Raw genomic sequence first — 57,671 nt, 5'->3', positions numbered from 1 at the left:
GTCAGCGGGATTACGATAACGCGGCTGAACCGCGCCTGGCTTACCACCCTTCGCTTTCTTCTGGGTAGTGCCGAGCAGCTCTTCCACCGACAGACTTAAGCCCTGTGCAATCGAAAGGATTTGGTCGCGCGCCCTTCCCAGCTCCTGCTGGTGACGCACGGTGATTTCATTTTCGACATCGGCCCCCAATCTCCTGAGTTCGTTCAGGCCATAGGCCGACAGATCGAACTTTGCCATTTTCATTTCCTTTTCAGTATGGACGGTAAGCTTGCGTGAAATGTGAATTTTACTACCTGCTCTCGTGCCGGAGGTGGCCCATCTTGATCTGAGACATCATCCGTGCGGTGACTGCCTGCTCACCCCCAACATCACCGGTCTCCTGATCCACACGAATCAATGAATGCACTTCCTGCAGGAAATTTCTTTCCATATTCTTAACATTGGAATCGTACAGATCTATGGCGCTCCCGGTTCATGGCGCGACGCGATCCGGGTCGTCGAACAAGTTACCGCACTAAAAGCGGAAACATTTTTTCAGTTGACTTGAAAACATCCCGTAGCTACAATCGGTCACAAATATTGGTAACGATTCCAATTTTGAGTGATGCAATCGACAAAGTTGCACGCAAGGAGACACAATGTTTTGCGACACCCTGGCTATCGCGACTGCCTTCGCACAGGCGGTCTTTGTCGCTACCGCTCACGACGACGGTGGGCGCCCTCGGATGTCGCGGGCGGAGCGAAGTCAGTGATACGTGTCGAGCCAACCTGCGCTTCCAAGCAATGATCGCCTTGGGCGCCGCGTTGACTGATGCTGCGGCGCCGGGACTGCGCAAGCAAATGCCCAAGGAGCAGCGTGCCGCTCTCCTCTAAGAGCTGTTCAGCCCGTCGCGGGTAACGCGAAATCCTTAGTTCCTTATTGACAATAGAATCGCGATGTAAACATGCTTTTTGCGACAAAATTGGAATGCATTCCAATTTTTTATTTCTTGCTTAAACCGATACACATACATGGAATCGGTTCCAATTCAACGACGGAGACAAGACATGGATCAACAATGGTTCCCGCGACGCGCTGCCGGCCGCATGGCGCGCTATGCGCGTGCCACCCTGCTGGGTAGCCTGATTGGTGTGGCCTTGCTGGGTGGCTGTAGCGGTGGCGGTGGCTCGAGCGGTGCCGCAGCAGCATCGCCCAGCGCCCCCACCCCGACGCCCACCCCGGACGCCCAGGCGATACTGAAAGCCGACGGCACCCAATGGGTGGATGGCACCGGTAAGCAGGTGTTACTCAAGGGAACGAACCTCGGCAACTGGCTGGTGCAGGAGTTTTGGATGATGGGCCAGGGCGGCAACGGCGTGACCGACCAGTGCACACTGGAGGCCAAGCTGACCGAACGCTTCGGATACCAGGAGAAGGAGCGGCTCATCAAGCTCTACCGCGACAGCTGGATCACCGAGCGCGACTGGGATCAGATGAAGGCGTTCGGCTTGAACCTCGTGCGCCTGCCCATCCTGTGGAGCGTCATCGAAGACGAGAAGAACCCCAAGACCCTGCGCGCCGATGCCTGGACTTACCTGGACTGGGCCATTGCCCAGGCCAAGAAGCGCGGCATGTACGTCATCCTCGACCTGCACGGCGCCGTGGGCGGCCAGACGCTATATAACCCCACTGGCTGCGCCGGTCAGAACAAGTACTGGACGGATACGGTTGCCCGGGACCGCACCCGCTGGCTGTGGCAGCAAATTGCCAGCAGGTACAAGGACGAGCCCGTCGTGGCCGCCTACGGCCCGCTCAACGAGCCCTGGGGCTCCACCGCGGCCGACATGGTCACCCGCGTGCAAGAGCTTTACCAGACCATCCGCGGGGTGGACACCAAGCATATCGTGCTGTTCCCCAGCTATGCCGACGGCAGCATCGATGCCTACGGCAACCCGACCGCCAAGGGCTTCACCAACGTCGCGTTCGAGATCCACCCCTATCCGGGAATTTTTGGCGACCGCCCCGGCGACACGCCCTACATGATCCACCGCGACTGGCTGCGCTGCGGCCAAACCGGCACCACCGGCGTGTGCGCCTACAACAAGCAGGTGAGCGACCTCAAGATTCCTCTGTTCGTGGGCGAATTCCAGCCCTGGCAGGGCGCCGGCCTGGACCTGGGCGGCCAGATCGCCCGTGCCACCTACGACACCTATACCAGCTACGGCTGGGCGGCCACCTCGTGGGCCTACAAGTTCGTCAGCGCGCGGGGCGGCTCGGGCAAGGGCACCTGGGGCATGGTCACCAACGCCGAGAACGACAACCTCGACACTGGCGCCCGCCTGGTCGCGAAGGCAAGCACGTGGGACTGCGCCGGCTGGGACTCCAGCTTCGCCAACGCCTGCGCCGTCAAGGCGGCCACCTTCAAGGTTGGTGGCACCGGCCCAAAGACCTACTACTTCGTCATTAAAACCGGCGCCAACAGCGACAGCAACCCCGACGTCACTTTCGACAAGATCAGCATCGTCGACACAGCCACCAACGCCGAGCTCATCACCAACGGCAACTTCGGCTCCAACACCGGCTGGACGACCCTCGCCATCAGCGGCAGCCTGAACCTCGACTTCAACTACGCCAGCGCCGGCAAGACCCCCACCGGCAGCGACGGCAGCGTGCTGCGTGTGACGCGCCCGAACGGCGCCATTGGCGCAATCAACGGCGGCGTCTACCAGGCCATCACCCTCCAGGGCGGCAAGACCTACACGCTCAGTGGCGTGTTCAAGGACAACGGCAGCGCCAACACCTGGGCCGAGATTTATCTCGTCGACAAGGCTCCCGTGGCAGGTCAAGACATCGTCGACACGACCGGCATGGTCGACTTCACCACCGCCTCCGAGGCCGCCATCGAGAATCTATTCAAGGGCTATGCCACCCAGGCCTACGAAGTCCACTCCGGCCTCGCCCAGTGGCTGGTGAGCACCACCGCGCCTGAAGTCTTCCAGTTGCCGGCAGTGCCGACCGGCCTCAAGCTCGTCGAGGGCGCCAGCGGCAATGCGCTGACCTGGACGGCCAGCACCGACGCCAAGGTCACGGGCTACAAGGTCTACCGTGCCAGCGGCGCCGCGGGCAACTACACGCTGCTTGCCGACAAGGTGGCCACCGCCAGCTACACCGACACCACGGCCGCGTCGGGCACCACCTACTTCTACGTGGTCTCCGCCATCACCGCAGTGAACGAGAGCTACTACAGCGACTCGGTCGCCACCACGCTCAAGTACGTGCCGGTGCCCGGTCTCATCGAGGCCGAAAACCTCACCTCCATGAGCGGCGTGCAACTCGAAGCCTGCTCCGACGTCGGCGGCGGACAGGACGTCGGCTATTTCGATCCCGACGACTACATCGAGTTCAAGATTAGCGTCGCCACCGCCGGAAACTTCACCATCGACTACCGCCTGGCGAGCGCCAACGGCAGCACCGGCTTCGAAGTCTGGCTGGACGGCGCGAAGGCCCTTGACGTGATGGCCGTGCCCAATACCGGCGGCTGGCAGACCTGGGCCACCCTAACCAGCGCGCCCTTCGCCATGACGGCCGGCAATCACACGCTCCGCTTCAAGTCCATCGGCAACGGGTGGAACATAAACTGGTTCAAGGTGAACGCGCGATAGCCCATTCGACCCGTCGTCCGGCGAGTCGACCCGGCGCCTCTGGCAACAGGGGCGACCGATATCGCGACGAAGCAAGGCTCAAGAGGCCTTGCAGGCGTCACGGGAGTTGGCAGTGTCGAGCTCCACCTTGGCGACTTTCCACGGCGCCTGAAGGCCCAGTGCGGCGGTGAACAGGGACTCGACGTGAAGGGACATGGGAGAGGCTTCTAAGTCACACGCCACGCACAGCGAGGCTCAGGAACACACACGCCCCGTGGATTTGTGGACAGGCCCGCTGGCGCGGGCTTCCCGACTGAGCGCCTGCGGCGCTCACCTGTGGACGGCCGGATGCACAACCCTGCGGGTTGCCCACTCGCCCGACCACAGGCCGTCGGCTGCCCACATGCTCCACCGGGCTCGACGACGCCCTTGTCATAAGCAGTCAAATTCCACACGAAACGACGAGGGGCCTGTTCTACGATCTTTTCGCGATCGGCCGTGGCGGTGGGAACGGGTTTACGGCTGCGGTATCGGAGCACGAGGAAATGGAGCGGCTTGGTCTGTGTGAGTTGAGCACCAGGTGCGCTCGGCCTCCAGCAGGTCTGGATGCCACAGCAATCAGGACGTCACCCCGGCCTTGAGGTCCTTGCGAATCGCCTGCGGAGTCTGGCCGTACAGCGGCTCCTTTCGTTGCTTGCAGCACATGCGAGCCGCTGAAAGTGGACGCGCCGCTACGGCGGCATCACCACGGAAGCCTTTCGTCGCCCAGGTCGATGTCCAAGACGTCGCCCTCATGGAGGCGGAGCTTGTACCCTTGCGCCGCGGTGCCCTCGAAGAAATCCACCGAAGAGATCGTCTTGTCGTCCCAAAGGTTGCCCTTTGCGGCGAGGTCCGCATTGTGCTTAGTGTCGACGTCCTTGCCAGCACTGTGCCGCCAAAGGATCCGTCCCAACTGCGTTCGCAGTCCTTGGCGATGCTGCGGTTAAAGCTGGGGGATATGCGGGTCGCGGTCTTACGCTAGCAGAAATATGAACAAAAAAAGGGAGAACTTTACAGTTCCCCCGTCTCTTCTTTTCCTTGTATTCTCAAGCGAAAGCCTCTACAAACCTACCAAAAACTTTACACTTTCGAACACCCGCTCGCTAGAACGGAATATCGTCATCCATGTCCGAGAAGTTCGGCGCCGGTTTCGGCTGCGGACGTGCGGCCGGTGCCGGCGGGGCCTGGCGCGGGGCCGGGCGGCTCGGCGCGGCGTCGTAGCCGCCCATGTCGTCGCCGCCACCGTAGCTGTCGCCGCCACCCATGCCCTGGCGGCCGCCCAGCATCTGCATGTTTTCAGCGATGATGTCGGTGGCGTAGCGCTCGATGCCGTCCTTGTCCGTGTATTTGCGGGTCTGCAGACGACCTTCCACGTAGACCGACGAACCCTTCTTCAGGTACTGGCCCACGATCTCGGCCAGGCGGCCGAAGAACGAGATGCGGTGCCACTCGGTCAGCTCTTTCTGCTCGCCCGTGTTGCGGTCCTTCGATTTGTAGGACGTCGCCACGGCGATGTTGGCGATGGCGTCGCCGCTCGGCATGTAGCGGATTTCCGGATCGCGGCCGAGGTTGCCGACGATGATGACCTTGTTGACTGATGCCATTTTGTAAAGCTCCTTTGGATAATCCCTGACTCTGCGTACTGACTAAGCGTGAGGGAACAGTTGAAAATTCATCCGCTATTATGCTGGCCAGTTGCACCAGAAAGCAACTGATTCCGCACCGAGCGGACAGTCGGTTTTACTGCACCCGATCAGACCTCGAAGATGAGGGCGAAGTGCCCGGATTGGAAGAGATACGCATCAATACGGCCGACAAAAAATTTCGGGTTTCTGGTACGTCTGCCATTGAATTGCCCCGTCCGCGGACCACATACGGAACACACGCGGCATCGTGCGCGCGGCACGTCTTGACAAGTCGTCATATCATGCTGCCAAGCCCCGCAGACTTTTTCGAGCACCGGCATACCACTGTAAATAAAAACAGGTAAACTAGTGCGCTTTCCCGTTCGGCCCGCTCATGAGCATCCCGTGCGCCGGCCCCGCAACCATTCGAAAGCCTTCAAACAACAATGGAAGAAATCCGTATCCGCGGCGCCCGCACGCACAACCTCAAGAACATCAATCTTGACCTGCCGCGCAACAAGCTGATCGTCATCACCGGCCTGTCGGGTTCCGGCAAGTCGTCGCTCGCTTTCGACACCCTGTACGCCGAAGGCCAGCGCCGCTACGTCGAATCGCTGTCCGCGTACGCGCGCCAGTTCCTGCAGCTGATGGAAAAGCCGGACGTCGACATGATCGAGGGCCTGTCGCCCGCCATCTCCATCGAGCAGAAGGCCACGTCGCACAACCCGCGCTCGACCGTCGGCACCGTCACCGAGATCCACGACTACCTGCGTCTGCTGTACGCGCGCGTCGGCACGCCGTACTGCCCGGACCACCCGGAAGAGCCGCTCGCGGCGCAGACCGTGTCGCAGATGGTCGATGCCGTGCTGGGCATGCCGGAAGGGACGAAGCTGATGATCCTGGCGCCCGTCGTGGCGAACCGCAAGGGCGAGCACAGCGACCTGTTCGAGGCGATGCAGGCGCAGGGCTTCGTGCGCTTCCGCATCCAGAGCGGCACGCACGCGGCCAAGATCTACGACGTGGACGACCTGCCGAAGCTGAAGAAGACGGAAAAGCACACGATCGACGTCGTCATCGACCGCGTGAAGGTGAATGCCGAGATCAAGCAGCGTCTCGCCGAGAGCTTCGAGACGGCGCTGCGCATCGCGGACGGCCGCGCCGTCGCGTACGAGATGGACACGGAGAAGGAGCACATCTACTCGAACAAGTTCGCGTGCAACGTCTGCGGCTATTCGCTGCAAGAGCTGGAGCCGCGGCTGTTCTCCTTCAATAACCCGATGGGCGCCTGCCAGGAATGCGATGGCCTGGGCCACATCGAGTTCTTCGATCCGAAGCGCATCGTCGCGTTCCCGAACCTGTCGCTGGCGTCCGGCGCCGTGAAAGGGTGGGACCGCCGCAACCAGTTCTACTACCAGATGCTGACGAGCCTCGCGGCCCACTACGGCTTCGACCTCGACAAGCCGTTCGAGCAGCTGCCGAAGTCCGCGCAGGACGTCGTCATGTTCGGCTCCGGCAAGACGTCGGTGCCGTTCGCGTACGTGAACGAGCGTGGCCGCACGGTGATCCGCGAGCACACGTTCGAAGGCGTCGTGAACAACCTGCAGCGCCGCTACCGCGAGACGGATTCGATGGCCGTGAAGGAAGAGCTGGCGAAGTTCATCAACGAGAAGGAGTGCCCGTCGTGTGGCGGCGCGCGCCTGCGCACGGAAGCACGCTACGTCAAGATCGGCAACGGACCGCAGCAACGCGCCATCTATGAAGTGGCGAAGACGCCGCTGCGCGACTGCCTGAGCTACTTCGACGGCCTGGAACTGACGGGCGCCAAGCGCGACATCGCGGAACGCGTCATCAAGGAGATCGTCGCGCGCCTGAAATTCCTGAACGACGTGGGTCTCGACTACCTGTCGCTGGACCGCAGCGCCGACACCTTGTCCGGCGGCGAAGCGCAGCGCATCCGCCTCGCGTCGCAGATCGGCTCGGGCCTGACGGGCGTGATGTACGTGCTGGACGAGCCGTCGATCGGCCTGCACCAGCGCGACAACGACCGCCTGATCGGGACGCTGAAGCACCTGCGCGACATCGGCAACAGCGTGCTCGTGGTCGAGCACGACGAGGATGCGATCCGCACGGCGGACTACATCGTCGACATGGGTCCGGGCGCGGGCGTGCACGGCGGCGCCGTGATCGCCGAAGGCTCGCTGAAGGACATCATGAAGAGCAAGGAGTCGCTGACCGCGGCCTACCTCTCGGGCAAGAAGAAGATCCACGTGCCGAAGAAGCGCACGCAGGCCGACCCGGACCGCCAGCTCGTCATCACGGGCGCGACCGGCAACAACCTGAAAAACGTGTCGCTGGAGCTGCCGGTGGGCCTGCTCACGTGCGTGACGGGCGTGTCCGGTTCCGGTAAATCGACGTTGGTCAACGACACGCTGTACCCGGCGCTGTCGCGCCACCTGTACGGTTCGCAGACGGAGCCGGCGCCGCACGACGCCATCCACGGCCTGGAACACTTCGACAAGGTGATCTCCGTCGACCAGGCCCCGATCGGCCGCACGCCGCGTTCGAACCCGGCCACGTACACGGGCGTGTTCACGCCGATCCGCGACCTGTTCTCGACCGTGCCGACGGCGAAGGAACGGGGTTATTCCGCGGGCCGCTTCTCGTTCAACGTGAAGGGCGGCCGCTGCGAGGCGTGCCAGGGCGACGGCGTCATCAAGGTCGAGATGCACTTCCTGCCGGACGTGTACGTGCCCTGCGACGTCTGTCACGGCAAGCGCTACAACCGCGAGACCCTGGAAGTCGAGTACAAGGGCAAGAACATCACGCAAGTGCTGGAGATGACGGTCGAGGATGCGCACGAGTTCTTCAAGGCCGTGCCGGTCATCGCGCGCAAGCTCCACACCTTGCTGGACGTGGGCCTCGGCTACATCAAGCTGGGGCAAAGCGCGACCACGTTGTCGGGCGGCGAGGCGCAGCGCGTGAAGCTGTCGCTGGAACTGTCCAAGCGCGACACGGGCCGGACACTCTATATCCTCGACGAGCCGACGACGGGCCTGCACTTCGCCGACATCGACCTGCTGCTGAAAGTGATCCACCGCCTGCGCGACCAGGGCAATACGCTCGTCATCATCGAGCACAACCTGGACGTCATCAAGACGGCGGACTGGATCGTCGACCTCGGTCCGGAAGGCGGCGCGGGCGGCGGCACGATCGTCGCGCACGGCACGCCGGAAGACGTGGCCAACAATCCGGCCAGCGTCACCGGCAAGTACCTCAAGCCGCTGCTGAAACAGTAGGGTGGACACCACGTGCCCACGTGCCCACGCGGACGCCGGCGCACTGCAAACATTCGCGTGGGCACAGGGGTGCCCACCCTACGGCGTATAAAACGGCTGGTGCACCCGCACCGGCCGTACATCCATCCGGATCCGGTAGACCGAATACGCATCCTCGCGGTTCGTCACGTATTCGGCGCTATCGGACACACGCGTAAACGTGAACTCGAAGCCGCGGTCCGGCGTTGCGCTGTCCGGTCCTTCGAACGCGACGCCGACGGCGCGCTGCAAATCGCTGTCCGCCAGTTTTTCCAGCAAATCCGCCACCGCCGTATTGCCGAGGATGTCCGTGTAAAAAATCGGCGCACGGTGCTCCACGTACCGCCTGTCCACGGGCTCCTTGCCGGGGCCGGGCACGTACTGGCGGCTGGCGAGGTTGAACCGGTCGCCGCTGTCCACGTAGCTGATGCGCGCATTCGACACGTTGAAGCGCGGCTGCGTCTTGTCCGTCGTGGCCTCCGCAAGGTCGAGCACGAGCGCGCCCCGATAACCGATCACGCTCACGTCGCGCCCCGGCCCCACGATGGCCGCGGTGACGACCGCCGCCGTGTTCTCGTCGATCCCCAGTCCCAGCGTATAACCCTTGGCCAGCATCGCGGGCAGCATGCGCGCGAAACGCCCGCGCGCGAGCAGGTGCTGGTCGACGAAGACGTCGGTGCCGATGAAGCCCAGGCCCGGCGCGATGTCCTTGCCGTCCACCACGCCGTTCTTCAGCACAGGCATCACTTCGAGCGGCGGATCGTAGAACATCGTCGCGCTCATGACGGCGGCGCCCGCGCTCGTGCCCGCGATGACGCCGCCGCGCCGGTACAGCGTCCACACGGCGTCCAGCACGGCCGTGTTGCTGCCATCCGCGCGCCGCAGCGATGCCGTGATGCGGGCTTGATCTCCGCCCGTGAAGAACACGCCGCCGGCCTTGCGCACGGCATCGGCCAGTGCGGGATCGTCCGCGGCCTTGCGGGCGGACGCCACGTCGTCCTTGCCGGCCAGCCGCGGCGCGACGGGGACGACGAACGCGCGCGCGCCGTAGCGCTTCAACGCGGCGACGGTGAGCTCCGCTTCCTTCGCGGGATTCTCCGCCGCCGTCGGCAGCACAGCAATGCGCGCGCCCTTGCCGCCCGCCAGCACGACGATGCGTTCCCACACTTCCGCGTTGTTCACGCGCAGGCCGCCGCCGATGATGACGAGCGAGCCTCGCGGCGCGTCGCCCGCCGCGAGCGCGCAGGCACACGCGACGGCCAGCGCCAGCGCGACGCACACGCGTTTCAGCATGTCAGCGGAACGAGTAGTTCACGCTCACGAACGCGCTGCGGCCGCGCGGGTCCGTGTAGCTCGGGTCGTACCCGGCCAGGAAGAACCAGGCCTGGTTCGAGAACGGCGGATCCGCGTTGAACAGGTTCAGGACGCCGGCGCGCACCTTGAGCTGCTTGCTGACCGTCCAGCTGCCCGTCAGGTCCCACAGCGAGTAGTACTTCACGTGGTTCGGCGGCAGCAGGGTGTCCGTGTACGGGTCGTAGGTCGTGTTCTGGTCCGTGTAGCCCATCGAGTACTGGTTCGCCAGCGTGAGGGCGACGGGGCCATTGTCCCATTCGAAGTTCACGCGGTGGCGCCACTTCTGGATCGCCTGGTCGTTCAGGAACACGCCCAGGTTCGTGCGGAACGGCTCCTGCGGACCGAACTGGCGGTCGTAGTGCAGGATCAGCGTGCCGGACAGGTTCACGCCGAAGCGGCCCCACGGTCCGCGCTCCGAGCGCCAGTCGCCGGCGATGTCGAAGCCGGACGTCCTGAGCTTGCCCTGGTTTTCCTTCATCAGCAGGATGTTCGAGATGAAGCCGTCTTCGTCGCGCTGGATGTACTTGCCGTTGTAGGCGGCCGGGTTTTCGATGATGACCTGTTCGCCCAGGGTGCTGATCACGTCGCGCTTCTCGATGTTCCAGTAGTCGATCGAGAGGCTCGTGCGCTTGACCGGTTCGAACACGACGCCCAGCGAGAACTCGCGCGATTTTTCCGGCTTCAGGTTCGGGTTCGAGCGGCGCTCGACGTTCCACTGGTCGGTACACGTGTCGATGCTGCCTTCCTGCGCCACGCATTGCGGATCGGTGAGGATGCCGGCCGTCGTGCCGAAGATCGTCGGGCGCTTCAGGTCCGACAGCGACGGCGCGCGGAAGCCCGTGCCGGCCGATGCGCGCAGCAGCATCGACTGCATCGGCTGCCAGCGCAGGCCGAGCTTCGGATTGGTCGTGTTGCCCACTTCGCTGTAGTGGTCGTAGCGCACCGCGAACTGCATCTCGAGTTCCTTGGTGAACGGCGCGACCACCTCGGTGAACACGGAAGCCACCTTCCTCGTGTTGTCCGCGGTCTCCACGTCGGCCAGCTCGCCGGCCGGGATCGTGCTGTCGCGGTCACCCTGGATGTTATTCGAGCGCAGCAGGTCCGACGGCCTGAACGTCTGGTGCTCGTGGCGCAATTCGCCGCCGACGGCCAGCGCCAGGTCGCCGCCGGCCAGCGTCGTCAAGGAGCGCGACATCTTGCCGTCGAGGGAGGTCGACACGCCCTTGGCATTGCGTGCGTCGTCGTTGATCCGGATGCTGTTGACGAGGTCCCGGCCGGCCTGCGACGACGGTCCGAACGGATTGATCAAGCCCGAGCGCACGCCGGCCTCGAACTTGTCGTACAAGAAGTAGCCGTCGACGTACGAGTCGATGGCCTTGTTCTCGGCGCGGCCCAGCGCCACGTCGTAGTCCCAGCCTTTGATCGTGCCCGTGGCACCCAGCAGCAGGCGCTGGCCGGTACTCGTCACGTCGTTGGAGCGGTTGCCCGCTTCCGCCATCCGGTAGCGGAGCCGGCTGACCGTGGCGGGCAAGCCGGGCGCCGACAGCGCGTTGCGGTACGCGTCCGGCAGGATGCTGACGGGCAGGTTGCGCAGGCTGGACACCGGGTTCGGCGACAGCACGTATTTGGTCTTGGCCTGCGTTTGCACCAGCTCCACGAACAGCTGGTTGTCCGGATCGAGCTGGAAGGTCGCGCGGCCGATGAAGCCGATCTTGCGCGAGTCCGGGTAGATCTCCGTGTCTTCCATGTAGTCGTAGCTGCAGCCGGCCACGCCGCCCGGGCCTTTCGGCGCATACACGGTTGCCGGTGGATTGCAGTTCGGCGCGCTCGGATTGACGCGCCGCGCGGTGGTACCCGCAGGCAGCAGGCCCGCGCCGATCAGGGCGTCACGCTGCGCGGCCGAGATGTCGATATTCGCCGGGAAGGTATTGCTGGACATCTGCGCCGGCAGGGTCGTCGCCAGCGGATGGTCGCGGATGAAGCGGCGCTGGCCCGAGCGGAGGCGGTCGAGCTGCTGGATGTCCAGCACGCCGAACACGTTGAAGCGGTCGGTATTCAGATCGCCCGTGCCGCCGCTGAGGCTCAGCGTCTTCTTGCCCGCCCCGCCCTGCTGCGTGCCCGCTGCCGACGCGGCCAGGTCGATGCCCGTGTAATCCTTGCGCGTGATGAAGTTGATCACGCCGCCGATGGCATCCGTGCCGTAGATCGCGGACGCGCCGTCCTTCAGCACCTCGACGCGCTGGATCGCGCCGGCCGGGATGTTATTGAGGTCGACGCCCGAGTTGTCGCCCGGCGACGCGAAGTTGGCGAGCCGGCGGCCGTTCAGCAGGATCAGCGTGGACGACACGCCGAGGCCGCGCAGGTTGGCGCCATTGAGGCCCCGCTGGCCGGACGTGCCGTCCGAGATGCTGGGGCCATCCGTCAGCGGCGCCGTGTTCGCGCTGATGTTCTTCACGAGTTCCGCGGCCGTCGTCGCGCCCATCTTCTCGATGTCCTCGCGCGCGATCAGCTGCACGGGCAGCGCCGTCTCCGTGTCGATGCGCTTGATCGACGAGCCGGTGATCTCCACGCGGTGCATCTTGGGCTCGTCCGCCTGCGCCTGCGCCTGCGCGTGCTGCGCCATCAGGGCCAGCGCCGCGGCGACGCCTGACGCCAGGACGGCGGGCCGCAACGTACTCGATATGTGCTTGGTCATGCAGTGCTCTCCCTTGGGTATCTTGGTGGGTGACTCAGGATGTCTTCGCGATGGGGCGCTTTTTTGCGCCCTCTTTTTTCTGCGTGCTGCGGACTTGGTGTTCGCCGTACAGGTAGGCGGCGATGGCTTCGGTGTGGCGCGCCGCCTTCGCGACGTTGGCCTTGTTGGACGTCATCAGCGACACGGCCAGCGCTTCGATGACGGCCAGCGCCGCGCTCGAACTGCTGGGCAGCACGGGATGCGCGCTGTGCGCGTACAGCACGTGGTGTCCCAGCTCGGCGAGCGGCGACGCGGGCGAATCGGTGATGGAGACGATGGCCGCGCCGGCGTCGCGCGCGAACCGCGTCAACGGGACGACGTCGAGCGTGTAGCGCGGCAGCGAGATCACGACCAGCACGTCCTTCGCGCCGACCGTCGCGAGGTGGCCGGCCGCGACCTCCGTGCCGCCGCTCGCCGCGACTTCCACGACGTGGCGGCAGAACGGCTGCAAATGCATCGCGAGCGCGCCCGCGAGGAACGACGACAGGCCGAACCCCAGCACGTACACGGTGCGGGCCTTCGTGAGCACCGTGCCCACGCGGTCGATCTGCGTGCCGGCCAGGGCGCCGCGCGTGGCCGTCAGCGCGGCCTCCGCATACCCCAGGCTTTCCAGCGCTGGCGACGCCTTCGCGCTGCGCCGCGCGATCGTGCTGCGCAGCTTTTCGACGGGCTGCAGCAGCGATTGCAGCGTCTCCGCCACCGCGCCGCGCATCGCCGCGTAATTCCTGAAACCGAGATCGCGCGCGAAGCGGCTGATGGTCGCCGTCGACACGGCGCACGCTTCCGCCAGTTCCTCGATGCCCAGCGCCGTCACACGCACCTGGTTGCGCAGCAGGTAGTCGGCGATCGCCCGGTTCGACGCCGAGCCCTCGGCCAGCACGCGCAGAAGGGACTGGCCGAGCGACGACTCGGCGAAACCGACGTCGGGCGAAGCGCTGGGCGGAGGACGAAGAGGCATCGCGTATGCATGTCAATAGATCAATATTTTTAAATGTAAAACAGGTCGGCGGCACAACTCAACAAGATTTTGAAAATTTTCTTTCATCGATTTACGTTGTGTAAAAATTCATACATAATCGGCCGCAGCCAGCGACGCCAGGAGACACGGCACATGCATACGACGACCCATCCGATCGCCACCGAAACCGGCAGCGCCAACTACCGGCTCACGTCGCACCACTACGGCGTCGCCGGCAGCGGCAAGAAGGTCTACATCCAGGCTTCGCTGCACGCGGACGAGGTGCCCGCGATGCTCGTGGCGCACGTGCTGCGGCGCGAACTCGAACGGCTCGACGCCGAGGGCCGCATCCACGGCGAAGTGATCCTCGTGCCGGCCGCGAATCCCATCGGGCTGTCGCAGCTCGTGCACGGCACGCCGCTCGGCCGCTTCGACCTGGCGACGGGCATCAATTTCAACCGGGGCTTCCGCCACGTCGCCGACGAATTGAAGAACGCACTGGCGGGCCGGCTCGGGCCGGACGCCGCAGCGAACGTCGCGACGATCCGCGAGGAAGCGCGCGCCGCGGTCGCGCGGTGGGAACCGGCCGGCCACATGGACACGCTGAAGAAGACGCTGCTGGCGCTGGCGATCGACGCCGACATCGTGCTCGATCTGCATAGCGACAACGAAGCGCTGCTGCACGTGTACACGGGCCCCGCGCTGGCGGAGCGCGTCGCACCGCTGGCGGCGCTGCTGGGCGCGCGCGCCTACTTGGTATCCGCCGGCTCCGGCGGCGAGCCGTTCGACGAGGCGTGCAGCCGGCTGTGGTGGGACCTGGCCGAACACGCCGGTGCGGCGACACCGATCCCGCCGGCCTGCGTGGCCGTCACCGTGGAACTGCGCGGCGAGATGGACGTGCGCTACGACTACGCCCAACAGGATGCGCACGCGCTGCTGCAATGGCTCGCGCGCGAAGGCATCGTCGACGTCCCGCAAACCGCGGTGCCCGCGCCGCTGTGCGCGGCGTCGCCGCTGGAGGCCGTCGAGCCGCTGCATGCGCCGCAATCCGGGGTGCTCGTTTTCCTGAAGGCGCTGGGCGATGCGGTGAAGGCCGGCGACGCCGTCGCCGACGTCGTCAACCCGGTGACGGGAGCAACGGCCACCGTGCGCGCCAGCCGCGACGGCCTGCTGTTCGCCAGCACCGCGCACCGCTACCTGCAGCGCGGCATGCACATCTGTAAAATCGCGGGCACGACGCCCTTCCGTTCCGGTTCCCTGCTGAGTCAATGAGGTCGATGCCCATGCGCCTGCGTATGCCCAACACCTTCGTGCTGCTGTTCGCGATCCTCGCGCTGATCGCGCTCGCCACGTGGCTCGTCCCCGGCGGGAAGTACGACACCCATCTCGTGAACGGCAAGCAGCTCGTCGACCCGGCCTCGTTCCACTACGTCGCCAGCAGCCCGCAAGGCCTCGTCGCGTTGATGAAGGCGCCCATCAACGGCTTCGTGGAGGCGGCGAAGGTCATCGGCTTCGTGCTCGTCGTCGGCGGCGCGTTCGCCGTCGTGCAGAGGACGGAAGCAATCGACACGGCGATCCGCTCCATCGCGCGCGCGCACGAGACGTCGAGCGTCGTGCGCGCCGCGCTGATCCCCGTGTTCGTCACCCTGTTCTCGCTGAGCGGTGCCACGTTCGGCATGAACGAGGAAGTGATTCCGTTCATCCTGATTTTCGTGCCGCTCGCGCTGGCACTGGGCTACGACACCATCGTCGGCGTGGCTATCCCCTTCCTCGGTTCGCAGGTGGGCTTCGGCGCCGCGTTCCTGAATCCGTTCAACGTCGGCATCGCGCAAGGCATCGCGGGCGTGGACGTGTTTTCGGGCATCGGCTACCGGCTGATCGTGTGGGCGACGGCGACCGTCGTCACGATCCTGTTCCTCATGTGGTACGCGGCGCGCGTCAAGCACAACCCGGCGCTGAGCCCGACCTATGTGCTGGACCAGGCGAGGCGCAAGGAACATCCGCCCGTCATGCACGGCGACCGCATGACGGGGCGTCACACGGCGGTGCTGGCGATCTTCGCGCTGGCGCTCGGCTCGATGGTGATCGGTGTCGTGAAATTCGAGTGGTACATCGACGAGATCGCGGCGCTGTTCCTGTCGATGGCGATCGTCGTGGGCATCGTCGGCAGGCTCGGGGCCGACGACTGGGTGGGCGCGTTCATGCAGGGGGCAAAAGACCTCGCGCCGACGGCGCTCGTGATCGCGGTCGCCCGCGGCACGATGATCCTCGCGCGCGATGCCCACATCATCGACACGATGCTGCACGGCCTGATGCCATTCGTGCAGTCGAGTCACCCCGTGTTCTCGGCGCAGAAGATGTATCTGATCCAGTCTGTGATCAACTTCTTCATCCACTCGGGCACGGGCCAGGCCGCGCTGACGATGCCGATCATGGCACCGCTCGCGGACCTCGTGGGCGTGACGCGCCAGACGGCGATCCTCGCGTTCCAGCTCGGCGAGCTGTCCACGCCGATGATCCCCACGTCCGGCATCACGGTGGGCGTGCTCGCGCTCGCGCGCGTGCCGTGGATCACGTGGGCCAGGTGGATGATCCCGCTGCAGCTGATCTATCTCGCGCTGGCCCTCGTGCTGCTGGTGCCGCCTTGCCTGATGCAGTGGGGCTGAGCGCCCCCTGAAGGTTCCAGAAGTCGTTCCGCGTGCGCGCGGAACGACATCCGTCGTACATCACTGCGCGATCTTCACCAGCACGACGTCGTTGGCGCGCATCGGCACCTGCACGCTCGCCGCGCCGTTCGCGCCGACCTTCACCGACTTCGTCTCCGGCTTGTCGACGGTCAGCGCCTGCAACTGCGCCAGCTGCTCGCTGGTCAGCGTCTTCGGCTTGCCCATCTCGATGTAGGCCGTGTGCGCATCGTTGGCCTTGAAGCCCGTGCGGCAGATCTGCACTGCGTACGTGCCGGGCTTCATGCCCTTCAGCTGGATCTTCAGCGGCGTGGCCTTCTTCGTCGGCTGGACGGCGCCGAAGAACGGACGGTTCGTCTGTTTGCCCATGTTCGGCGTCTGGAAGTCCCAGGCCAGCACTTGCACGCCGTTCGCGTCCTTCGTCACCCAGCTTTGCTTGTCGGCGGTCTGCACCTGCTGGTCGCCCAGCTCGTGCATGTACTTGTACGCGAACCACGCCGCCTTGCGGATGCCTTGCGGGTTCATCAGGCCGAAGCCGCCTTCGAACGGCGCCGTCGGCGGACCCGGTTCCTCGAACAGGTCCGTGTACGTCCAGTAGCTCATGCCTTGGGCGACGCCCTCGGTCGCCTTCAGCTTCGACAGGATGTACGCGGCGCTCATGTACGAATCGTGCACGTTGTCGCGCGGGTTGTAGCTCGTGCTCCACTCCGTGAAATACAGCGGCAGCTTGGGCAAATACGATGCCTCGATCTCCTTGCGGACCTTGACCACGTCGCCGACGATGCCGTCCGGCTTCGGCGACAGCTTCTGGTCGCCCTTGCCGTTCTCGTCCAGGAAGCCGCCGTCCACGCCATACGTGTGCGTCGTGATGAAATCGACCGCCGCACCGCTCTGCTTCGTGTGCGCGAGGAATTCCGGCACCCAGGCCGCGCCCGCCGTCGACGGACCGCCCACGCGCAGGTCCGGGTCGATCGCCTTCAGCGTCTTGGACGTCAGGTCGAACAATTCAAAGTAGGCCTTCTGGTCGGCCTTTTCCCAGAAGCCGTCCAGGTTCGGCTCGTTCCACACTTCGAAGAACCAGCTGCGCACTTCTTCCTTGCCGTAGCGCTGCTGCATGTGGCGCACGAAAGCATCGACGAGGCCCGCCCACTGGTCCGGTTTCGGGTGCGACGTGTTGCCCTTCCAGTAGAAAATCGTCAGGTCCGACGTCTTCATCGCGTCCGGCGTGAAGCCCAGCTCGACGAACGGCTTGATGCCCATGCCCAGCAGCTTGTCGTACAGGTAGTCGATCTTCGTCCAGTCGTACACGGGCTTGCCGTCCACGACTTTATAAGTGCCGAGGATGTCGTGGAAGATCGCGTGGAAGCGGATGTAGCGGAAGCCCAGTTCGTCTTTCGCGATCTTCAGCTGGGCCAGGCTGTCGTCGCGGATCAAGGTGCCCGGGTAGTCGGAACCCACCGACAAGTCGGCGAAATGGTCTCGTGCGACGGTCGGCGCGTTTGCGTCGACGACGATCTGGCGCGTGGCGCCCGCGGCCGATGCGGTCGCGGGCAGGGCGAATGGGGAAGCGAATGCCAGCGCCAGGGCGGCGCGCAGCACGGTGCGGCGGTGTCTCATGCTTGTTGTCCTTATCACGTCGGGACTCGCTGACGAAAAAATGTTTGCGCTAACAGTGCGAGTTGACGACAGGATAAATGATTACCTTATTTTAGTAAAATCAAAAAACCAAATGATTTCGCGCAACTCGATGCGGGAAATCATCAGCCATCGATGCGCACGGCAACGCTCGTGTTGCTGTAGACGACCGTAGCCTTGTAGCCATCCGCGACGACGTTCGCGAACACGCCCTTGCGGCTGCCGGCCGAGAGCACCGGGTACGTGGTGCCGACGGTGGGCTTGAAGCCGCCGGCGAACGTCACGTGCAGGGTGCCGCCGACGATCGTGGCCGTCCCCTTCACCGCCACCGTGCCCGCATTGTTGGCGCCGAGGGCGATGTTCAGCGTGCCCTTGTCCAGCTGGACGTAAGCGCCGCCGATGGCCAGCCGGCCCGGCGCCGCGCTCGCGAGCGTGCCCGCGCTGCCGACGTACACGTCGCCTGTGCCGAGCGCGTCGTTCGAATCCGCTTCCAGCGTGCCGCCGGCGATCTCGGTGCCGCCCGTCCAGCTGTTCTTGCCGGTCAGGACCAGACGACCCGTGCCTTTCAACGTCAGCTTGCCGCTGCCCGAGATGTCGTTGCGCCACGCATCCATCGCCCAGAAGCCGCCGCGCGACGCATCCATCGTCACGACGACGCTGCCGTTGAACGCGCCATAGCCGTCCGCCGCGGCGAACAGGTTCAAGCGGCCCCAGCCTTCCGCGTCGTCCAGCAGCGGGTACCCGGACGGCAGCGCCGTGCTGCGCAGGACGGCGCGGCGCTGCATGGCATCGAGATAAGGCAGCCGGGTCTCCAGGATCGCTTCCGCGCCCTTCGGCACGACGGCCGGAGCATCCGTCGCCTTGATCGGCGCGAAACCGAACGTCAGGCGGCGCAGGTAGTTGGCCTTGTTCGTATCGTGGTCGGCGAAGCGGTCGGTGTCCGTCATCCCGCCGTGGGCGTACGCGTACAGGGTGCCCACCGTCGTGCCCGTCTGTGCCTGCACGTACGCGTGCGCGTCGGCGTACGCCTTCTGCTTCAGGGCCGCGTTGGCGGGGGCGTTGATGTTGCCCGTAAAGATGGCCTGCGCCAGCATGCGGCCGCCCATCACGTCCAGCGGCGAATGCATGCCGGCGAGGATGCGGTTCTCGCCCAGCTCCAGGCCGCGCGAGATCATTTCCTGGAAACGCTCCGGCATCGCGTACGCCATCGCCAGCGAATTCAGCATGGCGGCATTCGTGTGACCGCTGGGGAAGCCGCCGTCCGTCGCCGGCGTCGGGCTCTTGGCCGGCTCCAGCGCCGGCACGACCTTGACGGCGCTGCTCCAGCGCCAGGGCCGCGGGTATTTGTAGAAGCGCTTCGAGGGTTCCGTCGAACCGTTGCTGCGCATCGCGTTGATGAATGACACGACAGACCCGAACTCGGCCGTGGTCGCATCGCCGGCGCCGTTGCCGCCGTCGTCGTATTTGACGGTCGTCGCATCGGGCGCCACCGCGGTGATCGTCGTCGTCGCCTTCGAGCCCGCACGCCACGCGGCCGTCAGCGGCCCCATGCCGTCGACGATGCTGTAGGCCTGGTTCTGGCGGTCGTCCAGGTAGGCGTTCGTGGCCTGCGCGGCCGTCCGCTGCGTGGTCGCATCGACGACGTACTGGATGTTCTTGTCGTGGACGGCCTGGTTCAGCACGGTGCCCTGCAGCCCGTCCCACGTGCTGACGTCGATCGTCTGCTTGACGGGCCGCCACAGGTCCATGAACGGCGCCAGCACGCGCACGCCCGCGTTGACGTCGACCGTCGTCTGGCTCTGCTGGTTCGTGGCGGCGTTGTCGACGAAGGCGGCGATCGCCGGCGCCGGCACGTTGTCGACGAAGGCCGGATCGGCCGGCGCGGCGGGGGCGGTCGAGACCGGTGCGACATCGACGTAGTCGCTGCTGCCGCAAGCGGCCAGCAGGGCGAGGATGGCGGTGGCCATCGCGTGGCGGGACAGGACGGCGTGGGTACGTGGCATGCTTGCTCCAAAGACAATGTGGAGCCGCGGATTATTCCCTTGCAATATGACGGGCCCGTGAAGCGTGCGAGGCGTGCACGGGCTTCATGAAAAAAGGGACAGGCGCAGCCTGTCCCTTCTCTCGTCTCGCGGCGGCCTCCTGGGACCGCCGTCGTCTCCTCGCTTGTCCTTCTCCAGCCGTGCTTACTCGGCCAGGCGCTTCTCCAGCTGGGCCTTGGTAGCCACCAGTTCCTGCGGCAGGCGGTAGGCCAGCTTGTCGAACAGCTCGCTGTGCAGCTTCAGTTCCTCGCGCCACGCATCCTTGTCGATCGATGTGATCTGGGTGAATTGCTCGGTCGTGAACTCGATGCCGGTCCAGTTCAGGTCGCCATACGTCGGCGTGGTGCCGAACATGTGTTCGACGCCGCCGGCCTGGCCCTGCGTGCGGTCGAGGATCCACTTCAGCACGCGCATGTTGTCGCCGTAGCCCGGCCATACGAACTTGCCGTTGTCATCGGTGCGGAACCAGTTGACGCAGAAGATCTGCGGCAGCGCCTGCGGGTTCTTCTCGGCCACTTTGCGGCCCAGGTCGAGCCAGTGCTGGAAGTAATCGCTCATGTTGTAGCCGATGAACGGCAGCATGGCGTAAGGGTCGCGGCGCACGACGCCCATCTGGCCGGCGGCAGCCGCCGTCGTTTCCGAGCCCATCGTGGCGGCCATGTACACGCCTTCCGTCCAGTTGCGGGCTTCCGTCACCAGCGGCACCGTCGTCGAACGGCGGCCGCCGAAGATGAACGCGGAGATCGGCACGCCGGCCGGATCGTCCCAGGCCGGGTCGATGACGGGGTTCTGCGTGGCGGCCACGGTGAAGCGTGCGTTCGGGTGCGCGGCCTTCGTGCCGGATGCCGGGGTCCAGTCCTTGCCCTGCCAGTCGATCAGGTGTGCAGGCGCTTCCTTCGTCATGCCTTCCCACCACACGTCGCCGTCGTCCGTCAGCGCCACGTTCGTGAAGATGACGTTTTCGCGCAGCGACGCCATGCAGTTCGGATTCGTCTTGTCGTTCGTGCCCGGGGCGACGCCGAAATAGCCCGCTTCCGGGTTGATGGCGTACAGCTTGCCGTCCGCACCCGGCTTGATCCAGGCGATGTCGTCGCCGATCGTGGTGACCTTCCAGCCTTCGAAGCCGGCGGGCGGGATCAGCATCGCGAAGTTCGTCTTGCCGCAGGCCGACGGGAATGCGGCCGCGACGTATTTCTTGTCGCCCTGCGGCGATTCGACGCCGAGGATCAGCATGTGCTCGGCCAGCCAGCCCGGACCGCCCTGCTGCGCGTCCTGGTAGCCCATGTTCGAGGCGATGCGCAGCGCGAAGCACTTCTTGCCCAGCAGCGCGTTGCCGCCGTAGCCCGAACCGAACGACCAGATTTCGCGCGTTTCCGGATAGTGCACGATGTACTTGGTGGCGTTGCACGGCCAGCGCACGTCCTGCTGGCCCGGCTGCAGCGGCATGCCGACCGTGTGCACGCACGGCACGAAGTCGCCATCGGTCCCCAGCACGTCGTACACGGCCTTGCCCATGCGGGTCATGATGCGCATGTTGACGGCGACATACGGCGAGTCGGACAGTTCCACGCCGATATGAGCGATCGGCGAACCCAGCGGGCCCATCGAGAACGGCACGACGTACATCGTGCGACCGGCCATGCAGCCGTCGAACAGGCCGTTCAGCGTCTGGCGCATTTCGTTCGGGTCGACCCAGTTGTTCGTGGGACCGGCCTGCTCTTTCGTGGCGGCGCAGATGAACGTGCGGTCTTCCACGCGGGCCACGTCGCTCGGGTCGGAGCACGCGAGGTAGGAATTCGGGCGCTTGGCCGGGTTCAGGCGCTTCATCGTGCCGGCCTCGACCATCTGTGCGCACAGGCGGTCGTACTCGTCTTCGGAGCCGTCGCACCAATAGATGGCGTCGGGCTTCGTGAGGGCCGCGATCTCGGCCACCCAATTGATGAGTTTGTTGTGCTTGATGTAAGCTGGGACGTTCAGTGCGGCGACGCCGCCCATCACGGGCTGGTTCATACATACCTCCAATGCCAATTAAGAATTCCTGGCGATTCCAACGGCCTGTTCTGCGGCAGAGGCGGCGGCCTGCAATGCGCGCGGCGGTCGGAATCCCGTTTATCTTGTCCCGGCAGGATCGTCGTGAAGGAAGGCCTCGTGGGCCCGCACCGGAAACTCCGTGCGGTTCACGGCTCGGCACTACGGCGGTCATGTCGCCAGCCCGGGGGCGCGTATGCTCGCTGCCGGAGGACTGGGTGGAACGTGTGCTGCTGGCCGCAAGTGATGTCAATCTGACATCCCGGACTCTTATTTCTGGTCGATTCTACACCTGCGCAAACGCGTTTTAAATGCTTCAACAACAAAAATGTAGGAATTTTGGTTGAGCAATGTAGTAGGTTATTTTCTTCCGTTCACATTCTGTTATTTCATTACTTTCTTGCTCATAAAATCTGCCAACTCCATGAAAATTGCGATTCTTGACGATTACCAGGACGCCGTCCGCGGCCTCGACTGCTTCCGTTTGCTGGATGGGCACGAGGTCAAGGTGTTCACGAATTCGACCCGCGGCCTCGGCCAGCTGGCAATCCGCCTGGCGCCGTTCGACGCCCTCGTGCTGATCCGCGAACGCACGGCATTCTCGCGCGCGCTGCTGGCCAAGTTGCCGAACCTGAAACTGCTGTCGCAGACGGGCAAGGTGGCCGGTCACATCGACGTGGCGGCCGCGACGGAGCACGGCATCGCGATCGCGGAAGGCATCGGCTCCCCCGTCGCGCCGGCCGAGCTGACGTGGGCACTGATCATGGCGGCCAGCCGCAAGATCGTGCCTTACGCCAATAACCTGAAGGATGGACTGTGGCAGACTGCGTCCATCAACCCCGAGCTCAACGGCCTGGGCCGTGTGCTCAAGGGCCGGACGTTGGGTATCTGGGGCTACGGCAAGATCGGGCAGATGATTTCCGCTTATGCGCGCGCGTTCGGCATGCAGGTGATGGTATGGGGCAGCGACAAGAGCCGGGCCGCCGCCGCGGCTGACGGCTTATCCGCCGCGCCGACGCGCGAGGCGTTCTTCGAGCAGGCCGACGTCGTCAGCCTGCACCTGCGGCTGAACGACGCCACGCGCGGCATCGTCACGGCGGACGACCTGGCCCGGATGAAGCGCGACGCCTTGTTCGTGAACACGAGCCGCGCGGAATTGGTCGAGGAAGGCGCGCTGGAGGCGGCGCTGCGCAAAGGGCGGCCGGGGTATGCGGCGCTGGATGTGTTCACGAGCGAGCCGCTGGGTGCCGATGCGCCGATCCTGAAAATCCCGACCGTGCTGGCGACACCGCACCTCGGATATGTCGAGCGGGACAGTTACGAGCTGTATTTCCGGGCAGCGTTCGAGAATGTCGTGAACTTCGCGAACGGGAACCCGTCCAATATCCTGAATGCTTAGGAACCACTGTCCTCGACTGTGGCGTGGGCGGCGGCGCGCGCTTTCAATACTTCGACCAGCTTGTCGATGGCGTGGAAGTCCAATGCATCGGTACGACGCCGTACTTCCTTGAGGAAGTCCATGTAATCGGGATTTGCCGACTGCACGTCGATCCATTGTTCGATGTCGGTCAAACGGCCGCTGCGCGCGAATCCGGCCAGCCTGTCGAGGGCTGCGAAGTCTGGACGAGACGGGCCGCCGGGCACTCGGATCGTTGTCGCCGAGGCCGCGTCCACCGGCGCCGCAGGCCGGTCGACATGCGAGGGCGGCACGAACATGGCCCCGACGGTACGCACGGCGATCGTGAACGAAAACGACGAGCCGGCGCCCGGCAGGCTGGACACGCGCAACGTGCCGCCCATCGAGCGGATGATGCGATCGGCGATGAACAGGCCCAGCCCGGTCCCGCCGTCGGTCGGGTGCACCTCCCGGAACGCCTGGAAGAGTCCGGTCTTTCGGCCGGCGTCGAAACCGATGCCGGTATCCGCGACTTCGATGCCGAGATGGTATTCGCCAGCTTCCTCGTGCGCCTCGACGGACAGCGTGACCTGGCCGTCGCGCGTGAATTTCGACGCATTGGACAGCAGGTTCAGCAGCACTTGCTGGAGGCGGGTCCCGTCGATGATCACCGTGCGCGGCAGCGGCGTCAGCGCGCGACAGGCGAACTGGTTGCTCTGCTGCGCGCACAGTGCAACAGCAAAGCCGCCGATGTCGTCCAGGAAGGTGGGCAGATCGAGTTCTTCAGGGTCCAGATCGAGCGGTTGCAGTTCGGCTTTCGTGAACTCGAGCAATTCGTCGATCAGGGCGAGCTGGTAACGAATGCTGCGGTCGATGAACTGGATGTGCCTGGCCTGATGGCGCGTCGCGCCCTCCAGCAGGAGTTTTGCGTAACCATTGATCGTGGACAGGGGCGCACGCAGGTCGTGGCTCACATAGCCGAGGATTTCGACCTTTTGCCGCACGTTGACCTGCGCCTGGTGCAGGGCGTCGTTGAGCTCGAGCGTGCGCTTCGCCACTTCCGCCCGCAGCCGTTCCTGTTCCGTGCGCTGTTGATCTTCCAGATGCCGTTTCGCTTCATTGCGTTGCCGGCCCACGTGATGGATCCAGGCCGCCAACACCACGAGATTCGTCGCAAGTCCGATGATCGCGATGACGGGGTTGGGGACGATATCGGAATGCAGCCACAGCAAGGCCGGTGGCAGTGCATCGTGTCCGTCCAGGGTTCGTATCACGTAATTGAATAAAGAGAAAACCACCGTGACAAGCATCAGGCGGCCGGTCGGCGTCCGGCGTCTTGCAAGCAACAGCGCAAGACAGATATTCAACAGCCCGAATGCGACGTTCAAGCCGGCACAAAACCGGACGAAGACGTGCAGGTCGCCAAACGCCGCACCGGCCATGCCAACCCATTCGAGTGCGAATATCGTCAGATAGGCGCCGCGCACGGGTATGCGGATCTTCTCTCCGTTCGAAATTCTCAGGACGAACAGGATGAAACAGGCGATCGCAAAATAGACGGCCATGGTTTCGCCGCGGGCCGCCCATTCGGGCGCGGATGGCAACAGAAACGTCCGCAGGTATCCGCGGATGCCGCCTTCGTACACGGCGGTGCCGAGCGACACCATGGCCAGCAAGAGAAAGGTGGCGCTGCGCGAAAACAGCCCGATCAGCAACGCGCACCACGTCAGCGCCAGGAACCCGCCGAGGAGCACGGCATCCCACAGTGCCGCGCGCACTTCGTCGGCATGCCAGGTCGCCCACGTGACGACCGCAGGTTGCAGGCGCATCGGCTTGCGGGACGCGAAGCGAACCAGCACGGGAAATTCGTCGTGCGGCTTGAGACTCAGGTCGAGCAACGGATAACGCGGGCGCGCTGCCTTGGCGGCAGCGCTGGCGGGAGGAAACACGCCGTCGACGGTCCATTTGCCGTTTTGAAAAACGTAGAATTCAGCGCTCTCGATCCGTGGATCCTTCAAGACAAGCACGAGCGAGCGAGCGCTGTCGTCGCGATTCGCCACGATGACATGCAGCCACCATGCGGACCGCGAAAATCCGGGGTTCAGTCGTTCCTTGGTGGCCGGCAGGAAGCCGTCTTCCGGATGGCCGAGCCGCGCGGCCACCTGGCTGACCGTCAACGCGGACGTGGGATCTTCGAAGACCGACACGCCGTCCGGCAGCGCCCGCATGCCGGCCGTCCCGGCGGCTCGGGCATCGCACAGGAAGAGGCATGTGAACAGGCAAAGAAGAAGCGCACGACAGGCCAGCACGGGTATATCCCACAGCTTATGCATCGGACTGTTGTTCCACGGCCGAGTTGACCTCCTCCACCCGGCCTTGCTGGCGCCGCCAGTCGGATGGTGTCATGCCGAAGCGTTCACGAAATGCGGTGGCGAAATTCCCTGCAGTAGAAAAGCCGATTTCTTCCGCGATATCGCTGATGGTCATCGAGCTATTCAGGAGGAAGCGCCGGGCAGTCTTCAAGCGCGTGTCGCGAATGTATTCGCCGGCAGTCTGGCCAAGATTGTCGCGAAACGCGCGGGACAGGCGTTTTTCGTGCGTGCCGACGAGCCTGGCGAGCTCCTCGACCGTCGGCGCCTTGCGCAAGTCGCGCACCAGTACCGCGGCCGCCGCGCGCACCAGGGCCGCGTCGGGTCCGTCAGGCAGGTCGGGCAAAAGCTCGTCCAGGCGCGTACGGATGATTTTCTTTAAATGGTTCCGGATTCGTGCAATCACTTCGGCCGGTTCGAACGGCTTGACGATATAGTCCATCGCGCCGAGTTCGAGTCCGTGAATGCGATCGTCGAGTTTGTCGACGGCGGTCAGGATGAGAATCGGAATGGCTTGTGTGGCGGGAGTCGCGGCCAGCAAGCGGCATGCGGTAAAGCCGTCCATGCGTGGCATGCGCACGTCCATCAGGATCAGGTCGGGCGCAATCAGTTGCGCACGGTTGTACGCCTGCGCCCCATCGAACGCAACGCTGATCCGGCAGCGCGATGCGCGCAGGATTTCGATCAGTAATTGAAGCTCGTCCGGACGGTCATCCACGACAAGAATATGGGCGCCAGCGATATCCTGGGCGGAATGGGGCAGCGTCGGGCTGGACGGCATGGACTGCGAACGGTGAGGCGGCGAATGTTACCGACGGCACAAGCTTTGCAAAGAATGTAAACATTATAGAACAGTCATCAAAACTTTGACAAAAAGCATACACGCCGTCGGGCCGCCACCGTTCGCATTGCGGAGTCCGCACGAAACCTGAGCAATATCGCTCAGGTTCGTTCAGGTCAGTCCACTAGAACCGGACTACTCGAGTTACCAACGATAACCGACACCGACGCCCGCACCGAACGCGCCGTGCCGCGACACGGGTTTCGTCATCGAGCCCTTGACCAGCCATTTTTCCGACGCGGCCGAGATACCGACGGCGATCGCGCTCTGGCCGCCGTACGTGCCCGCGCCCATCGTGGCAACCCGCTCGCCCGGCAGGACCGCTTGCGGCAGGCTGGCTACCGCGATCGCGCTCGCCGTACCCGCATTCGCATCCTTGCGATACTGCGACATTTCGTCGCGAACCGAACCGATCGCACCGTTCAACTGGCGCACGTTCACGCCATCCGTCGGCGCCGTGCCGTCGGCCATGTTCGCCAGTTGACGTTCGGCGCCGGCCGAGCCGATCGACACCGTGTTATCCCGATCGGCGACCGAGTTCGCACCCAGCGCGACGGCATTGTTCGCCGTGGCCTGGCTGTTCGTACCGATGGCGGTGGAGTTCGTGCCGGAAACGTTCGCGCCTGCGCCCATCGCAGTACCGTTCGAGGCGCTCACGACCGAGTTGCGGCCGATTGCCGTTCCGGTCTGGTCCGCGACCGTGCCGACCGGGGCGCTCGCCGCCATCTTGTCGACGGTCGTCGTCAGCGTCGTCACCTGCCCGGCAACCGAAGTGACCTGGGTCGCGACCGCGTCGACCTTGTCGGATACCGTGTTGACCTTGTCGGAAACCGTGTTGACCTGGGTCGCAACCGTGTCGACCTTGTCCGAAACCGCGTTGACCTGGGTCGCGACCGTGTCGACCTTGTTGGAAACCGTGTTGACCTGGGTCGCGACCGCGTCAACCTTGTCGGAGACCGTGTTGACCTGGGTCGCAACCGCGTCGACCTTGTTGGAAACCGCGGTGACCTGGGTCGCGACCGTGGCAACCTGATTGGTCACCGACGAGACCTGGTTGGCAACCGAGTAGAGCTGCGAACCGTTCACGGCATCCGTGCTGGTTGCGCTGACCGCGCCGGCCGCGACGTTGACAACCTGGCGTTCGGCGCCGGCACTGCCTACGCTCGCCACGCCGACCGGCGTGCCCGCGAATCCGTTGTAGGTCACCCCGCCGACCGTCACGTTGCTGACGGTGGTCGCAGCGCGCGTGGTCGAGTTGGAGCCCAGCGCGATGGAATTCGCATCTGCAGCCGTTGCGCCTTCGCCGATAGCGACTGCATTCGTTGCCGAAGCCGTCGAACGGGCAATGGCGACGCTCCCGGTTCCGGACGCCACGCTATCCACACCAACCGCGACCGCATCGGCCGCACCTGCGTTTGCCTGGAAGCCGAGCGCCGTACCGGCGACTGCGATGCTTCCTTTGCCTACCGCAGTCGAGAACGTCGCATTGGCCTTGGCGCCCTGTCCGACCGCCGTCGACTGGTCGACTGCGGACGCGCCCTGGCCGAATGCGGAAGCCGTGGCCCCGTTCGCGACCGCGCCATCGCCGATTGCCGTTGCCTGCACGCCGGTGGCGTTGGAGTTGGAGCCGATTGCCGCCGCGTGATCCCCGGTCGCGGTAGAACTGCTGCCCACCGCTGTCGCCTGGGCGCCAGTCGCCGAGGCGACGGCCCCGATCGCGATGGCATTGCTATAAGTGGTCGGAGAACCTGCTTTCGAGGTCGCAAGAACGCCGATCGCAATATTGTCGCAGCCCGTCGCCGTGGCCGGATAGGCGCCGCTTCCCGAAATTGCAACGTTGCCGTCGCAGTATGCAATCGTCTTTGTGGTCGTCCCGTTCACCGTGTAATCGGCACGGGCCGGCGCAGATGCCGCAAAAGCAACCATGGCCGCGCTGATCGCGACCGCGATCGAGGTTTTCGATTTGGCCGGCAGACGTCGTACCGGATGTGCAAACGCTTGTTTATTCCTCATGCTCTTTCCGTAAAATGTGAAGTTGCTTTTGTGACATCGTGCCTCCTCCATCTTTTTATAATGTCGCGCCGCCTTTCCGGTTGGCCGGCACGATCATCGATCAATGATCGCGATGGCGCCCGTCAAGGGGTCGCATCAAGTTCGTGGAGATTCTGAGCCGAGTCGGCAAAATTCACATTTGCTGCAGGGAAATAAAGGTTTTAATGTCGGTAAATTTATTTAATTCGGGTTTGACAAACGGGCGGCCGTGCCGAAGCCAGCGGCGCCGATGGCCCGTGCATGGAATCAATGGCAAACAGAAGAGGTGCCGTCCTTCCTCGCGCGAGGACCGGCGCTAGCGGGATGATGCTGCACCTGGACATGGTCCAGGCAAACGGCTCTCGGGGGTGACTTCAACCACCGCGAACGTCATGCGTGAACGGGGCCGTCCCTACCGCAACTCCGGCTCGCCAGTGAGATTGGGCTTACGCATCGGCATCTCATGCCGCCGCGTCCACAAGCCGGCCCAGCCGGGCGGCCATTCGATCGCAGGCCCCGCATATGCCGGCAAGCCCGCCCGCACGGGCACGACGGGCACGGGCGGCATCTCGATCAGGCTGCCGTCCGCGTTCTTTTGCATCGGCGCCATATCGAAGGAATACATGTAACCCGGCAGCAGCGCATCGCACACGCTCGCGAACCACGCCGTGTGGTCTTCGTCGCGCCCGAGCGCGCGCGCGAGGCCTTCCGGGTCGAACATCGCCAGCGCGTGGACGAGCTCGTCCGTGCTGGCGCCGGGCGCATCGCCCCAGGCCATCACGGGATTGTTGTTGTAGTCGGCGCCGGAGCCATACCAGCCTTCGCGCCATGGCCGCTGCATCCAGTCGCGCTGGCCCGTGAACAGATGCCAGCGCCAGTGCAGGCCGGACGGCTTGGGCCAGGAATACAGGTACAGTTTTTCGTAGCCGGCCTTGTGCAGCTCGCGCACCATCGCCATCAGGCGCGCATGCGGCATGCGGTCGGGCGGGGAGCGGCGGAACAGGATCGCCTCGCCGTCGGCATGCTGCACTTCATCCGTCGACAGGTTCAGGTCGAGCGTGCGCGTCTCGCTGCCGAAGCGCGCGGAAATCCAGCCCGTCAGCAGGTTGACGTGCGTGATGACACCATAGCCGCGATGGCGGTGGAAGATGACGGTGCCGGGTGCGACGGGTTTCATGGGATGACGGGCTCGGCCCAAAAAGGAGAAAGGATACTCATCCGATCCGAACGATTCTAGCGCAGACACATACGGATACACTACCGTTTGCGGCTATCATTACCCACCTTTTTTTACAGAGTTTTCAAATCATCATGACTTTGCGGATCATCGCCACGGGCGGCACCTTCGACAAACACTACAACGAACTCAACGGCGTTCTGGGCTTTGCCGACAGCCACTTGCCGGAGGTCATCGCGCGCTCGCGCATGACGATTCCCGTCGAGCTGCAAGTCGTTTCCATGCTCGATTCGCTGGACATGCAGGACGCCGACCGCAAGAACGTGCTGGCCGCCTGCCAGGCCGCGAGCGAAAAGCAGATCGTGATCGTGCACGGCACCGATACGATGCGCGAAACGGCCGAGGTGCTGGGTGCCGCGCTGTCGGACAAGACGATCGTGTTCACGGGCGCCATGATCCCCTACGAAATCGCGAACTCCGACGCGCTGTTCAACTTCGGCTTCGCGTGCGCCGCCGCGCAGACGCTGCCGCCCGGCGTCTACGTCGCGATGAACGGCAAGGTGTTCACGTGGGATAACGTCACGAAGAACCGCACGGCGGGCGTGTTCCAGGCACTGTAGGGCGCCTGTCGGGCGCTGCGCATCGGCGTCGCTTCCTATAATGAACCTCCCACGAGCCAGGAGGATCCAGCAATGAGCGAGCAGCGCCCCACCCTGACCACGCGCCAGGGCCATCCCGTCCGCGACAACCAGGCCATGCGTTCCGTCGGCGAACGCGGCCCGGCCACCCTCGAGAACTACCAGTTCATCGAAAAGATCACCCACTTCGACCGCGAACGCATCCCCGAGCGCGTGGTGCATGCGCGCGGCACGGGCGCACACGGCTATTTCGAAGCCTACGGCAAGATCGGTGACGAGCCCGCCAGCAAGTACACGCGCGCGCGCGTGCTCAACGAGACCGGTGTGCAGACGCCCGTGTTCGTGCGCTTCTCGACCGTCATCGGCGCCAAGGAATCGCCGGAAACGGCACGCGATCCGCGCGGCTTCGCCGTCAAGCTGAAAACCGTCGACGGCAACTGGGACCTCGTGGGCAACAACCTGAAGGTCTTCTTCATCCGCGACGCGATCAAGTTCCCGGACATGATTCATGCGTTCAAACCCGACCCCGTCACGAACCAGCAGGAGCCGTGGCGCTTCTACGATTTCATCTGCAGCCATCCTGAGGCGCTGCACATGGTTACGTGGGTCAAGAGCCCGTGGGGCATTCCGGCCAATTACCGCGAGATGGAAGGCTCCGGCGTCAACACGTACAAACTCGTGAACGACCAGGGCATCGCGCACCTCGTCAAGTTCCACTGGCAGCCGAAACAGGGCGTGCGCAACCTGACGAGCCAGCAAGCCGCCGAGATCCAGGCGCACGACACGAGCCACGCCACGCGCGACCTGTACGATGCGATCGAGCGCGGCGATTTTCCGGAGTGGGAATTCTGCGTGCAGGTCATGCACGACGGCGAGCATCCGGAACTCGAGTTCGACCCGCTGGACGACACGAAGCGCTGGCCGGAAGACCGCTTCCCGCTGCTGCCCGTGGGCCGCATGGTGCTGAACAAGAATCCGGACAATGTGTTTGCCGAAACCGAGCAATCCGCGTTCGGTACGGGCGTGCTCGTCGACGGCATCGATTTTTCGGACGACAAGATGCTGCAGGGCCGCACCTTGTCGTATTCGGACACGCAGCGCTACCGCGTCGGTCCGAACTATCTCCAGCTGCCGATCAATGCGCCGCAGGAAAAAGCGATCGCACGCACGAACCAGCGCGACGGCCAGATGACGTTCTACGTCGATGGCGGCGGCGAAGAAAAACACATCAACTACGAACCGAGCCTGCTGGGCGGCCTGAACGAGGCGCCGCAGCCCGACAAGGATTACCACCAGCACGTCGAAGGCCATCTGGGCCGCTACCAGACGAGCCGCACGGCCGACGACTACCGCCAAGCCGGCGACCGCTACCGCACGTTCGCGGATTGGGAGCGCGACGACCTCGTCAACAACGTCGGCGGTGACCTCGGGAAGTGCCCGGAAGTGATCCAGCTGCGCATGGTGTGGCACCTGTGGCATTGCGACGAGGATTACGGGCGCCGCGTGGCCGAGATCGCTGGCATCGACCTGGAGAAGGCGAAGGCTTTACAACCGCTGCCGGGCAAGCCGGCGCCCGGCGAAAACCGTCAGGGGCCGACGTACACGGGCGGGCAGCCCGAAATGGGCGGCGGCAAGAAGGAGCCGGCGACCACGGAAGAAGTGGCGTCGGTGAAGTGAAAACAAAACGGCCCGGACGGACGTCCGGGCCGTTTCACGTGAACGTGGCATTGCGGTAGGGTGGGCACCCCGTGCCCACGCGTAATGTTCGCGACATGTTGGCGTTACGCGTGGGCACAGGGGTGCCCACCCTACGGTTAATGTAGGTGTCACACCGTAAAGATTACGCCTTCGCTTCGCCGCCCAGCGCCTCGACGAGATCCGCCAGCATCTTGGCCAGCTCGCCCGTCATCAGCATGACGTCGTTATCGAAACGCTCATCGTCGCTATAGGTGATGGTCTCGTTTTCCTTGATGACGTCCAGCGGCTTGACGCCCTTGACGGCCAGTTGCTCGGTCAGCACGAACGAGATGCGGCTGTTCCACGTCATCGCCAGGCGCGTGCACTGCTTGCCGTTGGCGATGTGGCGGCGGATGTCTTCCGGGTCCAGCGAGTGCTTCACGTAGCGCACGGCGGCCTTGCTTTCGCCCGTGGCGCGCAGTTCCGTGTCCTGGTCGATCGTGAAGTTGTACGGCGCTTCGTCCGATTCCAGCCAGCCCGTCATGACGGCGACCGGCGAACGCTGCACGCGCAGCGATTCCAGCGGCAGCTTGTCGACGGCCTTCAGCAGCAGCTTGATGACGTCGTCGGCCTTGCTCGGGCTGGCAGCGTCGACGATGAGCCAGCCGTTGACGGGGTCGATCCACGTCCACACGTTGCCGCGGATCGAGAAGGCGCGCGGCAGCAGCTCGTCGGCCACGCGCTCCTTGAGTTCCTTCATCGCCTTCTTACCCGGCGGGAAGCCCTGCTGCTCTTCCAGCTCGGCGGCCTTGGCCTTGGCGACCTGGTTGATGACCGAGCTCGGCAGCAATTTCTTTTCGGTGCCCAGCATCATCAGCATCTGCTTGTTGACGACGTGGACGAGCTTGCCATTGCCACGTGGCGAATCCCAGCCCTGGCGCAGCAATTCGTTGCTGCTGGCGGGCGTGAACGCCTGCGATTGCAGGGCCTCTTCCATCTGTTCAGGGGAGAAATTCCACGGTGCGGGCAGGCGGTAGATCTGAAGATTCTTGAACCACATAACGTTGCTTTCGGTTATCTCTTTATTGCAAAGGAACGACATTCTACACGTTGATCACGCGCAAAATCATGTCGTCCGGATCGGTTTTTCAATGTGTTGCGCGTTCGTCAAACAAGCTCAATTGCTCGACGGATTCCGTGTCGCTGAGGCGCACGCCGACGCCCAGCAAACGCACGGGGCGGCTCGCGCGCAGCCAGCCCGTCTCCATCAGGTGGCGGTACGTCTCCATGTTCGGCGCGTAGCCGACGCACTCGACGGTCGTGCGCTGGAAGTCCGAAAACTTGATTTTTACGAATAATTTGTTGATGAATTTTTCGGCATTGTTGCGCTTGATCCGGCCGAGCAGATGCGCGTACAGGTCGGGCAGCAGCGCGAGGCAGCCAGCCAGGTCCGGCACGTCCGGCGTGTACGTCTCTTCCGTGCTGATCGACTTGCGCTCGCGCACGGGATTCACGTCACGGTAGTCGATGCCGCGGCACAAATCGTACAGGCGCGCGCCGAACGAGCCGAAGTGCTGCTGCAGCTTGTCCATATTCCAGTCGCGCAGGTCGCCGCACGTCTGCGCGCCGAGGCGGTGCAGTTTCGCGGCCGTCACCTTCCCCACCCCGAACAATTTCTTCACAGGCAGCGCAGCGACGAACGCGTCGATCTCGTCCGGCCGCACGAGGAACAACCCGTCCGGCTTGTTCCAGTCGCTGGCGATTTTCGCGACGAACTTGTTCGGCGCCACGCCGGCCGACGCCGTGATGCCGACGGTTTCAAAAATGCGGCGGCGGATTTCCTGCGCGATCAGCGTGGCGCTGCCCTTGCAATGCGGCGAGTTCGTCACGTCCAGGTAGGCTTCGTCCAGCGACAGCGGTTCCACGAGGTCAGTGTAGTCGCGGTAGATGTCCATGATCTGGTGCGACGCGACCCGGTACTTTTCCATATTCGGTGGAATGAGGATCAGGTCCGGGCAGAGTTTCACGGCCTGCGCCGTCGCCATCGCGGAATGGATGCCGTAGCGACGCGCTTCGTAGTTGCAGGTGGCGACGACGCCACGCTGCTCGGCCCGCCCGCCGACGGCCAGCGGCCGGCCGCGCAGGGACGGGTCGTCGCGCATCTCGACGGATGCGTAGAAACAATCGCAATCGCAGTGGATGATCTTGCGGACGGGGTCGTTCACGATGACGGTCGCCCGCGCCGAGCGACTACTGTAATTGCATACAGTATCGCTGGGAATTAGGAATAGTGCAAGAGGGAACGCCGCCGCAGGACGCGGCGGCGGATGAGGCAGGACGGCTTACTTCGTGATGCTGGAATAACGGCACGACTTGGCGTGGCCCGGGGCCGGGTCGCCGAACACGGCGTTCGTGCAGGCGACGGAACCGGTGAACGTCTTCGTCACATAGACCGTCGTCGTGCCGTAGCGCACGTCACGCGTGCCGCTGAACGTGCAGGTGCCATTCTGCGAGGCGCAGAAGGTCCAGGTTTCGGTCGGCGACGTCGTCGTCGTCGTCGACGCCAGCGCCGCGTTCACGGCGGCGGCCGCGTCGATGATGCCCGCGCCGCAACCCGAGCACGCGGCCGGGAACGAACGTGCCGTCGACTTGAGCTTGGCGGCGACGTCGTCCGGCGTCAGGTTCGGGTTCGCCGACAGCATCAGCGCGACGACGCCGGCCACGTGCGGGGTCGCCATCGACGTGCCCATGTACCAGGCGTAGTTGTCCGCGACGGGGGTCGTCGTGCCCGAGTTCAGCGTGGACAGGATGCCGGCGCCGCTGTCGCCACCCGGTGCCGCGATGGTGACGTTGGTGCCGTAGTTCGAATACGACGCCTTGCCGCCGGAACGGTTCGTCGCGGCGACGGTGATCACGCCCGCACAGTTGGCCGGGTTCGTGTTGATCGCATTCGTGTTCGCATTGCCTGCCGCGACGATGACGACGGCGCCGCGCGAACGGGCACTGTTGATCGCGTTCTGCGTCGTGGCGTCGCAGGCGCCGGTGCCGCCCAGCGACAGGTTCAGCACGCGCGCCTTGTTGGCGTTGGCCGGCACGCCGGTGACGGTGCCGCCCGAGGCCCAGACCATGGCGTCGGCGATGTCCGACGTGTAGCCGCCGCAACGGCCCAGCACGCGGGCCGGGACGATCTTCGCGTTGTAGGCGATGCCCGTAATGCCGAGGCCGTTGTTCGCTTTCGCGGCGATCGTGCCGGACACGTGGGTGCCGTGCCAGCTCGAGTTCTGGTCCGCGGCCGGGATGCCGGTGCCGCAGCTGCCGGCCGGCGTCCAGTCACCCGGATCGCTGGCGTCCGTGTCGCGGCCGCCGCCGTCGTTGGCGATGGTGGTCGTGGAGATGAAATCGAAGCCCTGCACGATCTGGCCGGACAGGTCCGCGTGCGGACGGTAGCCCGTGTCGATCACGGCGACGTTGACGCCGGCACCGGTCGACTTGTCCCACGCGGCGGGCGCGTTGATGCCGCCCGTCGTTTCGAACAGGTCCCACTGCTGCGTGTAGCTGGGGTCGGTCGGCGTGGCCAGCGGGACCATGACGCGGTCCGGCTCGGCGTACTCGACGTTGGCGTCGCGCGACTTCAGTTCGGCCGCGAGCTGGCGTGCCTCGTCGAGCGACATGGCGCGGTTCAGCTGGAACACGTTCGCGCCGTTCGCCGTCGCGCGCAGCGCGCGCAGGGTGGCGCCGTACGTCTGTCCGGCCCGGTCGGCGAGGGCCTGGCGGGCGCGGTCGATGGCGCGGGCCGCAACGCCCGTCCGCGACGTGTCGCCGTTGTCCTTGTACTTGACGATCAGGCGGTCCGTCTGGGTGGCGTAATGCGTGACCGGCCCGGCGTCCTGGCCGGCGGCGCTGGCGACCAGCGGGCCGGCGGCGATCAGGGCCGCTGCACAGATTTTCAACAGGGGAGAAAGCTTGTGGCGCTGCGTCATGCTGCATCCTTTCCGTTAACTGAACTGAGCAGCGTAACGAAAAACGGCCCGCTTGGGGCCGTTTTCGGGATTTTTACCACAGGAAAATTTACGTTAAGTGTTTGAATTTTAACGATAATTATCCAATATGAAATGGTTGGATTACCACGTCAGCTTGAGCGTGTACTTGCCGCTCGTCGAGCCCGTGCCGCCCGCGTAGTAGACGACGCGCACATAGCGGGCCACCGTGGTCGAGCCCGTATTCGACGACGTCGCCGTATCCGCGCTGCCCGTGCCGTTTTCGCTGTACGACAGCATCGTGCCCGCGCTGTTGTAGATGTACAGGTCGTAGTCGGACGTCGAATTCGGCGTCATCGTGGCCGTCAGGGTTTTACCTGCCGGCAGTTGGACGACGAAATAATCCGTATCCGACGAGCTGCTCATCGTGCCGTTGACCGTCGTGCCCGACGTCGTCACGCTGTTCGCCGTGCCCATCGTGTTGTTCGACTCCGTTTCCGACATCGTGGTGCCCCCGCCCGTGCCGGCGGCGGCATCCACCGCGGCCGACGCGTCGACGATGCCGGTGCCGCAGCCCGAGCAGCTGGCCGGGAACGGCCGCGTGCTCGATTTCAGGCGGCTTTCGACGTCGTCCGGCGTCAGGCTCGGGTTCTTGGCCAGCATCAGCGCGACGACACCGGCCACGTGCGGCGTCGCCATCGACGTTCCCATGTACGAGGCGTAGCTGTCGGCGCCTGGCGACGTGGTGCCGGCGTTCAGCGTGGACAGGATGGCCGCACCCGAGTCGCCGCCCGGCGCCGCGACGTCGACGATGGTGCCGTAGTTCGAGTACGACGCGCGGCCGCCGGAACGGTTCGTCGCCGCTACCGCGATCACGCCCGAGCAGTTGGCCGGGTTGCTGTTGCTGGCGTCCTGCGACTCGTTGCCGGCGGCGACCACGACGACGGTGCCGCGCGAACGGGCACTGTTGATGGCGTTCTGCGTCGTCGTGTCGCAGGCGCCGCTGCCGCCCAGCGACATGTTGATCACGTGCGCGCGCGCCGCGATGGCCGGCACGCCGGATACGGTGCCGCCCGATGCCCAGATGATGCCGTCGGCGATGTCGGACGTGTAGCCGCCGCATTTGCCGAGCACGCGCACGGGCACGATCTTGGCGCCATAGGCGACGCCGGCGACACCGGTGCCGTTGTTCGTCAGCGCGGCGATGGTCCCGGCCACGTGGGTGCCGTGCCAGCTCGAGTTCTCGGCCGGCTGGCCGGTGCCGCACTCGCCCGCCGCGACCCAGTCGCCCGGATCGCTGGCGTCGCTGTCGCGGCCGTTGCCGTCGTTCGAGACGGCCGTGTCGGAAATGAAGTCATAGCCGGCCAGGATCTGGCCCGACAGGTCGGCGTGCGGACGGTAACCCGTGTCGATGACGGCCACGCGGATGCCGGAGCCCGTCGACTTGTCCCAGGCGGACGGCAGGTTCAGGCCGCCCGTCGCTTCGAAGTAATCCCACTGCTGGTTGTACATGGAGTCGTTCGGCGTGAACAGCGCGTGCATCATGCGGTCCGGCTCGGCGTACTCGACCGAAGCATCGCGCGACTTCAGCTCGGCCGCCAGTTTCGCGGCGTCGGCCACGGACACCTTGCGGTCCAGCTTGAAGATGCGGGCGCCGGTGGCGATCGAGTGCGATTCCTTCAGCAGCATGCCGAACTGCTGGCCGGCGCGATCGACCACGGCCTTGCGCGAGGCCGACAGCGGCGCGGCAGTGCGGGCGACGGCGGCCTGCATCCCCTTGGCGCCCTTGACGACGACGGGCGCGCTCTCGTCCTTGTACTTGACGATGATGCGGTCGGTCAGGTCCGAGACGGCCATGCGCTGCGTGGCGTGCGCGGCCGCCATGTCCGCGTTCGTGCCCGCGGTTGCAACGCCGGCGCCGAGACCGAGGATGGCCACGGCGCACAATTTCAACACTGCCGGATACTTCGATTGCTGAGACTTCATGTTTATTCCTTTTTAGAAAAACACAAAAGTTGGATTTCCGCAGGCACGTATATGCCTGAGATCTAGTTGTGTCGACGCCATTTTGTGGCTTCGATTTCCCATCTGAAAAGCGGGGAAGCCAGATTAGCGTGAAAGGAATAAACGTGTAGAAATTTCACATTTGAATTCGATGTCTATACAACACTTTTAGGGGTTGATAGCGCTAAAACCTAGATTCTTTGGAAAAATGTGAACTCAGCAGAACAAGATATTGGATTTTTCGAACCCGTGAATTAACAATGTTTCGTGACTATCTGGCGTTGCGCACAGATCGGATTTATCGCTATTGATATCGCTCAATCGTCAGGGGGTTTGAGCACCCTGGGGCAGTTCGGGGTCAGAGCCCTTTTTGGTGCACGATCTTTAAAGAACTTCAGACTCGGAATGGCGCACGCTTGTGCGATGGGGGACGTCGACAGCGCAAGCTCACCTGAACGGTTCGTTATGCGCCGGGACATTGATCGAAAATGTGCTCTGACCCCGAATTAAAAAAGGCCGCGGTTGCTCGCGGCCTTGTCTGACGGCAGGTATGTCGTTATTCGTCTTTGGCAAATTCCGGCATCGCCGAGGAGTGGTGATTCACGATCTTCCAGTCGCCGTCGATTTTTTTATAGATATACGTGTAGCGTGCCCGCACCTTGGCCGGCTTGCCGTTCTTGACGACGTCGAAGGTGTAGGCGCCGCTATCGAAGGCGGAATTGTCGCCCAGGAGGCGAATCTGGCGATAGTTGATCGTGCCATGCGGCTTCAATGCCAGGAAGTGATCGAAATAGTCGGTGATCTCTTCCGGCGTCGCACGAATCTTGTTCGACACGGTCGGTTGCAACACGCCGTCGGGCGCGTACAGCTTCGCGACTTCGCTGCTGTGGCCCGTTGCCAGGGCCGCATTCCAACGGTCAAACAGCGCGGCAATTTCCCTCTCCCCCGCCGTCGCGGGTGCAGGCGCCGCCTCGTGATAGGTGACGGGCGATGCCGTGGCGGCGCAGACGGTGGAAGCGGCAAGCAGGGAAGCGATAAACAGCAGAGATTTCACGTTGATGTCCTTTCATTGATATCCGGGGAGGCGGCATTCGTACGAACTGCCGACGAACCCAGTATGCGGCGCCCGTCCGGATAAAAAATCCGCCACTCGGGGGCAATGACATATGCTGGTCGGCATATAATCGACTGATGACTTCGGCGACTTCCATGCATCCGACCACCCCGTCCGGCTCCCCCGTTGCGTCTTCCGACAGTGCGCGCGTGACCCGCACCCGCTATCGCCTTGGCGAAAGCAGCACGGCCCGATGGCGCCTGCTGATCGACGCCGCCGCCATGCTGGCCGACGGTGGCGCCCGGCCTGCGGCGCTGTCGACCGTGCTGGGCAAGGCACTGGCTTTCCTGGCGCTCGACGACGGCGTGCTGCTGCAGGCGCAAGACGATGGATTGTTCGTCCGCGCTGCCCAGGGGCCGGTGACGCCGGCCGGCGCGCGCGTCACGCCCACGCACACGCTGCTCGCGGCGATGCAGCACAGCCAGCAAGCGGCGCTCGTGCGGCAGGATGTCGTCAGTGCGCTGCGCATCGGCCGCGAGCGGCAGGCCGGGCTGGAAGTGCTGGTCCCGCTGCGCTTCGACGACAAGAACCGCGGCATCCTCGCACTGCTCGGCGGCGCCGCGGCGGTGCCGCCCAATGCGGAAGACCTGGTCACCTTGCAAGCCCTGGCCACCCTGCTGGCATCGGTGCTGGCCGCGTCGTCGCAGGCGGCGCGGGCGGCGGCACCGGATCCGGCCGCCGTGCGCACCCTGCTGACGCCGCGTGAACTGCAAGTGTTTGCGCTACTGCCCAGCGGCATGACGAACGCGGAGATGGGACAACGGCTGGGGATCGCCACCGGCACCGTCAAAGTGCACGTGGAACGCATCCTGCACAAGCTGGATCTCGGCGACCGCACGCAGGCCGCCGTGCGGGCAGCGGATTTCGGGTTCGGGGCATGACCGGACGGATCCTCCTTTCACATCCCCGCCACTGGCCGCTGGCGCTGAAAGGCGGCCTGATCATCGCGGCCTCGACGCTGCTGCTGCTGGTCTCCACGATCACGAGCTACCGGCTCGAGCGCAACACCGCGGCCGTCACCGTCGACATACTGCGTACCATGCAGGTGCAGAGCGACATCGAGCGTCTGCATACGCTCATCGCCGAGGCCGCCACGGGCGTCCGCGGTTACCTGCTGACCGGGCGCGACGATTTTCTCACCCCCTATCGTGCCGCCGGCGAACGGTTGCCCGCCACGCTGGACCACCTGCGCGCCAACGTGCGCGATCCCGAACAACGCGAGCGTCTGCTGCGCGTACTGCCGCTCGTGCAGGACAAGCTGGCCAGCCTGGACCAGTTGCGCCGCATGCGCAGCGCCAGCACCGCCGAACTGCAGGATCACCTGTCGAGCAGCAAGCAGATTCTCGACCGGCTGCGTGCCGAAATCCGCGCCATGAGCCGGCGCGAGGCGGTACTGGTGGCGCAGCACACCGCGGACCTGCAACAGGCGACGAACTGGAATCTCTGGACGACGATCGCCATCATTCCCGCCAGCGTGGCCGGAGCGCTGGCCACGCTGCTGTTCACCGTCGGGCTGGTGCGCAGGGTGCGCCTGGCGGCCGAGAATGCCGAACGCCTGACCCGCGACCAGCCGCTCAAGCCCACGCCTGACAATACCGACGAACTGGGCCAGCTGGCGCAGCGCCTGCACCAGGCCAGCCTGCTGCTGGCCGGCCGTGCATCGGCGGCACAGGCTGCCAGCCTCGCGAAGACCGAATTCCTGGCGCGCACCAGCCACGAGCTGCGCACGCCGCTCAACGCCATCCTCGGCTATGCGCAACTGCTCGAAGCCGATGTGCGCGAACCGCGCAACCGCGACCATGCGGCGCAGATACGCATCGCCGGCCAGCATTTACTTTCCCTGATCAACGAAGTGCTCGACATCGGCAGCATCGAGGCCGGCAAGCTGACGCTGGAATGCGCACCGGTGGCGATCGCGCCGCTGGCGGCGGAAGCGCTGGCACTGATGCGGCCGCTGGCACGCCAGCGCGCAGTCGACCTGAGGGTCGATGCCGCGGCGCCGGACAGCACCGCCGTCGCGGATCGGCAGCGCCTGCTGCAAGTGATGCTCAATGTGCTGTCGAATGCGATCAAATACGGCGCGCCCGACAGCCAGGTCGAGATCAGCTGGCGCAGCGCCGGCGGCATGGTCTGCATCGACATCGACGATGCCGGACCGGGGATCACGCCATCGCACCGGTCCCGGCTGTTCACGCCGTTCGACCGGCTCGGTGCCGAACGTGGCAAGACGGAAGGCGCCGGCCTCGGACTGGCCGTTTCGAAAGCGTTGATGCAGGCGATGCAGGGCGACATTGGCCATGCGGGACGTGCCGGCGGCGGCAGCCGCTTCACGCTCACCTTGCCGGCGTCGAGCGCAGCAGCGGCCCCGGGCCCTGCCGCGCCCGCCGTGCACGAGGCGCCGCCATCCCATGCCGGGAATCGCATCACCCATCGCATGCTGTGCATCGAAGATGACGCCGCCACCCGCCTGTTGATCGCCACGCTGCTGCAGAGGCGGGCACACTGGGAATTGACGGTCGCCGAGGACGTCGAGCGCGGCATGGCGCAGGCACGGCAGCTGCAGCCGCACCTGCTGCTGGTCGGCGCCCAACTGGCCGAAGCCGACGCGTCCGCCGTCGGGAATGCGGTCCTGCTCGGTGCGCCGGCGGGGCCCGCGACTGCGCACTGGCGGCACCTGGCCAAACCGCTCAAGGTGCCGGAGTTCTTTGCCTTGCTGGATCAGATGGAGCAACCGACATGATGGAAGAAGAAGTGCTGGCCGCGCGCGTGCTGATCGTCGACGACCAGCCGGCCAACCTGCGCCTGCTCGAAGACCTGTTCATCGGCGAGGGGCTGACACAGGTGGTGGGCACCACCGACGCGCGGACCGCGCTGGGGCTGTTCAACGCCTTCGATCCGGACTTGATCGTACTGGACCTGATGATGCCCGAGCTCGATGGTTATGCCGTCCTGGAACAGCTCAAGCGCCGCGGCGACCCGTACGACTTTCGTCCGGTCCTCGTGATTACGGCCGACGCGACGGCCGAAGCCAAGCGGCGCGCGCTCGCGCTGGGGGCGAAAGACTTCCTGACGAAGCCTTTCGATACGCTGGAAGCGATGCTGCGGGTGTGGAATCTGCTGGAAACGCGCGTGCTGTACAAGCGCCTTCAGGCCATTGCGCCGAAGGATACGCTGGCGCCGCAGAGTTACCGCGGGCGCCGCGATTAGAACCTGTCCCGGTCCGCCGGGACAGGTTCCAGTAGGGCTTAGAAATTGCCTTTGAACTGGACGCCGTACGTGCGCGGTTCGTTCGTGAAGCCCGTCAGGTTGTTGAAGTCGATCGCGCCCGTGATGCGGCGCTGGTCGAGGATGTTGCGGCCGAAGGCGGCCACTTCATACTTGCCGTCGTCCCAGATGTAACCCACGCGCAGGCCGCCTTCCGTCAGCGCCTTGCCCGTAAACTCTTTCGCTTCGTACAGGAAGAAGTTGATCTGCGAACGGTACGACCAGTCGGTGTAGACATACATTTCGCCATTGGCGACCGGCATGCTGTAGCGGGCGTTCAGGTTGACGATCCACTTCGGTGCCTGCGGCAGCGGGTTGCCGTCGATGACGACGCGGCCCGCGGCGTTCAGCGGATCGGTGATCGTGCAGGCGGCGCACTTCGCCAGCGACAGGCTCGGGTCGCGGATTTCCGTGAAGTTGTACGACGCGCTGGCGCCGACGCGCAGGTCCTGCGTCACGAGGCCTTCGAAGTCGAACTCGGCGCCGCGGCCGTCGGTCTTGTTCGCGTTGATCAGCTTGGTGACGTTCGTGTTGCCGCCGACGACGGTCAGCTGCTGGTTCTTGACCGTGTAGTCGTACACCGAGAACGCGGCGCGGGCGCGGCGCTCGAACAGGTCGGCCTTGATGCCGCCTTCGTACGACGTGATCGTCTCGGCGTCGGCGACGGTGATGCCCACCGGTGCGAACGTCGAGGCCGGCGCGATGCTCGGGGCGCGGAAGCCCGTCGCGATGCGCGCGTACAGGTTGACGTCACGGTTCAGCTTGTACGTGGTCGACAGATCCCAGTTGACCTTGTCCTTGCTTTCGCTGACGCTGTTCGGGCCCACCGGGGTGAAGCCGATCGCGGTGACGGTGGCGAAGTCCTTCTTGTCGTCCGTGTAGCGGATACCGCCGCGCACCGACAGGGCGTCGTTGATGTTGTAAGCCACGGAACCGAACGCGGCCCAGGCCTTGTTGTTCTGCTCGCTCGCCTGGCGCGACGTCTGCGCACCGGTGGCGCTGTTGTAGCCGTCGCTGCCGCCCGTCACGTCTTCCTTGAAGTAGTACACGCCGGCCTGCCAGTGCAGCGGGCCCGCATCCTTCGATTCGACGCGGAATTCCTGCGAGTACTGCTTCAGCTTGTCGATGAAGCCGCCCGTCTCCGACTGGAACGGGATGAAGCCCGGACCCGCCGGCGTGCCGCCGTCGATGTCGCCGCGGCTGTAGTAATTGCCGACCGACTCGTAGCCGGTGATCGAGTGGAAGATGACGGGACCGAGGTCCCAGCGCAGGCGGGCGTTGGCGCCGTTGGTCTTCAGGTGCTGGTAGTTCTGCGCGTTGGTGACGATGCTGTCGAGGTCGTAGCCGTCGACGATGTCGTTCGTGCCCTTCTTGATCAGGTTGGCGCGGAACAGGCGGGCGCTGCCGGTGGTCATGCGCTGGTGCACGTTGAACAGTGCGCTGAACGTGGTATCCGGCTTGTACAGGAATTGCACGCGCTCGGCATGTTCGTTGTAGCCGTCCAGGTCGCCGGTCTTGTTCGTCTTGGCGACGTCGCTGTAATTGCTGACGTAGTCGTCACGGTGCTGGCGCAGCGTGGACACGCGCATCGCCCACTTGTCCGACAGCGGCACGTTGACGGCGCCTTCGACGTTTGCGGTGCCGTGCGTGCCGTACGACAGGTTGTAGTAACCCTCGACCTTCTTGAAGTTCGGCTTCTCGGATTCGAACTTGACGACGCCGGCAGGGGTGTTGCGGCCGAACAGCGTGCCTTGCGGGCCGCGCAGCACTTCCACGCCGGCCAGGTCGAACATCGGGAAGCCCTTCAGGATCGGGTTTTCCTGGACGATGTCGTCATAGATCAGCGACACGGGTTGCGAGGCGAAGGTCGAGAAGTCGGTGTTGCCGTAGCCGCGGATGTAGAAACGGGGGAACGTGCGGCCGTTCGAGGACTCAACGTTCAGGCTGGGGGTCTTGCCGGCCAGCACGCGGATGTCCTGGCCACCGGACACGAGCACGTCCAGCTTCTCGCCCTTGATGGCGGTGACGGACACCGGCACTTCCTTGATGTTCTCGGTACGGCGCTGTGCCGTCACGGTGACGGTCTGCAGTTCGGTCGCCTGCGCAGTCTGGGCCAGGGCCACGCCGCCGGGTACGGCTGCGAACGCCAGCATTGCGCCATGCGCGGCGATGACGCGCTTGTGCATCTTGGACATCTTGATCATTGAGTTTTTCCTAGCTGGGAAGAGTGAAAAAAACTGCCGCGTTGTCTCCGCCGTCTCTCCTGCGGCACCTCGTGCGAGGCAGGCCTGTGGGCCTCGGCAAGTCGCATCTGATTGTGGATGTCTGAATCTTGCCGGCTTGTAAAACGGCAATTGTCGATTATGTGTATATCCTTATGCAAGGAATACGATCCGGCCTACACATCCTTACAACAGTTTGTTGTATATGAGAAAGTGGGACTTTGCATTCGCTGTTCACTTTTTTTGAAAAACCCTTGCGCGCGTTTGAAGGGATACGCTATGATTCGGGCCTCTTCGGACGTGATGACAAACGTCAGGCAAGAAACCTCTGAAACAGAGTGACGGGCGCTTAGCTCAGTTGGTAGAGCGGATCCCTTACAAGGATTAGGTCGGGAGTTCGACCCTCTCAGCGCCCACCAAGTTTCAAGTATCTTGCAGGTGAAGCACCGATCAGAGTAAACGGAGCGGTAGTTCAGTTGGTTAGAATACCGGCCTGTCACGCCGGGGGTCGCGGGTTCGAGCCCCGTCCGCTCCGCCAGTATCAAGAAAAAAGGTCCGATTCGTCGGACCTTTTTTCGTTTCATGCCCCGCACTCTATCGATGACGCATCCCTACACCCGGTTCCGTCTCCTCCTCGCCCGCCACGCCGTGGCCGAACTGGCCGCGCGCCTGCGTGGTGCCGCCGAGATCGCCATGTTCGTGCTGGGCCCGCTCATCGTCGGCCTGATCGCGTTCGCCGCCCTGCCAGCGATGCTCGCTGCCGCCGAACCGTTGCCGCTCGCCCTGCCCCTGCTGTGCCTGCACGGCATCGCGATGAGCCTGCCCGTCGTGCTGCTGCGGCCCCGCGTCGTGCCCGCGCACGTGCGCGCGTGGCTGCATCCGCTGCCCGTGCCGCAAGGGATGCTGGTGCGCGCGTCGTCCGCCGTGGCCGCGTTGCTGGCCGCGCCGCTGGCCCTGGCGTATGCGGCGTCGCTGGCCATCTGGCTGTATCAACGTCCCGACTGGCTGCTGCCCGCGCGCGCCATCGCCGGGACCGTGCTGTCGTTCCTGCTCACCTGGGCCTGCGCCACCGCACTGCTCGTGCACGGCGCCGGCCTGCCGCCGCGGGCACGCCGGACGCCGCAGGAAGCTGCCGCCGACACGCATCCGGCCACGCCCCGCGCCGGCGGGTTCTATTTCTGGCACCGGCTGTTCTGGCTGCCGCTGTGGCGCCGTTCGTCCGCCGGCGTCCGCCAGTGCGCCCTCGCGGCCGCGACCGTCGGCGCCGCCGCGCTGTGGATGATGGGGCCGCAATCGCTGCCGCGCGTGGCCGGCGCCATCGTCACGAGCATCGTGCTGGTGATGCTCGCGTACGAGGCCGACCTGGCATTGCGCACCCAGCTCGCGCGCGTGCGCGTGCTCGCGGCTGCCTGGCCGATCGACGCCGCCGCACTGGCCCGGCGCGCCCGCGCCATGACCTTGCTGGCGATGGCGCCGGCGCCGGCAGCGCTGACGGTCATCGGCACAGCGGCCGGCGCCTGGCATGGCACGGCGAGTCACCTGTATCTTGCGCTGGCCTGGGGCGTTGCCCCCGTGTTGACGCTGACGCCACCCTTCACGACACGCGGCCGCATGGCGCTGGTCGCATTCGCCATCGTGCTGCTGTGCGCCTTCGGAAGCAAACTATGGGATTGAATCCATCCGTCGACGTCGAGAACCTCGGCTTCCACTTCGCGACGCGCAGCGTCTTCCTCGGCCTGAACCTGCGGATCGGTCCCGGCCTCACGTGGCTGCGCGGCCGCAACGGGCGCGGCAAGACGACGTTGCTGAAACTGCTGGGCGGTGCGCTGGCGCCGAGCCGTGGCCACATCCGCCTGGACGGCCTCGACAGCGACAAGGATGCCCTCGCCTACCGGCGCCTGAGCTTTTATTGTGGCGGCGAAGCGCCGGCCCTGGATTGGCTGACGGCGCGCGAGTGGCTCGAACTGCACCTCGCGCTGTACCCCGACGCCGACCGCGATGCGCTGGGCCGGCACCTGGACGCCTTCCACATCGCCAACGTCGGCGGCCAGCCCGTCACGGGCCTGTCGCTGGGCCAGTACAAGAAGCTGCAGCTGGCGCTGGCACTCGCGCTGCCGGCGCGCCTGCTGCTCGTCGACGAACCGTTCAACGGCCTCGACACGCAGGCGGTCGGCGTGCTGGAAGACGAGCTCGCGCGCCGCGCGCACGCGGGCACGAGTTGCATCGTGCTGACGAGCCACCTCGACCTGCAGCTCGCCCCGACCACCACCCTCGACCTGGATGCGCAGCCGGGCGTTCCATGACGATGTCAGGCCCGGCGCAGCAGCGGCGCGCCGATCTCGACGCGGTTGCGGCCGCCCGTCTTCGCCGCGTACAGGGCGTGGTCGGCACGCGCGAGGGCGGCCGTCAATTCCTCGTGCGGATCGATCATCACGAGGCCGATGCTGACCGTCATGCGGTAACTGGCAGCGCAGGCCGGCGCTGGCGCCTCGGCGACGGCATTGCGCAGGCGTTCGGCCGCGAACTGCGCGCCCGCCAGCGACGTGCCCGGCATCGCCAGCGCGAATTCCTCGCCGCCGAGCCGGCCGATCACGTCGTTCTCGCGCAGCGTGGCGCGAGCGGTGTCGGCGAACAGGCGCAGCGCGTCGTCGCCGCACGCATGGCCGAAGTTGTCGTTGAGCTGCTTGAAGTGGTCGAGGTCGAGCATCATCAGCGCGATCGGCTTGCGCAGCCGCAGCGCAGACTGGCGCGCGCGCTCGGCCCGTTCGAAGAAGGCGCGGCGGTTCAGCATGTCCGTCAGGCCGTCGATCGTGGCGAGGCGCTGCATGCGCTGGTCGTCCTTCAGCTTGCACAGCAACAGGAAACCGAAGCCGTTGACGATCATGAGCAGATAGCTGGCCAGGTAGGCGAAGCCGTACACCGGGTTCGCATCGAACGTGCCGAGCCCGCCGTTGGCGACGCCCATCCAGGTCCAGATCGCGATGGCGAACAGGGCGTCGTTGACGCCGATGATACGCTGCAGCAGCGGCGCGCCGGCCTGGGGCCGCAGCAGGATCGTGGCGGCGCCGGTCGCGAACAGGGCGACGATCACCGCCACCACCTGCGTCATCTGCGCGCGCGACGCCCGCGCCACGATGGCGGCCGCGACGATGAGCAACGCGGCGACGGTGGCCGGCGCGAGGATGCGGCGCCAGTTGTTGAACCCGAAGAAGACGCAATACGACGCCAGCTCCAGCGCGACGCCGCCCACCCAGCCGAACGCCGCGAGCTCTTCCGCGAGGGGCAGGCCCAGGTGCGGCGCGGCCCAGCAGCAAATCTGCGCCAGGCCCGACGACAGCCGTGCCCACATCCACGTGCGCAAAGCCGGATTCCCCGCCGTACCCCGCATATAACCCGCCATCAGCAGCGCAAACGCCGTGTTGCCGACACCGAGCGCCAGCATGAAGGTCTGCATATCGATCACGCGTATCCTCCCGATCGGAAGTGGCGAAGTGATGCCATATAGTTAATAACTATTGCCTAAAGGAACTATACTACACGTTTTTCAAGGCGGTGCACGGACGATTTGTGCGGTTTCCCACCCGTTATGCACGCTGGCTGACGGCCGTTGTTTTGCCATGCACGGTCTTCACGGATCGTTGCTGCGCAAACACAATTGAATCGTTCATAATGACCAGGCGGCCGCCCGGCTGCATCGTCCTGGAGCTGTCGTGATCTTTGGTTTCCTGAAATCGCCCACGTTGTCGCCCCGCCAGCTCCGGCTGCAGAACACGCCGCTGTTCCGTTCCCTCAAGCCCCTGGAAATCAAGTTCGTCGACGGCCTCATGCACGAACGGCGCTACCTGCCGGACGAGATCGTGTTCGACGAGGGCGAGGAAGGCCAGGCGCTGTACCTCGTGATGAGCGGACGCGTGCAGATCAGCCGTTCCCATAGCCGGGGGCGCCAGATCGTGGGCGAGCTCGGCCCGGGCAGTTTCTTCGGAGATTTGGCACTGCTGGACAATTCGCCGCGCAGCGCCCAGGTCCGCGCCATCGATGCCTGCGAGCTGGCCGTGTTCTTCCGCGACGACTTCCTGGCGCTGATGGAGACGGATGCCGTGATCGGCTACAAGATCTCGCTCGCGCTGGCGCGCCACATCGGCCAGCGCCTGCGCGGCTGGCTCGACGGCCACGCGCAGGTGGAGGCCTTGTGATCCACAACGCCTTCCGCGACGAGCGCAGCGGCCCGTTCGTCTGGACCGGCATCATCGGCGTCACGTGCCTGCTGCTGGTGCTGCTCGAGCACATGCTGTGGCTCGTGCTGCCGTTCATCGTCGGCACCGTCATGTACTACATCCTGCTGGGGCCGATGCAGCGCCTGCTGCGCGCCGGCTTCACGCGCAACGTCTCGGCCACGCTCGTGTGCATCGTCTTCTTCGGCGCCAGCGCCCTGGTGCTGATGGCGGCGATGACGTGGAGCGCGGTCCCCGGCGACGCCGACAGCTGGCACAAGACGGGCGCCCTGTACCTGGACGGCGGCGTCGCCTTCGTGCGCAACACGATGACATTGCTGGAAGCGAAATTCCCGATCCTGGCCGAGATGCACCTGACCTCGGTCGTCAACAAGCGCTTCAAGGCCTACACGGACAACTTCGCCCAGCGCCACCTGACCGGCATCCTGCTGGGCGCGGCGGGCTGGCTGCCGTCGCTGCTGCTGGCCCCGTTCCTCGCGTTCTTCTTCCTGCGCGACGGCCTGCGCTTCAAGAAATTCCTCGCGCGCGCCGTGCCCAACGCCTATTTCGAACGCACCCTGTTCCTGCTGCACCAGGTCGACCAGACGGCACGCCGCTATTTCGAAGGATTGCTGAAGCTGACCGTGCTGGACACCATCGTCCTCGGCTTCGGCCTGTGGGTGATCGGCGTCTCGTCGCCGCTGCTGCTCGGTTTTATCTCCGCGCTGCTCGCGTGGGTGCCGTTCGTCGGTTCGGTCGTGGGCTGCATGATGGTGGTGGTCGTCGCGGCCACGGATGCGCCAACGAATCCGCTGATCGCGTACGGCGCCATCGTCGTCTTCATCCTCGCGCGCCTGCTGGACGACTTCGTCTTCATGCCGCTGACGCTGGGGCGCAGCCTGCACATCCATCCGCTGGTGACGGTGCTGATGATCTTCATCGGCGGCGCCCTGTCCGGCGTGGCGGGGCTGATGCTCGTGCTGCCGCTGCTGGGCGTCGTGATGGTGATCGGGGAGACGATGGGACGGCTGATGACCCACCCGCGCCTGCGCGCAAGGCACCGCTACGCGCGCCGCTTGCGGGAGAAGCAGGCGAGTGCCGACCTGAGCGTCTGAAAATCCGGTCAGAAAAATTCGGGGTCAGAGCACTTTGCCGCGTGAATTCGGGGTCAGAGCACTTTTTCAAGGAATATCCCGGTGGCCACAATACTACCGACTCGGATCAGATCCACGTGCTGGCGCCCGGATCGCGAACGTCTGGGGCAAGATCCTTATCGCACAAAGTGAACGTGCTCTGACCCCGAATTTCGACAAAATCGGGCTCTGACCCCGAATTTGCTCTGCTGACCCCGAATTTGCTCTGGCCCGAATTTGTAGCGATAAAAAAACCGGGGCATGCCCCGGTTTCTCGTTACGCCCCCGCGCCTACTTGCGCCCCGCCCTGGGCTTCGACTTGATGGTCGACAGGATGCCCGCCTTCGCCTTGGTCGGCGGCGCGGTGAACGGTGCCGGCTCGGCGCGGCGTTCGCCACCACGGCCGTTGCGTCGCGGCGCCACCTCGATCACACGGCCCTTCGGCGCGTCGCCGCGCGGTGCGACCGGCGGACGGCGCTCGCCGCCGCGCTGCGGCGCAACCTCCTGCTCGGCGCCGGCCGGCGGCACCAGGTGGCGCTCGCCGTTGCCGATCAGGTCGCCACGGCCCATGCGCTTCAAACCCTCGCGCAGGACCGGCCAGTTTTCCGGATCGTAGTAGCGCAGCAGGGCCTTGTGGAACTTGCGCGTCTTGCCGCTCTTCGCCGTGAGGACTTCTTCCGAATCCTCCGTGACCTTGTGCAGCGGGTTCTTGCCCGAGTGGTACATCGTCGTCGCCATCGCCATCGGCGTCGGCGTGAACGTCTGCACCTGGTCGAGGTGGAAGTTGTTCTTCTTCAGCCACAGCGCGAGGTTGAGCATGTCCTCGTCCGTCGAGCCCGGGTGCGCCGCGATGAAGTACGGGATCAGGTATTGCTTCTTGCCCGCTTCCTTCGAGTACTTGTCGAACAGCGCCTTGAACTCGTCATACGCGCCGATACCCGGCTTCATCATCTTGGAGAGCGTGCCCTCCTCCGTGTGCTCCGGCGCGATCTTCAGCAGGCCGCCCACGTGATGCGTGACGAGTTCCTTCACGTATTCCGGCGACCGCACGGCGAGGTCGTAGCGCAGGCCCGAGCCGATCAGGATCTTCTTGATGCCGGGGATCGCGCGCGCCTTGCGGTACAGCGAGATCAACTTGCTGTGATCGGTGCCCAGGTTGCTGCAGATGGTCGGATACACGCACGACAACCGGCGGCACGTCTCCTCGATCTTCTTGTCCTTGCACGCGAGGCGGTACATGTTCGCCGTCGGGCCGCCCAGGTCCGTGATGGTGCCCGCGAAATTCTTTGTCGTGTCGCGGATCAGCTCGATCTCGCGCAGGATGGACGGCTCCGAGCGGCTCTGGATGATGCGGCCCTCGTGCTCCGTGATCGAACAGAACGTGCAGCCGCCGAAGCAGCCCCGCATGATGTTCACGGAGTAGCGGATCATTTCCCACGCGGGGATGTGCGCCTTGCCGTAGCTCGGGTGCGGCGCGCGCGCGTACGACAGGTCGTAGACGCCGTCCATCTCGTCCATCGCGAGCGGCAGCGGCGGCGGGTTCAGCCAGACGTCGCGGTCGCCGTGCTGCTGCACGAGCGCACGCGCGTTGCCCGGGTTCGACTCCAGGTGGAACACGCGCGACGCGTGCGCGTACATCACCGGGTCTTCGCTGACCGTCTCGAACGACGGCAGCCGGACGACGGTCTTCTGCGCCTTTTCGCGCGCGGCCGCCTGGCGCTGCTCGCGCGTCATGATGACGATGGGTTTGACTTCCGGCTCCGGCGCGGCATTGTCGAGCGCGCACTGCTTCGGGTCTTCCAGCGCCATCGCATACGGATTCGGCTGCTGGTCGATGCGGCCCGGCACGTCCACGCGCGTGGAATTGTGCACGGTCCACTCTTCGTCCGGAAGCCAGCCGTGCGGCACGAGGAATGCCGTGCCGCGCAGGTCGCGGATGGATTTGATGTTCTCGCCCGCCGCGATGCGCCGCGTGACGTCGACGAGCGCGCGCTCGGCGTTGCCGAAGATGACGAGGTCGGCCTTCGATTCGAACAACACGGAGCGGCGCACCTTGTCCGACCAGTAATCGTAGTGCGCGATGCGGCGCAGCGATGCCTCGATCGACCCGGCGATGACGGGCACGCCCGGGAACGCTTCGCGCGCGCGCTGGCAGTACACGGTCACGGCGCGGTCCGGCCGTTTATTCGGCTCGGCGTTCGGCGTGTAGGCGTCGTCGGATCGGATCTTGCGGTCGGCCGTGTAGCGGTTGACCATCGAATCCATATTGCCGGCGGTGATGCCCCAGTACAGATTCGGCTTGCCCAGCGCGCGGAACGGCTCCACGGAGGTCCAGTCCGGCTGGCTGATGATGCCGACGCGATACCCCTGCGCCTCCAGCAGGCGGCCGACGAGGGCCATGCCGAAACTCGGATGGTCGATGTAGGCGTCGCCTGTGATCAGGATGATGTCGCACGAGTCCCACCCGAGCTTGTCCATCTCCGCGCGGGACATGGGCAGGAACGGGGCGGCCGGGGCGCGGCTGGAACGCTTGGCGACGTTCGCGAAAAGATTGGCAGGGGAGTTCATTGGCCGGCATTTTACCGGAAAACGCCTTTTTAGGCTGCAGCCCCCTCCAAAAATGGCTTAATTTTCAATGGCTTGTCGTTAAATCCCCATGCTCGCCAGGATGTTGCCGAGCTCGCGCAATGCCGGTTCCAGGGTCGGATGACGCAGTGCGAAGCGGGCCGTCAGCTCCTGCGCGCGCGACGCAAGGCCGTACGTGTTCGCGTCCGGATCCTGGGCGCGCTTGTTGAGGACGTGCTTGATGTCGCCGTCGAGCTGGCGCAGCAGCATTTCCAGCTCGTCGTCGACTTCGCCGGTGTCCTCGAGGCTGCGGTGCAGCGTCTTGAGGTGCGCTTTCAGGGTATTTTCGTTTTCGGGCAGCATGGCTTTCTCACGTCATGATGTTGTGAGAAAGTTTATACCTGATGGGAGACGATTGGCGCGCGGCGATGTTTACTCACGATAAAACGCCGTTCCCGCCGGCGCGGGAACGGCGCATGGCGCGATTACTCGCCCGTCAGCCCGCGGCGCTCGAGCAGCGGCTCGATCTTCGCATCGCGGCCGCGGAAGTTGCGATACATGTCCATCGCATCCATCGTGCCGCCGCGCGACAGCAGCATCTGGCGGAAACGGTCGCCGTTCTTGCGCAGCAGACCGCCGTTCTCCTTGAACCACTCGACCGTGTCGGCGTCCAGCTTCTCGGCCCACAGATAGCCGTAGTAGCCGGCCGAATAGCCGCCCGAGAACACGTGCGAGAAATAGGTCGTGCGGTAGCGCGGCGGGACGAGCGGGAAGTCGACGCCGCCATCATGCAGCGCCGTCGCCTCGAAGCCCAGGACGTCGGTCGGGATCTGGTCCGTGCCCAGCTGGTGCCATTTCTGGTCGAGGATCGATGCGGCCAGGTACTCGGTCGTGCGGTAGCCCTCGTTGAACTTCGACGACGCCTGGACCTTGTCCAGCAACTCCTTCGGCATCGGCGCGCCCGTCTGGTAGTGCTTGGCGTAATTGGACAGCACCTCCGGCCAGGCGACCCACATCTCGTTGACCTGCGACGGGAACTCGACGTAGTCGCGCGGCACGCGCGTGCCCGAGAAGCGCGGGTACTTCACGTTCGAGAACATGCCGTGCAGCGCGTGGCCGAACTCGTGGAACATCGTGCGTACTTCGTCGTACGTCAGCAACGTCGGCTCGCCCGCGGCCGGCTTCGGGATGTTCAGGTGGTTCGCGATGACGGGTTGCGTGCCCATCAGCTTGTTCTGCGCGACGTACGCATTCATCCACGCGCCGCCCCGCTTGTTCGAGCGCGCGTACGGATCGTGCAGGAAGATCGCGAGCTGCTTGCCGTCAGCGTCGAATACGTCGAACACGCGCACGTCCGGGTTGTACACGGGCAGGTCGTGGCGCTCCTTGAACGTGATGCCGTATTCCTTGTTCGCGGCGAAGAACACGCCGTTCAGCAGCACGTTGTTGTATTCGAAATAGGGGCGCAGCTGATTCTCGTCGAACGCGTAGCGAGCCTGGCGCACCTTGTCGGTGTAATAGTTCCAGTCATACGCGGTCGCCTGGAACTTGCCGCCGTCGGCGTCGATGACCTTCTGGATCTCGGCCGCTTCCTTGTGCGCGTTGCGCACGGCCGGCTTGGCGAACTCGGCCAGCAGCGTGTTGACGGCATCCGTCGTCTTCGCCGTCTGGTCTTCCAGCATGTAGGCGGCGTGGCTCGGATAGCCCAGCAGCTTCGCGCGTTCGGCCCTGGCCTTGACGAGGTCCAGCGCGACCTGGCGATTGTCATAATCGCCGCCGCGGCTGCCGCGCGCGAGCGACAAGTCCAGCAGCTTCTGGCGCGTGGCGCGGTCGGTCAGCTCGGACAGCGGCGCCTGCTGCGTCGTGTTCACGACCGGGACCTTGAACTTGCCGTCGAGCCCGTCTTTCTTTGCCAGCGCGGCGGCGGCGTCGATCGCCTTGTCCGACATGCCGGCCAGTTCCGCACGGGTATCGACGACGAGCGCCGACGCGTTCGCTTCCTTCAGCACGTTCTGGCTGAACGCCGTCTGCAGCGCGGCGATCTTGCCGTTATAGGCCTTCAGCGTTTCCTTGTCGGCCGCGGACAGCTGCGCGCCGGCGCGCACGAAGTCCTTGTGGTAACGCTCGAGCAGGTAGGCCGATTCCGGATCGAGATGCAGCTTGGCGCGCTTGTCGTACAGCGTCTGGATGCGCTTGAAGAGCTTGTCGTTCAGGCGGATCTTGTCGCTGTGGGCGGCGAGCTTCGGCGCGAGGTCCTTGTCGAGCGCATCGAGCGTCGGATTGGTATTGCAGCCGACCAGGTTGAAGAACGCGTTCGACACACGACTCAGCAACTGCCCGGAACGCTCCATCGCGACGATCGTGTTGTCGAAGGTGGGCGCCGCCTTGTTGTTGGCGATCGCCTCGATTTCCAGCGACTGCTGGCGCATGCCTTCCTCGAACGCGGGCGCGAAGTCTTCGTTCTTGATCTTGTCGAAGGCCGGATACTGGAACGGCAGGGTGCTCGGCTTGGCGAACGGATTGGACGCCGACAGCAGCGACGCGGGGGCGGCATGGGCCAGGTTGGCGACGGCTGCGGTAACAGCGACGGCCAGGAAGTGCGAACGGTTCATTCTTTGAGCTCTCCGAGGGTTATCGATCCGCCCATGCTTGTGCCACGAGGGATCCTTTTTGCTGCGCACCAACCACCCCGTTACTGGGCCTCCGCTGGACTGCTGACCGATCGAATCCCGGCACCGGAATGGAAACCGCCGGGACGTACCCGGCGGCGAGTGCCCAAGAAGAATAGCAGGGATATTGCCGCATGTTACATATTTACGGCCGAAAAAAGGGCTTCGCGGGATGCTCAGCCCTGTTCGGATTGACATTGCTGCGCCGTCTCTTCCGCGACCTTGTCCTCGATGCGGCGGTCCGGAATCAGCCACACGACGGCCACGGCCGCGTAGACGATAAACCCGAGCCAGGCGGCGAACCACGACAGCGCCACGCCGACGACGTACAACACGCACGACAGCTTGCCCTTGCGATCGTCACCGAGCGCTTCGGCCAACGTGGCGTTCTTCGGATGCTTCGCGACCAGCGTCCGCGCCAGCAACAGGTAGGCGATGGAGCACATGAACAGCACGAATCCATATGCGGCGGTCGGCCCCGTCTCGAAATGGTTCTCGCCCATCCACGCCGTCACGAACGGGATCAGAGACAGCCAGAACAGCAGGTGCAGGTTGGCCCACAACACGCCGCCGCTGACTTCCTTCACGGCGTGCAGCATGTGGTGGTGGTTGTTCCAATAAATTCCTACGTAAATGAAACTGAGCACGTAGCTCATGAACACGGGCCATAGCGGGATCAGTACCCGGAAATCGGCGCCGTGCGGGACTTTGAGTTCCAGCACCATGATGGTGATGATGATGGCGATGACGCCGTCGCTGAAGGCTTCCAGGCGGTTTTTTCCCATTACGGTTTTCAATTTAGAGTTTAAGGTGTCCACGAGACTGCATAACTTGCAGCGTCAAGATAAAGCGGTATTTTTCGCCTCTCGCACCATTCTTGCAGTTGGGGGAACAACACATCCCATAATTCTAAAGCCCATTGCGGTGCAACCTCCTGCCAACGATCTTTTGTTGGGAGGTAGACAGAGACTACACCCATCGGCATGTCCAACAAAAATGAGCCAACAGCGCAGGAGCAAACGAGTTCCTCTTTCCACTTCGGCTTAAATTCGAATTGCATCATTGTCCCTCCTTCAATAACGCAACCTTTCTCTATCTTAAAAGTTCAATGACTGAGTCATCCCATTGATGACCAGCCACGGACCAGACACCATTTGACGGTGGCGGCGGAAATCCGGTACGGCAGTATCCTCGGCGCGCGCTGAAATCGAAGACTGCGTGCGGATAGCCATTGATGAGAAGAACAGTCTTTTGGCCGTCTTGTGACAACCCTATCTTGACTACGGCGGGCCTGTCGCGATCTGTGACGTCATTGACGTTGTAGATATGGACGGCATCCTGAATGCTGTTTCTTTCAGCCTCCACGTCCCAGGCGTAAAAATAACCGGAGGTGCCATCATCTTCGAACAGGACCGTAAAAGGACTATCCGGGGCAGGCCCCTCGACGACAACCTTCCGTCCAACGAGGATTTCTTCTTCAGCAGTCACGACAATTGACATGGCAGGTTGGCTTACGCCGAATGATGGCTAGGCTGGCGACTTGCTCGATGGCAAGAGATCACTCTAGCATAAGTATTCCGCCCGTCAGTATGTTGGACCGCACCCAACACAATCAGCGCATGTGCGACGAACGAACCAACAAATAGCGCGCCTGAGTGCCCGATCCCTGCCCGCACACGCGTTTCCATCGTTTGGCACGCTTCATGCAATCGCTTTTTATCGTGGCCGGCACCCGCTTGGCTCGATAACGATTGAGGAGATTGACATGAACAAGCTGACGATCAAGGATCTGGCCCTTACGAAGGAACTCGACAAAACCGGGATGACCGAATGTGTAGGCGGAATGGGACGTACGCCCCAGCAGATCCTGGCATGGGAAATGACGGGCAAGCCTGCAACGTGGCAGGGCCTCGTGCTGGACGACGACAACCGGCTGCATGTGCCGACGATTTGACAGCCGCGGCGGCGGCACGTGGAGCGTGACGCCGTTCAAGCGCATTTACGCGCATATGCCGATCCAGATCACGCTTTCCGTCGCGGCAGAGATCACCGAACCGATCATGCGCTCGATCACTCCAGCACGACGAAGGCAAACTGCTGACTGGTCGTGATGCAGCTGTTCTTCGCCGACGATCGACGAAATGGTGGCAGTGGCCTCGGGATCGGCAATACCGATCTGCGAGAGCTGCTGCAAATGCCGAAGCACCACGCGCCCCACGGCCACGGTCGCAAGCGCGATGCGCGCAAAAAAATATGGCCGCACGCAGCGGCCACGACAATGTGTGCAGCGCAGGCGCTCAAGACGCAGCCGGCGCCTGGTCGGTCTTGGACTGCGCCTTCCTGGCGGCCT

General features: G+C 64.5%; 43 protein-coding genes and 2 tRNA genes (2 of these 45 cut by a window edge). 18 read left to right on the top strand and 27 right to left on the bottom strand.

Going from position 1 to position 57,671, the window contains the following annotated elements:
- Nucleotides 1-237, bottom strand: the 5' portion of a protein-coding gene (locus HAV22_RS22510; protein WP_166862003.1) for an H-NS histone family protein. Its footprint begins 96 nt before the window's first position; the window shows 237 of its 333 coding nt (coding positions 1-237); the start codon lies at nucleotides 235-237; its stop codon lies beyond the left edge, outside the window.
- 163 nt (nucleotides 238-400) lie between these two features.
- Here HAV22_RS22510 and HAV22_RS22505 point away from each other — a divergent pair, with 163 nt between their 5' ends.
- Together HAV22_RS22505 and HAV22_RS22500 are read left to right on the top strand one after the other, a co-directional pair.
- On the top strand, nucleotides 401-547 hold the full coding sequence (locus HAV22_RS22505) for a hypothetical protein (RefSeq protein ID WP_166862002.1): 147 nt from the start codon (nucleotides 401-403) through the stop codon (nucleotides 545-547).
- Between the two features lie 500 nt (nucleotides 548-1,047).
- Nucleotides 1,048-3,642 carry a cellulase family glycosylhydrolase gene (locus HAV22_RS22500; protein WP_208296319.1) on the top strand — a complete coding sequence of 865 codons (2,595 nt, stop codon included), beginning with the start codon at nucleotides 1,048-1,050 and terminating at the stop codon, nucleotides 3,640-3,642.
- Between the two features lie 1,121 nt (nucleotides 3,643-4,763).
- On the opposite strand, the gene ssb is transcribed toward HAV22_RS22500, so the two are convergent.
- Entirely contained in the window at nucleotides 4,764-5,264 is a 501-nt protein-coding gene (gene ssb, locus HAV22_RS22495; RefSeq protein ID WP_056437874.1) for a single-stranded DNA-binding protein, read from the bottom strand.
- Between the two features lie 467 nt (nucleotides 5,265-5,731).
- Here ssb and uvrA point away from each other — a divergent pair, with 467 nt between their 5' ends.
- Nucleotides 5,732-8,581: an excinuclease ABC subunit UvrA gene (uvrA, locus tag HAV22_RS22490; RefSeq protein WP_166862001.1), complete on the top strand. Its 2,850-nt coding sequence runs from the start codon at nucleotides 5,732-5,734 to the stop codon at nucleotides 8,579-8,581.
- 78 nt (nucleotides 8,582-8,659) lie between these two features.
- Here the strand turns inward: uvrA and HAV22_RS22485 are convergent, their stop codons facing one another.
- From HAV22_RS22485 to HAV22_RS22475, 3 genes are read right to left on the bottom strand one after another with little or no spacing between them, the layout of a single operon-like run.
- On the bottom strand, nucleotides 8,660-9,892 hold the full coding sequence (locus tag HAV22_RS22485) for a cyanophycinase (protein WP_166862000.1): 1,233 nt from the start codon (nucleotides 9,890-9,892) through the stop codon (nucleotides 8,660-8,662).
- Nucleotide 9,893: 1 nt separating this feature from the next.
- Nucleotides 9,894-12,647, bottom strand: a complete 2,754-nt coding sequence (locus HAV22_RS22480) for a TonB-dependent receptor (RefSeq protein WP_166861999.1) — start codon at nucleotides 12,645-12,647, stop codon at nucleotides 9,894-9,896.
- Nucleotides 12,648-12,681: 34 nt separating this feature from the next.
- A complete protein-coding gene (locus HAV22_RS22475; protein ID WP_166861998.1) occupies nucleotides 12,682-13,644 on the bottom strand; it encodes a MurR/RpiR family transcriptional regulator in 963 nt (320 codons plus the stop codon).
- 153 nt (nucleotides 13,645-13,797) lie between these two features.
- On the opposite strand from HAV22_RS22475, the gene HAV22_RS22470 reads away from it, so the two are divergent.
- Both HAV22_RS22470 and HAV22_RS22465 read left to right on the top strand, forming a co-directional pair.
- Nucleotides 13,798-14,916 (top strand): succinylglutamate desuccinylase/aspartoacylase family protein, encoded by a 1,119-nt coding sequence (locus HAV22_RS22470; RefSeq protein ID WP_166861997.1) that lies wholly within the window; start codon nucleotides 13,798-13,800, stop codon nucleotides 14,914-14,916.
- A gap of 23 nt (nucleotides 14,917-14,939) precedes the next feature.
- Complete coding sequence (locus HAV22_RS22465) at nucleotides 14,940-16,310, top strand: YfcC family protein (protein WP_229421360.1); 1,371 nt, start codon at nucleotides 14,940-14,942, stop codon at nucleotides 16,308-16,310.
- A gap of 60 nt (nucleotides 16,311-16,370) precedes the next feature.
- On the opposite strand, the gene HAV22_RS22460 is transcribed toward HAV22_RS22465, so the two are convergent.
- The 3 genes from HAV22_RS22460 to HAV22_RS22450 form a co-directional block, all read right to left on the bottom strand.
- The gene (locus HAV22_RS22460) at nucleotides 16,371-17,945 is read right to left on the bottom strand and encodes a GH39 family glycosyl hydrolase (RefSeq protein ID WP_166861995.1); all 1,575 of its coding nucleotides are present in this window, start codon (nucleotides 17,943-17,945) and stop codon (nucleotides 16,371-16,373) included.
- 143 nt (nucleotides 17,946-18,088) lie between these two features.
- Nucleotides 18,089-19,966, bottom strand: a complete 1,878-nt coding sequence (locus HAV22_RS22455) for an acid phosphatase (protein ID WP_166861994.1) — start codon at nucleotides 19,964-19,966, stop codon at nucleotides 18,089-18,091.
- Between the two features lie 183 nt (nucleotides 19,967-20,149).
- Nucleotides 20,150-22,015: a phosphoenolpyruvate carboxykinase (GTP) gene (locus HAV22_RS22450; RefSeq protein WP_166861993.1), complete on the bottom strand. Its 1,866-nt coding sequence runs from the start codon at nucleotides 22,013-22,015 to the stop codon at nucleotides 20,150-20,152.
- Between the two features lie 442 nt (nucleotides 22,016-22,457).
- Here HAV22_RS22450 and HAV22_RS22445 point away from each other — a divergent pair, with 442 nt between their 5' ends.
- On the top strand, nucleotides 22,458-23,432 hold the full coding sequence (locus HAV22_RS22445; protein WP_166861992.1) for a D-2-hydroxyacid dehydrogenase family protein: 975 nt from the start codon (nucleotides 22,458-22,460) through the stop codon (nucleotides 23,430-23,432).
- Here the strand turns inward: HAV22_RS22445 and HAV22_RS22440 are convergent.
- The 4 genes from HAV22_RS22440 to HAV22_RS22425 form a co-directional block, all read right to left on the bottom strand.
- Complete coding sequence (locus HAV22_RS22440) at nucleotides 23,429-25,762, bottom strand: sensor histidine kinase (protein WP_166861991.1); 2,334 nt, start codon at nucleotides 25,760-25,762, stop codon at nucleotides 23,429-23,431. The genes HAV22_RS22445 and HAV22_RS22440 overlap by 4 nt on opposite strands.
- Nucleotides 25,755-26,579, bottom strand: coding sequence for a response regulator transcription factor (locus HAV22_RS22435; RefSeq protein ID WP_166861990.1), 825 nt, complete (start codon nucleotides 26,577-26,579; stop codon nucleotides 25,755-25,757). The genes HAV22_RS22440 and HAV22_RS22435 overlap by 8 nt, the downstream gene beginning before the upstream one ends.
- A gap of 204 nt (nucleotides 26,580-26,783) precedes the next feature.
- A complete protein-coding gene (locus HAV22_RS22430) occupies nucleotides 26,784-28,652 on the bottom strand; it encodes a YadA family autotransporter adhesin (protein WP_166861989.1) in 1,869 nt (622 codons plus the stop codon).
- A gap of 430 nt (nucleotides 28,653-29,082) precedes the next feature.
- Nucleotides 29,083-29,847, bottom strand: a complete 765-nt coding sequence (locus tag HAV22_RS22425) for an L-asparaginase (protein WP_166861988.1) — start codon at nucleotides 29,845-29,847, stop codon at nucleotides 29,083-29,085.
- Between the two features lie 134 nt (nucleotides 29,848-29,981).
- Between HAV22_RS22425 and HAV22_RS22420 the strand changes: the two genes are divergently transcribed.
- Both HAV22_RS22420 and HAV22_RS22415 read left to right on the top strand, forming a co-directional pair.
- On the top strand, nucleotides 29,982-30,467 hold the full coding sequence (locus HAV22_RS22420; protein WP_166861987.1) for an asparaginase domain-containing protein: 486 nt from the start codon (nucleotides 29,982-29,984) through the stop codon (nucleotides 30,465-30,467).
- 72 nt (nucleotides 30,468-30,539) lie between these two features.
- Nucleotides 30,540-32,162: a catalase gene (locus HAV22_RS22415; RefSeq protein WP_166861986.1), complete on the top strand. Its 1,623-nt coding sequence runs from the start codon at nucleotides 30,540-30,542 to the stop codon at nucleotides 32,160-32,162.
- A gap of 163 nt (nucleotides 32,163-32,325) precedes the next feature.
- On the opposite strand, the gene HAV22_RS22410 is transcribed toward HAV22_RS22415, so the two are convergent.
- From HAV22_RS22410 to HAV22_RS22390, 5 genes are all read right to left on the bottom strand, one after another.
- Entirely contained in the window at nucleotides 32,326-33,222 is an 897-nt protein-coding gene (locus tag HAV22_RS22410) for a recombination-associated protein RdgC (protein WP_166861985.1), read from the bottom strand.
- Between the two features lie 88 nt (nucleotides 33,223-33,310).
- Nucleotides 33,311-34,387, bottom strand: coding sequence for a DNA polymerase IV (gene dinB / locus HAV22_RS22405; RefSeq protein WP_166861984.1), 1,077 nt, complete (start codon nucleotides 34,385-34,387; stop codon nucleotides 33,311-33,313).
- 117 nt (nucleotides 34,388-34,504) lie between these two features.
- Nucleotides 34,505-36,142, bottom strand: a complete 1,638-nt coding sequence (locus HAV22_RS22400; RefSeq protein WP_166861983.1) for a S8 family peptidase — start codon at nucleotides 36,140-36,142, stop codon at nucleotides 34,505-34,507.
- 141 nt (nucleotides 36,143-36,283) lie between these two features.
- The gene (locus HAV22_RS22395; RefSeq protein WP_166861982.1) at nucleotides 36,284-38,125 is read right to left on the bottom strand and encodes a S8 family peptidase; all 1,842 of its coding nucleotides are present in this window, start codon (nucleotides 38,123-38,125) and stop codon (nucleotides 36,284-36,286) included.
- A 574-nt stretch (nucleotides 38,126-38,699) separates the two neighbouring features.
- Nucleotides 38,700-39,197, bottom strand: a complete 498-nt coding sequence (locus HAV22_RS22390) for an SgcJ/EcaC family oxidoreductase (protein ID WP_166861981.1) — start codon at nucleotides 39,195-39,197, stop codon at nucleotides 38,700-38,702.
- 155 nt (nucleotides 39,198-39,352) lie between these two features.
- On the opposite strand from HAV22_RS22390, the gene HAV22_RS22385 reads away from it, so the two are divergent.
- From HAV22_RS22385 to HAV22_RS22375, 3 genes are read left to right on the top strand one after another with little or no spacing between them, the layout of a single operon-like run.
- Complete coding sequence (locus HAV22_RS22385) at nucleotides 39,353-40,138, top strand: helix-turn-helix transcriptional regulator (protein ID WP_166861980.1); 786 nt, start codon at nucleotides 39,353-39,355, stop codon at nucleotides 40,136-40,138.
- Nucleotides 40,135-41,997 (top strand): hybrid sensor histidine kinase/response regulator, encoded by a 1,863-nt coding sequence (locus tag HAV22_RS22380; protein WP_166861979.1) that lies wholly within the window; start codon nucleotides 40,135-40,137, stop codon nucleotides 41,995-41,997. Before HAV22_RS22385 ends, HAV22_RS22380 begins: the two co-directional genes overlap by 4 nt.
- Nucleotides 41,994-42,464 carry a response regulator gene (locus tag HAV22_RS22375; RefSeq protein ID WP_166861978.1) on the top strand — a complete coding sequence of 157 codons (471 nt, stop codon included), beginning with the start codon at nucleotides 41,994-41,996 and terminating at the stop codon, nucleotides 42,462-42,464. The genes HAV22_RS22380 and HAV22_RS22375 overlap by 4 nt, the downstream gene beginning before the upstream one ends.
- A 38-nt stretch (nucleotides 42,465-42,502) precedes the next feature.
- Here HAV22_RS22375 and HAV22_RS22370 read toward each other — a convergent pair whose 3' ends face one another.
- Nucleotides 42,503-44,725 carry a TonB-dependent receptor gene (locus HAV22_RS22370; protein WP_166861977.1) on the bottom strand — a complete coding sequence of 741 codons (2,223 nt, stop codon included), beginning with the start codon at nucleotides 44,723-44,725 and terminating at the stop codon, nucleotides 42,503-42,505.
- Between the two features lie 361 nt (nucleotides 44,726-45,086).
- Between HAV22_RS22370 and HAV22_RS22365 the strand changes: the two genes are divergently transcribed.
- The 4 genes from HAV22_RS22365 to HAV22_RS22350 all read left to right on the top strand — a co-directional run bounded on the left by HAV22_RS22365 (nucleotide 45,087) and on the right by HAV22_RS22350 (nucleotide 47,046).
- Nucleotides 45,087-45,162 (top strand) — tRNA-Val (locus tag HAV22_RS22365).
- 42 nt (nucleotides 45,163-45,204) lie between these two features.
- Nucleotides 45,205-45,281: transfer RNA gene (locus HAV22_RS22360), tRNA-Asp, on the top strand.
- 62 nt (nucleotides 45,282-45,343) lie between these two features.
- Nucleotides 45,344-46,417, top strand: coding sequence for a hypothetical protein (locus HAV22_RS22355; protein ID WP_166861976.1), 1,074 nt, complete (start codon nucleotides 45,344-45,346; stop codon nucleotides 46,415-46,417).
- Nucleotides 46,408-47,046, top strand: a complete 639-nt coding sequence (locus tag HAV22_RS22350) for an ABC transporter ATP-binding protein (RefSeq protein WP_166861975.1) — start codon at nucleotides 46,408-46,410, stop codon at nucleotides 47,044-47,046. Before HAV22_RS22355 ends, HAV22_RS22350 begins: the two co-directional genes overlap by 10 nt.
- A 5-nt stretch (nucleotides 47,047-47,051) precedes the next feature.
- Here the strand turns inward: HAV22_RS22350 and HAV22_RS22345 are convergent, their stop codons facing one another.
- Nucleotides 47,052-48,197 (bottom strand): GGDEF domain-containing protein, encoded by a 1,146-nt coding sequence (locus tag HAV22_RS22345; RefSeq protein ID WP_208296330.1) that lies wholly within the window; start codon nucleotides 48,195-48,197, stop codon nucleotides 47,052-47,054.
- 256 nt (nucleotides 48,198-48,453) lie between these two features.
- On the opposite strand from HAV22_RS22345, the gene HAV22_RS22340 reads away from it, so the two are divergent.
- Nucleotides 48,454-48,936: a cyclic nucleotide-binding domain-containing protein gene (locus tag HAV22_RS22340; RefSeq protein ID WP_166861973.1), complete on the top strand. Its 483-nt coding sequence runs from the start codon at nucleotides 48,454-48,456 to the stop codon at nucleotides 48,934-48,936.
- Nucleotides 48,933-50,069: an AI-2E family transporter gene (locus HAV22_RS22335; RefSeq protein ID WP_371869708.1), complete on the top strand. Its 1,137-nt coding sequence runs from the start codon at nucleotides 48,933-48,935 to the stop codon at nucleotides 50,067-50,069. The genes HAV22_RS22340 and HAV22_RS22335 overlap by 4 nt, the downstream gene beginning before the upstream one ends.
- Before the next feature lie 309 nt (nucleotides 50,070-50,378).
- Here HAV22_RS22335 and HAV22_RS22330 read toward each other — a convergent pair whose 3' ends face one another.
- The 6 genes from HAV22_RS22330 to HAV22_RS22305 form a co-directional block, all read right to left on the bottom strand.
- Nucleotides 50,379-52,655 (bottom strand): YgiQ family radical SAM protein, encoded by a 2,277-nt coding sequence (locus HAV22_RS22330; RefSeq protein ID WP_166861972.1) that lies wholly within the window; start codon nucleotides 52,653-52,655, stop codon nucleotides 50,379-50,381.
- 78 nt (nucleotides 52,656-52,733) lie between these two features.
- Nucleotides 52,734-53,015, bottom strand: coding sequence for a DUF4404 family protein (locus tag HAV22_RS22325; protein WP_166861971.1), 282 nt, complete (start codon nucleotides 53,013-53,015; stop codon nucleotides 52,734-52,736).
- 122 nt (nucleotides 53,016-53,137) lie between these two features.
- On the bottom strand, nucleotides 53,138-55,264 hold the full coding sequence (locus HAV22_RS22320) for a M3 family metallopeptidase (protein WP_166861970.1): 2,127 nt from the start codon (nucleotides 55,262-55,264) through the stop codon (nucleotides 53,138-53,140).
- 233 nt (nucleotides 55,265-55,497) lie between these two features.
- On the bottom strand, nucleotides 55,498-56,106 hold the full coding sequence (locus tag HAV22_RS22315) for a TMEM175 family protein (protein ID WP_166861969.1): 609 nt from the start codon (nucleotides 56,104-56,106) through the stop codon (nucleotides 55,498-55,500).
- A 20-nt stretch (nucleotides 56,107-56,126) separates the two neighbouring features.
- Nucleotides 56,127-56,384, bottom strand: a complete 258-nt coding sequence (locus HAV22_RS22310) for a hypothetical protein (RefSeq protein ID WP_166861968.1) — start codon at nucleotides 56,382-56,384, stop codon at nucleotides 56,127-56,129.
- A 29-nt stretch (nucleotides 56,385-56,413) separates the two neighbouring features.
- Nucleotides 56,414-56,821, bottom strand: a complete 408-nt coding sequence (locus HAV22_RS22305) for a DUF2251 domain-containing protein (protein WP_166861967.1) — start codon at nucleotides 56,819-56,821, stop codon at nucleotides 56,414-56,416.
- Between the two features lie 265 nt (nucleotides 56,822-57,086).
- Here HAV22_RS22305 and HAV22_RS22300 point away from each other — a divergent pair, with 265 nt between their 5' ends.
- Nucleotides 57,087-57,275: a polymerase PA gene (locus HAV22_RS22300; RefSeq protein ID WP_166861966.1), complete on the top strand. Its 189-nt coding sequence runs from the start codon at nucleotides 57,087-57,089 to the stop codon at nucleotides 57,273-57,275.
- 45 nt (nucleotides 57,276-57,320) lie between these two features.
- Here the strand turns inward: HAV22_RS22300 and HAV22_RS22295 are convergent, their stop codons facing one another.
- Both HAV22_RS22295 and HAV22_RS22290 read right to left on the bottom strand, forming a co-directional pair.
- Nucleotides 57,321-57,584 (bottom strand): ferritin family protein, encoded by a 264-nt coding sequence (locus tag HAV22_RS22295; protein WP_166861965.1) that lies wholly within the window; start codon nucleotides 57,582-57,584, stop codon nucleotides 57,321-57,323.
- 34 nt (nucleotides 57,585-57,618) lie between these two features.
- A protein-coding gene (locus tag HAV22_RS22290; protein WP_166861964.1) for a GNAT family N-acetyltransferase crosses the window boundary here: on the bottom strand, nucleotides 57,619-57,671 show its 3' end. 1,042 nt of this gene lie beyond the right edge of the window; only the last 53 of its 1,095 coding nucleotides appear in the window; the start codon falls outside the window, past its right edge — the gene reads right to left on this strand; its stop codon occupies nucleotides 57,619-57,621.

Source organism: Telluria antibiotica, assembly GCF_011682055.1.
Lineage (GTDB): Bacteria > Pseudomonadota > Gammaproteobacteria > Burkholderiales > Burkholderiaceae_D > Telluria > Telluria antibiotica.
This window is presented reverse-complemented; position numbering and strand designations above follow the sequence as displayed.

What these genes read in the sequence shown, in the direction of transcription:
- HAV22_RS22345 (WP_208296330.1), bottom strand. Translation starts at nt 48,197, where the DNA reads ATGCAGACCTTCATGCTGGCGCTCGGTGTCGGCAACACGGCGTTTGCG.
- HAV22_RS22430 (WP_166861989.1), bottom strand. Translation starts at nt 28,652, where the DNA reads ATGAGGAATAAACAAGCGTTTGCACATCCGGTACGACGTCTGCCGGCC.
- HAV22_RS22310 (WP_166861968.1), bottom strand. Translation starts at nt 56,384, where the DNA reads ATGATGCAATTCGAATTTAAGCCGAAGTGGAAAGAGGAACTCGTTTGC.
- HAV22_RS22385 (WP_166861980.1), top strand. Translation starts at nt 39,353, where the DNA reads ATGCATCCGACCACCCCGTCCGGCTCCCCCGTTGCGTCTTCCGACAGT.
- HAV22_RS22395 (WP_166861982.1), bottom strand. Translation starts at nt 38,125, where the DNA reads ATGAAGTCTCAGCAATCGAAGTATCCGGCAGTGTTGAAATTGTGCGCC.
- HAV22_RS22475 (WP_166861998.1), bottom strand. Translation starts at nt 13,644, where the DNA reads ATGCCTCTTCGTCCTCCGCCCAGCGCTTCGCCCGACGTCGGTTTCGCC.
- ssb (WP_056437874.1), bottom strand. Translation starts at nt 5,264, where the DNA reads ATGGCATCAGTCAACAAGGTCATCATCGTCGGCAACCTCGGCCGCGAT.
- HAV22_RS22325 (WP_166861971.1), bottom strand. Translation starts at nt 53,015, where the DNA reads ATGCTGCCCGAAAACGAAAATACCCTGAAAGCGCACCTCAAGACGCTG.
- HAV22_RS22300 (WP_166861966.1), top strand. Translation starts at nt 57,087, where the DNA reads ATGAACAAGCTGACGATCAAGGATCTGGCCCTTACGAAGGAACTCGAC.
- HAV22_RS22400 (WP_166861983.1), bottom strand. Translation starts at nt 36,142, where the DNA reads ATGACGCAGCGCCACAAGCTTTCTCCCCTGTTGAAAATCTGTGCAGCG.
- HAV22_RS22380 (WP_166861979.1), top strand. Translation starts at nt 40,135, where the DNA reads ATGACCGGACGGATCCTCCTTTCACATCCCCGCCACTGGCCGCTGGCG.
- HAV22_RS22455 (WP_166861994.1), bottom strand. Translation starts at nt 19,966, where the DNA reads ATGCCACGTACCCACGCCGTCCTGTCCCGCCACGCGATGGCCACCGCC.
- HAV22_RS22305 (WP_166861967.1), bottom strand. Translation starts at nt 56,821, where the DNA reads ATGTCAATTGTCGTGACTGCTGAAGAAGAAATCCTCGTTGGACGGAAG.
- HAV22_RS22445 (WP_166861992.1), top strand. Translation starts at nt 22,458, where the DNA reads ATGAAAATTGCGATTCTTGACGATTACCAGGACGCCGTCCGCGGCCTC.
- HAV22_RS22435 (WP_166861990.1), bottom strand. Translation starts at nt 26,579, where the DNA reads ATGCCGTCCAGCCCGACGCTGCCCCATTCCGCCCAGGATATCGCTGGC.
- HAV22_RS22460 (WP_166861995.1), bottom strand. Translation starts at nt 17,945, where the DNA reads ATGAGACACCGCCGCACCGTGCTGCGCGCCGCCCTGGCGCTGGCATTC.
- HAV22_RS22450 (WP_166861993.1), bottom strand. Translation starts at nt 22,015, where the DNA reads ATGAACCAGCCCGTGATGGGCGGCGTCGCCGCACTGAACGTCCCAGCT.
- uvrA (WP_166862001.1), top strand. Translation starts at nt 5,732, where the DNA reads ATGGAAGAAATCCGTATCCGCGGCGCCCGCACGCACAACCTCAAGAAC.
- HAV22_RS22330 (WP_166861972.1), bottom strand. Translation starts at nt 52,655, where the DNA reads ATGAACTCCCCTGCCAATCTTTTCGCGAACGTCGCCAAGCGTTCCAGC.
- HAV22_RS22470 (WP_166861997.1), top strand. Translation starts at nt 13,798, where the DNA reads ATGCATACGACGACCCATCCGATCGCCACCGAAACCGGCAGCGCCAAC.
- HAV22_RS22355 (WP_166861976.1), top strand. Translation starts at nt 45,344, where the DNA reads ATGACGCATCCCTACACCCGGTTCCGTCTCCTCCTCGCCCGCCACGCC.
- HAV22_RS22370 (WP_166861977.1), bottom strand. Translation starts at nt 44,725, where the DNA reads ATGATCAAGATGTCCAAGATGCACAAGCGCGTCATCGCCGCGCATGGC.
- HAV22_RS22425 (WP_166861988.1), bottom strand. Translation starts at nt 29,847, where the DNA reads ATGAAACCCGTCGCACCCGGCACCGTCATCTTCCACCGCCATCGCGGC.
- HAV22_RS22465 (WP_229421360.1), top strand. Translation starts at nt 14,940, where the DNA reads ATGCCCAACACCTTCGTGCTGCTGTTCGCGATCCTCGCGCTGATCGCG.
- HAV22_RS22420 (WP_166861987.1), top strand. Translation starts at nt 29,982, where the DNA reads ATGACTTTGCGGATCATCGCCACGGGCGGCACCTTCGACAAACACTAC.
- HAV22_RS22415 (WP_166861986.1), top strand. Translation starts at nt 30,540, where the DNA reads ATGAGCGAGCAGCGCCCCACCCTGACCACGCGCCAGGGCCATCCCGTC.
- HAV22_RS22440 (WP_166861991.1), bottom strand. Translation starts at nt 25,762, where the DNA reads ATGCATAAGCTGTGGGATATACCCGTGCTGGCCTGTCGTGCGCTTCTT.
- HAV22_RS22410 (WP_166861985.1), bottom strand. Translation starts at nt 33,222, where the DNA reads ATGTGGTTCAAGAATCTTCAGATCTACCGCCTGCCCGCACCGTGGAAT.
- HAV22_RS22500 (WP_208296319.1), top strand. Translation starts at nt 1,048, where the DNA reads ATGGATCAACAATGGTTCCCGCGACGCGCTGCCGGCCGCATGGCGCGC.
- HAV22_RS22480 (WP_166861999.1), bottom strand. Translation starts at nt 12,647, where the DNA reads ATGACCAAGCACATATCGAGTACGTTGCGGCCCGCCGTCCTGGCGTCA.
- HAV22_RS22350 (WP_166861975.1), top strand. Translation starts at nt 46,408, where the DNA reads ATGGGATTGAATCCATCCGTCGACGTCGAGAACCTCGGCTTCCACTTC.
- HAV22_RS22315 (WP_166861969.1), bottom strand. Translation starts at nt 56,106, where the DNA reads ATGGGAAAAAACCGCCTGGAAGCCTTCAGCGACGGCGTCATCGCCATC.
- HAV22_RS22485 (WP_166862000.1), bottom strand. Translation starts at nt 9,892, where the DNA reads ATGCTGAAACGCGTGTGCGTCGCGCTGGCGCTGGCCGTCGCGTGTGCC.
- HAV22_RS22320 (WP_166861970.1), bottom strand. Translation starts at nt 55,264, where the DNA reads ATGAACCGTTCGCACTTCCTGGCCGTCGCTGTTACCGCAGCCGTCGCC.
- HAV22_RS22505 (WP_166862002.1), top strand. Translation starts at nt 401, where the DNA reads ATGCACTTCCTGCAGGAAATTTCTTTCCATATTCTTAACATTGGAATC.
- HAV22_RS22375 (WP_166861978.1), top strand. Translation starts at nt 41,994, where the DNA reads ATGATGGAAGAAGAAGTGCTGGCCGCGCGCGTGCTGATCGTCGACGAC.